General features: G+C 72.6%; 47 protein-coding genes (1 of these 47 cut by a window edge). 28 read left to right on the top strand and 19 right to left on the bottom strand.

Going from position 1 to position 49,282, the window contains the following annotated elements; all coding sequences use genetic code 11:
• Nucleotides 1-94: 94 nt before the first annotated feature.
• Entirely contained in the window at nucleotides 95-568 is a 474-nt protein-coding gene (locus ACFYV5_RS33290; RefSeq protein ID WP_389174871.1) for a hypothetical protein, read from the bottom strand.
• A 153-nt stretch (nucleotides 569-721) separates the two neighbouring features.
• On the opposite strand from ACFYV5_RS33290, the gene ACFYV5_RS33285 reads away from it, so the two are divergent.
• The gene (locus tag ACFYV5_RS33285; protein ID WP_389174868.1) at nucleotides 722-1,696 is read left to right on the top strand and encodes a GlxA family transcriptional regulator; all 975 of its coding nucleotides are present in this window, start codon (nucleotides 722-724) and stop codon (nucleotides 1,694-1,696) included.
• A 5-nt stretch (nucleotides 1,697-1,701) separates the two neighbouring features.
• Here ACFYV5_RS33285 and ACFYV5_RS33280 read toward each other — a convergent pair whose 3' ends face one another.
• A complete protein-coding gene (locus tag ACFYV5_RS33280) occupies nucleotides 1,702-2,628 on the bottom strand; it encodes an SDR family oxidoreductase (protein ID WP_389174865.1) in 927 nt (308 codons plus the stop codon).
• 99 nt (nucleotides 2,629-2,727) lie between these two features.
• Here ACFYV5_RS33280 and ACFYV5_RS33275 point away from each other — a divergent pair, with 99 nt between their 5' ends.
• Nucleotides 2,728-3,246, top strand: a complete 519-nt coding sequence (locus ACFYV5_RS33275) for a DUF4240 domain-containing protein (protein WP_355109272.1) — start codon at nucleotides 2,728-2,730, stop codon at nucleotides 3,244-3,246.
• Between the two features lie 35 nt (nucleotides 3,247-3,281).
• Here the strand turns inward: ACFYV5_RS33275 and ACFYV5_RS33270 are convergent, their stop codons facing one another.
• Nucleotides 3,282-4,067: an SDR family NAD(P)-dependent oxidoreductase gene (locus ACFYV5_RS33270; protein WP_389174862.1), complete on the bottom strand. Its 786-nt coding sequence runs from the start codon at nucleotides 4,065-4,067 to the stop codon at nucleotides 3,282-3,284.
• 136 nt (nucleotides 4,068-4,203) lie between these two features.
• Here ACFYV5_RS33270 and ACFYV5_RS33265 point away from each other — a divergent pair, with 136 nt between their 5' ends.
• On the top strand, nucleotides 4,204-4,839 hold the full coding sequence (locus tag ACFYV5_RS33265) for a TetR family transcriptional regulator (protein WP_389174859.1): 636 nt from the start codon (nucleotides 4,204-4,206) through the stop codon (nucleotides 4,837-4,839).
• Between the two features lie 813 nt (nucleotides 4,840-5,652).
• Here ACFYV5_RS33265 and ACFYV5_RS33260 read toward each other — a convergent pair.
• Entirely contained in the window at nucleotides 5,653-6,153 is a 501-nt protein-coding gene (locus ACFYV5_RS33260; protein WP_389174856.1) for a GNAT family N-acetyltransferase, read from the bottom strand.
• 46 nt (nucleotides 6,154-6,199) lie between these two features.
• Here ACFYV5_RS33260 and ACFYV5_RS33255 point away from each other — a divergent pair, with 46 nt between their 5' ends.
• Complete coding sequence (locus tag ACFYV5_RS33255) at nucleotides 6,200-7,096, top strand: TIGR01777 family oxidoreductase (protein WP_355109066.1); 897 nt, start codon at nucleotides 6,200-6,202, stop codon at nucleotides 7,094-7,096.
• 223 nt (nucleotides 7,097-7,319) lie between these two features.
• The gene (locus tag ACFYV5_RS33250; protein WP_389174852.1) at nucleotides 7,320-8,819 is read left to right on the top strand and encodes an NAD(P)/FAD-dependent oxidoreductase; all 1,500 of its coding nucleotides are present in this window, start codon (nucleotides 7,320-7,322) and stop codon (nucleotides 8,817-8,819) included.
• A gap of 31 nt (nucleotides 8,820-8,850) precedes the next feature.
• On the opposite strand, the gene ACFYV5_RS33245 is transcribed toward ACFYV5_RS33250, so the two are convergent.
• Nucleotides 8,851-10,419, bottom strand: coding sequence for a regulator (locus ACFYV5_RS33245; protein ID WP_355109062.1), 1,569 nt, complete (start codon nucleotides 10,417-10,419; stop codon nucleotides 8,851-8,853).
• Between the two features lie 302 nt (nucleotides 10,420-10,721).
• Between ACFYV5_RS33245 and lipB the strand changes: the two genes are divergently transcribed.
• The 4 genes from lipB to ACFYV5_RS33225 all read left to right on the top strand — a co-directional run bounded on the left by lipB (nucleotide 10,722) and on the right by ACFYV5_RS33225 (nucleotide 13,785).
• Nucleotides 10,722-11,531, top strand: coding sequence for a lipoyl(octanoyl) transferase LipB (gene lipB, locus ACFYV5_RS33240; RefSeq protein WP_355109060.1), 810 nt, complete (start codon nucleotides 10,722-10,724; stop codon nucleotides 11,529-11,531).
• A gap of 102 nt (nucleotides 11,532-11,633) precedes the next feature.
• Nucleotides 11,634-12,602, top strand: coding sequence for a lipoyl synthase (lipA, locus tag ACFYV5_RS33235; protein ID WP_355109058.1), 969 nt, complete (start codon nucleotides 11,634-11,636; stop codon nucleotides 12,600-12,602).
• 255 nt (nucleotides 12,603-12,857) lie between these two features.
• Complete coding sequence (locus ACFYV5_RS33230) at nucleotides 12,858-13,070, top strand: hypothetical protein (RefSeq protein ID WP_355109056.1); 213 nt, start codon at nucleotides 12,858-12,860, stop codon at nucleotides 13,068-13,070.
• A gap of 10 nt (nucleotides 13,071-13,080) precedes the next feature.
• Complete coding sequence (locus tag ACFYV5_RS33225; protein WP_355109054.1) at nucleotides 13,081-13,785, top strand: DUF4191 domain-containing protein; 705 nt, start codon at nucleotides 13,081-13,083, stop codon at nucleotides 13,783-13,785.
• Nucleotides 13,786-13,859: 74 nt separating this feature from the next.
• Here ACFYV5_RS33225 and ACFYV5_RS33220 read toward each other — a convergent pair whose 3' ends face one another.
• Nucleotides 13,860-14,327, bottom strand: coding sequence for an RDD family protein (locus ACFYV5_RS33220; protein WP_355109052.1), 468 nt, complete (start codon nucleotides 14,325-14,327; stop codon nucleotides 13,860-13,862).
• 232 nt (nucleotides 14,328-14,559) lie between these two features.
• On the opposite strand from ACFYV5_RS33220, the gene glnA reads away from it, so the two are divergent.
• Both glnA and ACFYV5_RS33210 read left to right on the top strand, forming a co-directional pair.
• Nucleotides 14,560-15,969, top strand: coding sequence for a type I glutamate--ammonia ligase (gene glnA / locus ACFYV5_RS33215; protein WP_355109050.1), 1,410 nt, complete (start codon nucleotides 14,560-14,562; stop codon nucleotides 15,967-15,969).
• A gap of 204 nt (nucleotides 15,970-16,173) precedes the next feature.
• Entirely contained in the window at nucleotides 16,174-17,016 is an 843-nt protein-coding gene (locus tag ACFYV5_RS33210; protein WP_389174844.1) for an excalibur calcium-binding domain-containing protein, read from the top strand.
• Between the two features lie 73 nt (nucleotides 17,017-17,089).
• Here ACFYV5_RS33210 and ACFYV5_RS33205 read toward each other — a convergent pair whose 3' ends face one another.
• Complete coding sequence (locus tag ACFYV5_RS33205; RefSeq protein ID WP_389174841.1) at nucleotides 17,090-17,365, bottom strand: hypothetical protein; 276 nt, start codon at nucleotides 17,363-17,365, stop codon at nucleotides 17,090-17,092.
• 148 nt (nucleotides 17,366-17,513) lie between these two features.
• On the opposite strand from ACFYV5_RS33205, the gene ACFYV5_RS33200 reads away from it, so the two are divergent.
• Nucleotides 17,514-17,873 carry an arsenate reductase family protein gene (locus tag ACFYV5_RS33200; protein ID WP_389174838.1) on the top strand — a complete coding sequence of 120 codons (360 nt, stop codon included), beginning with the start codon at nucleotides 17,514-17,516 and terminating at the stop codon, nucleotides 17,871-17,873.
• Here ACFYV5_RS33200 and ACFYV5_RS33195 read toward each other — a convergent pair.
• Nucleotides 17,865-18,725, bottom strand: coding sequence for an alpha/beta fold hydrolase (locus tag ACFYV5_RS33195; protein ID WP_389174835.1), 861 nt, complete (start codon nucleotides 18,723-18,725; stop codon nucleotides 17,865-17,867). The two genes, ACFYV5_RS33200 and ACFYV5_RS33195, sit on opposite strands and share 9 nt — an antisense overlap.
• A 64-nt stretch (nucleotides 18,726-18,789) precedes the next feature.
• On the opposite strand from ACFYV5_RS33195, the gene ACFYV5_RS33190 reads away from it, so the two are divergent.
• From ACFYV5_RS33190 to ACFYV5_RS33175, 4 genes are all read left to right on the top strand, one after another.
• Nucleotides 18,790-19,245, top strand: coding sequence for a MarR family transcriptional regulator (locus tag ACFYV5_RS33190; protein WP_389174833.1), 456 nt, complete (start codon nucleotides 18,790-18,792; stop codon nucleotides 19,243-19,245).
• 3 nt (nucleotides 19,246-19,248) lie between these two features.
• Nucleotides 19,249-19,584: a hypothetical protein gene (locus tag ACFYV5_RS33185; RefSeq protein WP_389174830.1), complete on the top strand. Its 336-nt coding sequence runs from the start codon at nucleotides 19,249-19,251 to the stop codon at nucleotides 19,582-19,584.
• Nucleotides 19,581-20,993 (top strand): PLP-dependent aminotransferase family protein, encoded by a 1,413-nt coding sequence (locus ACFYV5_RS33180; RefSeq protein WP_389174827.1) that lies wholly within the window; start codon nucleotides 19,581-19,583, stop codon nucleotides 20,991-20,993. The genes ACFYV5_RS33185 and ACFYV5_RS33180 overlap by 4 nt, the downstream gene beginning before the upstream one ends.
• A 77-nt stretch (nucleotides 20,994-21,070) precedes the next feature.
• Entirely contained in the window at nucleotides 21,071-21,661 is a 591-nt protein-coding gene (locus ACFYV5_RS33175) for a hypothetical protein (protein ID WP_389174824.1), read from the top strand.
• Here ACFYV5_RS33175 and ACFYV5_RS33170 read toward each other — a convergent pair.
• The gene (locus tag ACFYV5_RS33170; RefSeq protein WP_355109032.1) at nucleotides 21,658-21,906 is read right to left on the bottom strand and encodes a DUF2283 domain-containing protein; all 249 of its coding nucleotides are present in this window, start codon (nucleotides 21,904-21,906) and stop codon (nucleotides 21,658-21,660) included. The genes ACFYV5_RS33175 and ACFYV5_RS33170 overlap by 4 nt on opposite strands.
• Before the next feature lie 10 nt (nucleotides 21,907-21,916).
• Entirely contained in the window at nucleotides 21,917-22,834 is a 918-nt protein-coding gene (locus ACFYV5_RS33165) for a Gfo/Idh/MocA family protein (protein WP_389174820.1), read from the bottom strand.
• Nucleotides 22,835-23,415: 581 nt separating this feature from the next.
• On the opposite strand from ACFYV5_RS33165, the gene ACFYV5_RS33160 reads away from it, so the two are divergent.
• The 4 genes from ACFYV5_RS33160 to ACFYV5_RS33145 all read left to right on the top strand — a co-directional run bounded on the left by ACFYV5_RS33160 (nucleotide 23,416) and on the right by ACFYV5_RS33145 (nucleotide 27,976).
• Nucleotides 23,416-24,813: a hypothetical protein gene (locus ACFYV5_RS33160; protein WP_389174817.1), complete on the top strand. Its 1,398-nt coding sequence runs from the start codon at nucleotides 23,416-23,418 to the stop codon at nucleotides 24,811-24,813.
• Nucleotides 24,810-25,952, top strand: coding sequence for a hypothetical protein (locus tag ACFYV5_RS33155; protein WP_389174814.1), 1,143 nt, complete (start codon nucleotides 24,810-24,812; stop codon nucleotides 25,950-25,952). The genes ACFYV5_RS33160 and ACFYV5_RS33155 overlap by 4 nt, the downstream gene beginning before the upstream one ends.
• 138 nt (nucleotides 25,953-26,090) lie before the next feature.
• Nucleotides 26,091-27,122 carry a glutamine synthetase gene (glnII, locus tag ACFYV5_RS33150; protein ID WP_355109024.1) on the top strand — a complete coding sequence of 344 codons (1,032 nt, stop codon included), beginning with the start codon at nucleotides 26,091-26,093 and terminating at the stop codon, nucleotides 27,120-27,122.
• Nucleotides 27,123-27,451: 329 nt separating this feature from the next.
• Nucleotides 27,452-27,976: a winged helix-turn-helix domain-containing protein gene (locus ACFYV5_RS33145; protein ID WP_355109022.1), complete on the top strand. Its 525-nt coding sequence runs from the start codon at nucleotides 27,452-27,454 to the stop codon at nucleotides 27,974-27,976.
• On the opposite strand, the gene ACFYV5_RS33140 is transcribed toward ACFYV5_RS33145, so the two are convergent.
• Both ACFYV5_RS33140 and ACFYV5_RS33135 read right to left on the bottom strand, forming a co-directional pair.
• Nucleotides 27,977-29,395 carry a PepSY-associated TM helix domain-containing protein gene (locus tag ACFYV5_RS33140; RefSeq protein WP_389174809.1) on the bottom strand — a complete coding sequence of 473 codons (1,419 nt, stop codon included), beginning with the start codon at nucleotides 29,393-29,395 and terminating at the stop codon, nucleotides 27,977-27,979.
• Between the two features lie 45 nt (nucleotides 29,396-29,440).
• Complete coding sequence (locus ACFYV5_RS33135; protein ID WP_389174807.1) at nucleotides 29,441-30,010, bottom strand: hypothetical protein; 570 nt, start codon at nucleotides 30,008-30,010, stop codon at nucleotides 29,441-29,443.
• A 198-nt stretch (nucleotides 30,011-30,208) separates the two neighbouring features.
• On the opposite strand from ACFYV5_RS33135, the gene ACFYV5_RS33130 reads away from it, so the two are divergent.
• Both ACFYV5_RS33130 and ACFYV5_RS33125 read left to right on the top strand, forming a co-directional pair.
• Nucleotides 30,209-31,204, top strand: a complete 996-nt coding sequence (locus ACFYV5_RS33130) for an NAD-dependent epimerase/dehydratase family protein (RefSeq protein ID WP_389174804.1) — start codon at nucleotides 30,209-30,211, stop codon at nucleotides 31,202-31,204.
• 53 nt (nucleotides 31,205-31,257) lie between these two features.
• Complete coding sequence (locus ACFYV5_RS33125; RefSeq protein WP_389174801.1) at nucleotides 31,258-32,694, top strand: DUF1996 domain-containing protein; 1,437 nt, start codon at nucleotides 31,258-31,260, stop codon at nucleotides 32,692-32,694.
• Here ACFYV5_RS33125 and ACFYV5_RS33120 read toward each other — a convergent pair.
• A complete protein-coding gene (locus ACFYV5_RS33120; RefSeq protein ID WP_389174798.1) occupies nucleotides 32,691-33,092 on the bottom strand; it encodes a hypothetical protein in 402 nt (133 codons plus the stop codon). The genes ACFYV5_RS33125 and ACFYV5_RS33120 overlap by 4 nt on opposite strands.
• Before the next feature lie 99 nt (nucleotides 33,093-33,191).
• Here ACFYV5_RS33120 and ACFYV5_RS33115 point away from each other — a divergent pair, with 99 nt between their 5' ends.
• From ACFYV5_RS33115 to ACFYV5_RS33100, 4 genes are all read left to right on the top strand, one after another.
• Nucleotides 33,192-33,992 carry a tyrosine-protein phosphatase gene (locus ACFYV5_RS33115; RefSeq protein ID WP_355109010.1) on the top strand — a complete coding sequence of 267 codons (801 nt, stop codon included), beginning with the start codon at nucleotides 33,192-33,194 and terminating at the stop codon, nucleotides 33,990-33,992.
• A 147-nt stretch (nucleotides 33,993-34,139) separates the two neighbouring features.
• Nucleotides 34,140-36,080, top strand: coding sequence for a hypothetical protein (locus ACFYV5_RS33110; protein ID WP_389174794.1), 1,941 nt, complete (start codon nucleotides 34,140-34,142; stop codon nucleotides 36,078-36,080).
• A gap of 112 nt (nucleotides 36,081-36,192) precedes the next feature.
• Nucleotides 36,193-37,077 (top strand): metal-dependent hydrolase, encoded by an 885-nt coding sequence (locus ACFYV5_RS33105; RefSeq protein WP_355109006.1) that lies wholly within the window; start codon nucleotides 36,193-36,195, stop codon nucleotides 37,075-37,077.
• The gene (locus ACFYV5_RS33100) at nucleotides 37,074-38,141 is read left to right on the top strand and encodes a PDR/VanB family oxidoreductase (RefSeq protein ID WP_389174889.1); all 1,068 of its coding nucleotides are present in this window, start codon (nucleotides 37,074-37,076) and stop codon (nucleotides 38,139-38,141) included. Before ACFYV5_RS33105 ends, ACFYV5_RS33100 begins: the two co-directional genes overlap by 4 nt.
• Nucleotides 38,142-38,157: 16 nt before the next feature.
• Here ACFYV5_RS33100 and ACFYV5_RS33095 read toward each other — a convergent pair whose 3' ends face one another.
• The gene (locus ACFYV5_RS33095; protein WP_137989687.1) at nucleotides 38,158-38,424 is read right to left on the bottom strand and encodes a hypothetical protein; all 267 of its coding nucleotides are present in this window, start codon (nucleotides 38,422-38,424) and stop codon (nucleotides 38,158-38,160) included.
• Between the two features lie 38 nt (nucleotides 38,425-38,462).
• Here ACFYV5_RS33095 and ACFYV5_RS33090 point away from each other — a divergent pair, with 38 nt between their 5' ends.
• Nucleotides 38,463-39,176, top strand: coding sequence for a TetR/AcrR family transcriptional regulator (locus tag ACFYV5_RS33090; RefSeq protein WP_355109004.1), 714 nt, complete (start codon nucleotides 38,463-38,465; stop codon nucleotides 39,174-39,176).
• Between the two features lie 9 nt (nucleotides 39,177-39,185).
• On the opposite strand, the gene ACFYV5_RS33085 is transcribed toward ACFYV5_RS33090, so the two are convergent.
• Nucleotides 39,186-39,518, bottom strand: a complete 333-nt coding sequence (locus ACFYV5_RS33085; protein ID WP_355109002.1) for an isomerase — start codon at nucleotides 39,516-39,518, stop codon at nucleotides 39,186-39,188.
• Nucleotides 39,519-39,570: 52 nt separating this feature from the next.
• On the opposite strand from ACFYV5_RS33085, the gene ACFYV5_RS33080 reads away from it, so the two are divergent.
• On the top strand, nucleotides 39,571-40,095 hold the full coding sequence (locus ACFYV5_RS33080) for a GNAT family N-acetyltransferase (protein WP_355109000.1): 525 nt from the start codon (nucleotides 39,571-39,573) through the stop codon (nucleotides 40,093-40,095).
• On the opposite strand, the gene pulA is transcribed toward ACFYV5_RS33080, so the two are convergent.
• The 4 genes from pulA to ACFYV5_RS33060 all read right to left on the bottom strand — a co-directional run.
• The gene (gene pulA / locus ACFYV5_RS33075) at nucleotides 40,082-45,433 is read right to left on the bottom strand and encodes a pullulanase-type alpha-1,6-glucosidase (protein ID WP_389174787.1); all 5,352 of its coding nucleotides are present in this window, start codon (nucleotides 45,431-45,433) and stop codon (nucleotides 40,082-40,084) included. The two genes, ACFYV5_RS33080 and pulA, sit on opposite strands and share 14 nt — an antisense overlap.
• Nucleotides 45,434-45,501: 68 nt before the next feature.
• Nucleotides 45,502-47,199, bottom strand: coding sequence for a carbohydrate-binding module family 20 domain-containing protein (locus ACFYV5_RS33070; RefSeq protein WP_389174784.1), 1,698 nt, complete (start codon nucleotides 47,197-47,199; stop codon nucleotides 45,502-45,504).
• 122 nt (nucleotides 47,200-47,321) lie between these two features.
• Nucleotides 47,322-48,341, bottom strand: coding sequence for a LacI family DNA-binding transcriptional regulator (locus ACFYV5_RS33065; protein WP_389174886.1), 1,020 nt, complete (start codon nucleotides 48,339-48,341; stop codon nucleotides 47,322-47,324).
• A gap of 132 nt (nucleotides 48,342-48,473) precedes the next feature.
• Nucleotides 48,474-49,282 carry the end of a glycoside hydrolase family 13 protein gene (locus ACFYV5_RS33060; RefSeq protein WP_389174781.1) on the bottom strand. 844 nt of this gene lie beyond the right edge of the window, so only the last 809 of its 1,653 coding nucleotides appear in the window; the start codon falls outside the window, past its right edge — the gene reads right to left on this strand; it ends in the stop codon at nucleotides 48,474-48,476.

Raw genomic sequence — 49,282 nt, 5'->3', positions numbered from 1 at the left:
GCCCGAAGGGCTACGGGGGAGTTGGCGACCGACGACAACGCGGCGAGACGCGGTGCCAGGGCACGCGAGCCCGGCCTGATCGACAAGACACCCCCTAGGCCAGGACGGCCATCGCCACCGCGCCGCAGGCGTCGACGACGCAGCACCACTCCGACCAGGGCCGGGGGACGACCTTCCCGGTCCGGTGGTGGACGGCGTCCCAGACCGCGTGCGCCAGCCAGCCGGCGGCCAGGACCCGGAGTCCGAGGGTCTCGTCGACGGCGAGTGCGGCCAGGGCCACGGTCGCGAAGCCGAGGAGGCCGGCGAGCTGGAGGGCGAGGACGCGCGGGGGGCGCAGTTCGCCGCGCAGCGCTCCGAAGAGGAGGTAGCAGAGCGGCATGACGACGAGGAGCCCGGCGAGGAACGCGCGGTCGGGTAGGCCGTCGGCGAAGGTGACGACCGCCAGGGCGAGCGCCAGCAGGGTGGGCCACCGGTGGGCGAGTGCGCGCATCAGACGGGCCGCGCCGGTCCGCGAAGACGTCGTACGCGTCCCGTCGTCCCGGCCGTCGCGCGTGGAGCCGATCGTCATGGCGTCTCCCGAGGAGTGTCGTGAAGGGTGTCGTGAGCAGCGGGCGGGCGGTTCACTCGTCACTCTGCGGCCCTGCCACCGCCGCTGGCGTGCGGAAGCCGGGCCCCTGTCCGGGGCCTTGGGGTACCCGTCCTTCCGGCATAGGGTCACCGCATGGCGGAGCGGCTCATGGTGGTGGTCGGCTACGAATCGGCCGAGTTGCTGGACATCGCGGGGGTCACCACGAGTCTGGCGATGGCCAACGGCCTCGGGGAGCCCGCGGTGCCGTACCGGGTGAGCGTGGTCGGCCCGGGCGGCGGTCCGATCGTCTGCGGCTCGGGGCTCTCCCTGCAGAGCCAGCACTCTCTCGAACGGCTCGTCGGCCCGATCGACACGCTGATCGTGTCGGGCGGTGTCGGGGTCCAGCGGGCCGCCGACGACCGACGGCTCGTGGGGCACGTCCGGCGGCTGGCCAAGGAGAGCCGGCGGGTGGCCTCGGTGTGCACCGGGGCGGGCGTGCTGGCCGCCGCCGGGCTCCTCGACGGCCGTCGCGCCACGACGCACTGGCAGTTCGCGCCGCGGCTCGCCGCCCGCCATCCGGAGATCGAGGTGGACGCCGCCCCGATCTACATCCGCGACGGGAACGTGTACACGTCGGCGGGCGTCACCAGCGCGATGGACCTCACCCTCGCCTTCATCGAGGAGGACCACGGCCAGGAGCTGGCCCGCGAGGTCGCCCGCCATCTGGTCGTCTATCTTCAACGGCCCGGGACACAGGCGCAGATGAGCCTGTTCACGGCCGCCCCGCCGCCCCGCGACGACCTGGTCCGCGCGCTCGTCGAGCACATCGCCGCCCACCCGGACCAGGATCTGGGCCCGGCGGCCCTGGCCGCCCGCGCGGGCGTGACCCCGCGTCACCTCTCACGGCTGTTCACGGAGCACCTCGGGGAGCCGCCGGGCCGGTACGTCCGGCGCGCCCGCACGGAGGCGGCAGCGCAGCTCCTCGCGTCGACCGAGCTGCCCGTGGCGAGCGTCGCCGCCCGCTGCGGGTTCGGCACCGCCGAGACGCTGCGTCAGGCGTTCGTCGGCCGGTACGGGATCTCCCCCGCCCGCTTCCGGGCGACGCAGACCCGACGCGCGCCCCGGTGACACGCCTACCGGTAGTCGTCGACCGACACGTTCTCGTCCGTCTCCTTGGCGATGATGAAGCCCCAGGCGTCCGGCTGTGAGCCGTCCGCGTCCGTGAAGCCGTACTCCTTGGCGAGCTGTCCGCTGGAGAGCGACCGGCCGTTCCAGCGGGCCCGCTCCGGGTCGGCCGCCAGGGCGGCGACGGCGCGGCCGACGTAGACCGGGGACTCGGCGACCGCGAAGTCGGGGAGCTTCTCGGTGGCGTCGCGCCAGTTCGCCTCGCTCACGCCGAAGTGGTCCAGCATCTGTTCGGAGCGCAGCCAGCCCGGGGTGACGGCCACCGCGGTGCCGTCCACGTCCTTCAGGTCGTGCGCGAGGGCGAACGCCATCCGGATCGGCGCGTTCTTGGTGAGGTCGTAGAAGAAGTTCTCGCGGAAGCGGGTGTTGTACTCGGCCGTGCCGTCCGTCACCTCGACGACCAGCCCGCCCGGGTGGCGGACCAGCAGCGGGAGCGCCACCGCGCTGGTGATGGCGTGGGTCTTCACGCCCAGCTCCAGCATCCGCAGCCCGCTGTCGAGGTCGGTCTCCCAGATCTTCTTCCCGAACGCGGGGACGAGGAGGTGTTCCCCGCCCCAGATGTCGTTGACCAGGATGTCGAGGCGGCCCTGCTCGGCGTCGATCCGGGCGACCACCGCCCGTACCTGCTCGACCCGCAGATGGTCCGCCACCACCGCGATGCCCTCGCCGCCGGCCGCCGTCACGAGCTCGGCCGTCTCCTCGATGGTCTCGCTCGCGCGGCCGACCTCGCTGGTCCTCTCCCGGGTGGTGCGCCCCGTCACGTACACGGTGGCTCCCGCCGCGCCCAGTTGCACGGCGATGGCCCGTCCGGCGCCTCGCGTGGCGCCCGCGACCAGTGCGATCCTGCCGCTCAGCGGCTTCGTCTCCGTCGTCATGGAACGACAGTGACAGGAAAATACGACATCTCCTGTCCGGATTCATTTTGGCGGTTTCCGGGTGCGTCGCCCGCCCCCAAGCACGATGCTTGACCCGTGATGGACGAGACGGAGTTCTGGGAGATCATCGACTCCACCCGCGAGGCCGCCGAGGGCGACCCCGAGGAACACGCCGACCTGCTCGTCGAGCGGCTGCTGCAGCTCGACCCCGAGTCCGTTCTCGACTTCGCCCGCCATTTCGAGGCCCGCTACAACCGCGCCTACCGCTGGGATGTGTGGGGCGCCGCGGCCGTCCTGCTCGACGGGGCGAGCGACGACGTCTTCGACTACTTCCGCTGCTGGCTGATCGGGCAGGGCCGGGAGGTCTTCGAGGGCGCGGTCCACGACCCCGACGCGCTGGCCGAGCTTCTCGACGACTTCGACGAGGAGATCGACGGGGACGGCGAGGAGCTCGGGTTCGCGGCGGACGAGGCGTACGAACAGCTCACCGGCGCCGAGGCACCGGATCTGGGGATCCCTCCGCAGCCGGCGGAGCCGGAGGGATCCCCGTTCGACCTGGAGGACGAGAAGGTGCTCGCGGCGCGGTTCCCGCAGCTCTGGGAACGCTTCGGGACGTAGGGGTTGCGGCCGTCGCCGGAAGACCGCGGCGGTCGTCAGAAGTGCGTGCCGCCGTCGATGCGGACCTCGGTGCCGGTGATGAACGTCCCGTCCTCGCTCGCCAGCATGGCCACGACACCGGCGACGGTCTCCGGTCCGGCGAAGCCCTGTCCGAGGGCGGGGGCGAGCTTCGCGAAGAGGCCGAAGTCGGCGTCCTCGGGCAGACCGGGGCCGACGGACTGCCGGCTCGCGCCGGTGCCGTCGGTCATGCCGGAGGAGATGGAGCCGGGCTGGACGGCCGTGAAGCGGATGCCCTGCTTGGCGTACTCGGCGGCGAGCGCGTGGGTCATGGACTGGATGCCGCCCTTGCTCGCGGCGTAGGCCGCCATGTACGGGTGGGCGAACATCGCCGAGGTCGACGAGAAGTTGACGACGGCGGAGCCGTTGCCCTCCAGGAGGGCGGGGATCGCCTCGCGGATCACCAGGAAGGTGCCGGTCAGGTTGACCCGGAGGACCTGCTCGAAGGAGTCGAGGCTCGTCTCGTGGGTGTGCGAGGAGCGCAGGATGCCGGCGGCGTTGACCAGGACGTCCAGGCCGCCCAGCGCCTCGACGGCGGCGGCGACGCCCGCGCGTACGGATGCCTCGTCGGCGACGTTCACGACGACGGTCGTCAGGCGGTCCGCGTCTCTGCCCGCCTTGGCGACGGTGTCCTTCAGGCCGTCCTCGCTGATGTCCGCGGCGACGACGTCGCCGCCCTCGGCGAGTATGCGGAGCACGGTGGCCTGGCCGATGCCGGAGCCGCCACCGGTGATCAGGGCGCGGCGTCCTTCGTAGCGGTTCATGTCCTGTCCGACCTCTCGATGACGGGGCTCTTCGGGGGGAGCCTCTCGATGCACGGCCACCGTACGCCTGAGTGGCACGTTTTGCCATGAGTGCACGAAATGCAGGGTAGGCAGGGCCGGGCGTACTCTTCGTACGGTGAGCACCAAGCCCCCCTCCCTGACGGAGCGCCGCAAGGCCGCCACCCAGCTCGACATCGCCCGGGCGGCCGCCGAGCTCTTCACCGAGCGCGGCCCGGACGACACGACGGCCGAGGACATCGCCCTGCGCGCCGGGGTGGCCCTGCGGACCTTCTACCGCTACTTCCGCTCCAAGCAGGACGCCGTCGCCCCGCTCCTCGCGGGCGGCGCCGACCGCTGGCGGGAGTCGCTCGCGGCGGCCGAGCCGGGTTCGACCGTGCCGGCCGCGCTGGAGCGTTCGATCGCGGAGGCGCTCGCGGCGGCCGACGAGGAGGCGGCCGAGGGGCTGCGGTGGACGCGCGGGCTGTTGCGGGCGGCCGCCGAGGACCCGGCGCTGCGCGCGGTCTGGTACCGGGTCAACCAGGAGTCGGAGGAGAAGCTCCTCGCCGTGGTGGCCCAGCTGGCGGGCCCGGACGCCGACCCGCTGGAGGTACGACTCGCGGCGGCGGCGGCCACCGACGCGATCAGGGTGGCCCTGGAGGCATGGTCGGAGACGGACGCACCGGTCCGCGGCAAGGGCGCCCCGGCCGAACTCGCGGTGCGCTGCCTCCGCGAACTGATGGGCGGAATGGCCCCGCTGACACCGGGGCAATGAACGCCGGTGGCGTGGCCGCCGGGCCGCGGCTTGCTGAGCCGCGGCTGCGGGGCCGTGGCCGCCGGGAGGTGACTGCTGGCCGTGGCCGCCGAGAGGTGACTGCTGGCCGTGGCCGCCGGTACACGGCCGCTGGCCCGACCGGCAGGACGCGGCTGCCGGGAGGCGCCCGCCAGGGAGGCGACTGCCGGGCAGGTGCCGCCGGGAGGCGACCGCCGGGCCAGGGCCGCTGGGACGAGGCCGCCAGGAGGCGACCGCCGGGCGAGGGTCGCTGGGAAGGGGCCTCCGGGAGGCGACTGCCGGGACCTGGCCATCGGAACCTGGCTGCGGGGCCGTGGCCGCCGGGACACGGCCGCTGGCCCGTGACCGGCAGGACGCGGCTGCCGGGAGGCGCCCGCCAGGGAGGCGACTGCCGGGCAGGTGCCGTCGGGAGGTGACCGCCGGGACGGGGCCACCGGAACCTGGCTGCTGGGAGGCGACCGCGGGCCACGTGGCTGGTAGGTAGGGGTGACCGCCGGGAGGCACCACCGGACGTGACCGCCGGGAGGCGACCGCCGAGACGCCACCGCCAGGCCGGGGCCGCTGGGACGAGGCCGCCGGGACGGGGCCACCGGAACCTGGCTGCTGGGAGGCGACCGCGGGCACGTGGCTGGCCGCCGGGAGGCACCGCCGGGACGTGACTGCTCGGGCGTGGCTGCCGGGACGCGGCTGCCGAGGGACGATCCCCGGCACCGGACCGCTAGGCCGGGACCGGACCCCGCCAGGGGGACCTGGCCGCTAGGCCAGGAACCGGACCCCGCCAGGGGGACCTGGCCGCTAGGCCGGGATCGGGCGGCCCATCAGGATGTCGTCGACGTACGTCCCGCCCAGGAAGAACTCGCCGGGCAGGACGCCCTCGACCACGAAGCCCTCGGACTCGTAGAGGGCTCGCGCCGGCTTGTTGTGGCCGAGGACGCGCAGGGTGATCCGGTTGCCGCCCTGCCGTCGGGTCTCCGCCATGGCGGCCCGCAGCAGCGCACGGGCCACGCCCCGGCCCCGGGCGCTCTCCGCGACGGCGAGGCCCTGGATCTGGCGGACGTGCGCGTTGCACGCGAGCGGCGTGGGCGTCACGAGCCGCAGATAGCCGACGACGGCCTCCCCCACCTCGGCGACCAGATAGTCCTCAGGACGGTGCCGCTCGTCGAAGAACGGGGCGTACGGAGGCTCCGGGGCGGGCTGCACGGCGTGCAGCGGCGACCAGGTGGCGCGATCCAGCTCCCCGAGGGCCTCCTCGTCGGCGGCGAGGGCCCGTCGTATGTGCGTCTCCGGCGCGATCATGTCAGACACTCTGCCACGCCCGCCCCGAGGAGGGCAGGATGACCCCATGCAACCCTCCCGAATCGCGGTCACCGGCGCCTCCGGACTCATCGGCTCCGCCCTGGTGCGTTCCCTGCGCGCCGACGGCCATCAGGTGTCGCGTCTGGTGCGGCGGCCCGCCCGGGCCGCGGACGAGGTCGAGTGGGACCCGGCCCGGCTGTACGTGGACGCGGCCGGGCTCGTCGGCGTGGAGGCGGTCGTCCATCTCGCGGGCGCCGGGGTCGGTGAGCGCCGCTGGAACGAGGCGTACAAGAAGGAGATCCGCGACAGCCGCGTGCTCGGTACGACGGCGATCTCCCAGGCCCTCGCCTCGCTCGCGGACCCGCCGAAGGTACTCGTGTGCGGCACGGCGCTGGGCTACTACGGCGACACCGGCAGCCGGGCGGTGGACGAGAGCGCGCCCGCGGGCGAGGGGTTCCTGCCCTCGGTGTGCGTGGAGTGGGAGGCCGCGGCGGCCCCCGCCGAGGAGGCCGGCATCCGGGTCGCGTACGCCCGCACGGGCCTGGTGGTGGCCCGCGAGGGCGGCGCGTGGGGCCGGCTCTTCCCGGTCTTCCGCGCCGGGGTGGGCGGCCGGATGGGCGACGGCCGCCAGTTCTGGAGCTTCATCTCGCTGCACGACGAGGTGGCCGCCCTGCGGCATCTGATCGACACCGACTCCCTCTCGGGCCCGGTGAACCTGACCGCCCCGGACCCGGTCACCAACCGCGAGGTGACGGCGTCGATGGGCCGCGTCCTGCGCCGCCCCACGGTCTGCGCCGTCCCCGCGCCGGCGCTCCGGCTCGTGCTCGGCGACTTCGCGCAGGATGTGCTGGGCAGTCAGCGGGTGCTGCCGGGCCGCTTGTTGGAGTCCGGGTTCCGGTTCGCGTTCCCCACGATCGACGAGTCGATCCGCGCGGCCGCCTGAGGCAGGGCGGGGCACGGGCGAGAACACGAGCACGGGCACGGGCGAGGGCACAGCCGGGGGGCACGGGGCGTGCGACCCCGTGCTTCGTGCACCCCACCGCGCGCGGCTGGCGCCCGTCGAAGCGCTGCCTAGGCTTGCAGGCTCTTGATGCGAACCGGGGCATTCCTGGGGCCGGTTGGGGGCATAGGCCTCCCACCAGCCGCGCCGACCTGGGGAGGGGCACGTGCTCAGTACCGCACGTCATTCGGACGCCGTCACGGACGTCGTCGTCGTGGGAGCCGGGATCGCGGGGCTCGCGGTCGCCCACCGGCTGACCAGCGCCGGAATCGCTGTCACCGTCCTGGAGGCCGGGCCGCGGGTCGGCGGCCGGATGGCCACCGACGAGATCGACGGCTTCCGGCTCGACCGGGTCGGGCCACTGCTGACCACCTCGTACGCGGAACTGGCCCGGACTCCCGGTCTGGGTGGGGTGGTCCTGCGGCCGTTCGCACCGGGAGCGCTGGTGCACAACGACGGACGGTACGTCAGGATCGGCGAACCGTTCCCGCCGGCGCCGTGGCGCGCGGGATCCGCCCGGGGCGTGGGACGGGGGGCCTCCGGGAGGACGTCGTCGGTGAGGACGTCGTCGGTCAGAGCGTCCTCGGGGAGGATGCCCGCTCACTCCCCCTGGGGCGTAGGGAGGGTGCCCGCTCACTCCCCCTGGGGCGTAGGGAGGGGGTCCCCCCACGCCCCCTGGGGCGTAGGGGGCGCTTTCACGGTGGCGCGCGCCCTTGCGAGCGCCCCTCGAAATCCGGCCGCCTCGCTCGATCAGGCCCGTCTCGGCGCCTCGCTGGCGCGACTCGCGGCCACGCCCGCCCAGCGGTTGCTGACGCGTCCGGAGCGGGTCGCCCGGGAGGCGCTGACGGCCCGGCTGCCGGCCCGTACCGTCCAGGGTGTCCTGCGGCCCCTGGTCGCCGCGCTGCTCGCCGACCCCGACCTCACCATCTCCAGCCGCTGGACCGATCTGGCGCTGCGCGCGTTCGCCCGGGGACGGCTGTGCGTCCCGGAGGGCGGGTCGGCCGCGCTGCCCGACCTGATGGCCGCGACGCTGCCGCCCGGCACGGTCCGTACGGGCGTCCGGGTCACGGAGGTCTCGATCGACAGGGTGACGACGGCGGAGCACGGGGTGGTCCGCTGCCGTTCGGTAGTCCTGGCGACGGGCGCCCGCACGGCCGCCGCTTTGCTGCCCGGGCTGCGTACCCCGGCCTTCCACCCGGTCACGGTGCTGCACCACACCGCTCCGGCCGCGCCCGCCGCCGCCCCGGTCCTGCTCCTGGAGTCCGACCCGGGCGGCCCGGTCGCGCACACGGCGGTCATGAGCGCCGTGGACCCGACGCGCGCCCCCGACGGGCGGGTGCTGGTCACCTCGACGGTCCTGGGCGCTCTTCCGGACGACCCCGAGCGCCGGGTCCGCAAGCACCTCGCGACCCTGTACGGCACGTCGACGGACGAGTGGGAGCTGCTGGCGCTCCACCACACTCCGGACGCCGTTCCCGCGATGCCGCCGCCCCACGACCCACGCCGTTCCGTACGCCTCCTCGCAGGTCTGTACGTCTGCGGCGACCACCGGGACACCTCCACCGTCCAGGGGGCCCTCGTCTCGGGCCGACGCGCGGCCCACGCCCTCCTGACGGATCTGGGCGTCCGCGCCCCGCTGGGCACGGCGGCGGAGGTGGCGGCGTAGGCCGGGTCAGCCCCGGTCGGGCCCGGTCAGGTCAGCCGATCGCCGCCACGCGGTCGCGGTAGGTGCGGACGGCGGCCGCGTCGCGGTACGGCTCCAGGCGGCGCTCGAAGTCCCGTACGTACTCCACGGCGCGGGCCGAGCGCATCTCGGAGGCCTGCTGGGCCGCCTCCGCGCCCAGGGCGCACGCCTGGTCGAGCTCGCCGAGGCCGAGGCGGGCGGTGGCGAGGACCACGCGGCAGAAGAGGCGGCTGCGGGCGAAGCCGGGCGCGCGGAGCTGCAGGGAGCGTTCGGCGTGCTGCGCGGCCGGGCGGTACTGCTGGAGGTCCCGGTGGCAGTGGCCGAACTCGTCGGCGAGCTGCGCCTCGTCGAAGGGCCGCGCCCAGTACGGCACGTCGTCGCCCGGCCGGGCGGCCTCGAGCGCCCGCTCGGCCCGGGCGAGCGAGGCGCCGCAGGCCCGCGCCTCCCCGAGCACGCCGTGCCCGCGCGCCTCCACCGCGTGCAGCAGCGCCTGGACGACGGGCGGCGCGGACGAGCCGACGCCCTGCTGGGCGACCCGCGCCAGCTGGACGGCCTCACGCCCGTGGCCGAGGTACACCGCCTGCCGGCTCATGGTGATCAGGACGTACGAGCCGTAGGCGCGGTCCCCCGCGGCCTGCGCCAGCCGCAGCGCCTGGACGAAGTACCGCTGGGCCAGGCCATGGGCGGCGATGTCGTACGAGGTCCAGCCGGCCAGTCTCGTCAGGTCGGCGGCGGCGGCGAAGAGGCGACGGCCGACGGACTCTCCGTACGTGCCGCGCAGCATCGGCTCCGCCTCGTGCTCCAGGTAGCGGACGAGGGCCTGGCGGGCGTGGCCACCGCCGTAGGCGTGGTCGAGGGTGCGGAAGAGTTCGCCGACCGAGCGGAGGGCGGCGATGTCGCCGCTGGAGACCCGCTGTCCGGGGCTGCGGTCGGTGCCACGCTGACGGGGGACGGTGGGCCGGCCCTGCGGCGGGACCCGGGGGTCCTGGGCCGGGCGGCGCGTGTCGGTGGCGAGCCGTCCGGCGTCCGGAGCCGTACGGCCCTCGGTGCCGGGGCGCGGGTCGAGGCGGGGGTCGCTCGCGAGCCGGCCGTCCGGGCCGAGGCGGCCGTTCGGCGCCGCCGTGTCCCCGCGGGCCACCCGCTCGTCCGCCCGGCCGATCAGCCAGTCCCGGCTCGGCACCACGAGACCGGCGGGGGTGAAGGCGATCTTGCGGAGCTCGACATGGCTGCCGGAGTCCTTGCGCCACAGCCCGCTGACGATGTCGACCGCCTCCTCGGGCGTCGCCGCGAACTCCAGGCCCGCGTAGACGGGGGCGCAGGCGTCCAGGCCGAGGTCCTGCGCGGAGAGGCGGCGGCCCAGGCGCCGGGTGAAGACCTCGGCGATCAGCGCGGGCGTGGTGCCCCGCGGCTGCTGACCGCGCAGCCAGCGGGTCACGGAGGTCTTGTCGTACCGCAGGTCGAGTCCGTGCTCAAGGCCGAGCTGGTCCACCCTTCTGGCCAGGCCCGCGTTGGAGAACCCGGCTTCGGCGATGAGCGCGGCGAGCTGGCGGTTCGGGATGCGCTGCGGGGGTCGTTCCGTCATCAGCTGTGCGGTCTCCTGCCTTCCGGGCCCGGGGGCAAGCCCGTATGGACCCTCATGGAACGGCGCGAATTTAGCGGCCCTCAGCGCCCATACCGCCTCCTTCGCCCCACATTCATCCGATCGTGTGAGGATTGACGCCGCTGCTGACGTGGCCGCCCTCACCCCGGCCCCCTGCCGAACCTGCCGGACCGGTGTCCTCGGCGCCGCCGTACAGTGGCATGGGCGCGAATGACGCATGGTGCCGACCCGGCCCCGGGACGATCCCCGGAACCCGGCACGGGCACCCAGGAGGAGGCACTGCCGTGAGTGAGCTGCGATTCGTCCGTCTGGGCTTCGGTGAGGACGCCGTCGAGTACCAGGTGGCCTGGGACAAGCAGCGCGAGGTGCACGCCGCCCGGTTCGCCGACGAGATCACCGACACGTGTCTGCTCCTGGAGCACCCGCCCGTGTACACGGCGGGCAGGCGCACCGAGGAGAGCGAGCGCCCCCTGGACGGGACGCCCGTCGTGGACGTGGACCGCGGCGGAAAGATCACGTGGCACGGTCCGGGTCAGCTCGTCGGCTACCCGATCCTCAAGCTCCCGCGCCCGGTCGACGTCGTCGCGCACGTCCGCCGCCTGGAAGAGGCGCTGATCCGTACGGCCGCCGAGTTCGGCGTGGAGACCACCCGCATCGAGGGCCGCAGCGGTGTCTGGGTGCTCGGCGACCCGGTGGAGGAGCGCCCGGCGCTCGGCGGCCTGTCGCTGGACTTCGACCCCCGGCTGACCGACCCCGAGTTCGACCCGCGGCTCAACGGCCCGGAGTACGCCCCGTCCAACGCCGGCCAGCGCCGCGAGGACCGCAAGCTGGCCGCGATCGGCATCCGCGTCGCCAAGGGCGTCACGATGCACGGCTTCGCCCTGAACGTGAACCCGGACAACGTCTGGTTCGACCGGATCATCCCGTGCGGGATCCGGGACGCGGGGGTGGCCTCCCTGGCGAGCGAGCTCGGCCGGGACGTCACGATCGAGGAGGTCCTGCCGGTGGTCGAGAAGCACCTGCGGGAGGTCCTGGAGAACGCGGACCTGAAGCCGCGCGAGGTGGAGCGTCCGGCCGAGATCGCCTCGGCCTGAGGAATGCAGGGTCCTGGCCAGAGGTTGGCCAGACGTAAAACCGTACGAACGACGGGCGTACCCTGGTGTGCGCCGAAGAATCGAAGCTACAGGGAGCCGGTCGTGTCCGCAGTCGCACCCGACGGACGCAAGATGCTGCGCCTGGAGGTCCGTAACGCCCAGACCCCCATCGAGCGCAAGCCCGAGTGGATCAAGACCCGGGCGAAGATGGGCCCCGAGTACACGAAGATGCAGAGTCTCGTGAAGAGCGAGGGCCTGCACACGGTCTGCCAGGAGGCGGGCTGCCCCAACATCTTCGAGTGCTGGGAGGACCGCGAGGCCACCTTCCTCATCGGGGGTGACCAGTGCACGCGGCGCTGCGACTTCTGCCAGATCGACACGGGCAAGCCGGAGGCGCTGGACCGTGACGAGCCGCGCCGCGTGGGCGAGTCGGTCGTCACGATGGACCTGAACTACGCCACGATCACCGGCGTCGCGCGCGACGACCTGGAGGACGGCGGCGCCTGGCTGTACGCGGAGACCGTGCGCCAGATCCACGAGCAGACCGCGAACCGCGCGGACGGCCGTACGAAGGTGGAGCTGCTCGCTCCCGACTTCAACGCGGTGCCGGAGCTCCTCGACGAGGTCTTCGCCTCCCGCCCCGAGGTCTTCGCGCACAACGTCGAGACGGTGCCGCGGATCTTCAAGCGCATCCGCCCCGGGTTCCGCTACGAGCGTTCGCTGGACGTCATCACGAAGGCCCGTGACTACGGTCTGGTCACGAAGTCGAACCTGATCCTCGGCATGGGCGAGACCCGTGAGGAGGTCAGCGAGGCGCTGCGGCAGCTGCACGAGGCCGGCTGCGAGCTGATCACCATCACGCAGTACCTGCGCCCGTCGGTGCGCCACCACCCCGTGGAGCGCTGGGTGAAGCCGCAGGAGTTCGTGGAGCTGAAGGAGGAGGCCGACGAGATCGGCTTCTCCGGCGTGATGTCGGGCCCGCTGGTGCGGTCCTCCTATCGCGCGGGGCGTCTGTTCCAGCAGGCGATCGAGAAGCGCGGTGCGGTCGACAACGCCACCCAGGCTGTGTGAATTCACGCACAAGCAGTTACCCGCCGGTAATGGCCGGATTCGCCGCGGTCCGTACGCACCCCCAGGTCAAGGTGTCGTACGGGCCGCGGCGGCGTTTCCGGATCCGTACAGATGGCCGTATCAACGCTTCATCAGTGTTTGACCGCCGGGTCACGCCCTGGTAACACCAATCTGTGAGCCTCGTGTCACTCACCGCCACACACGATGCCGTAACCCCCCACCTCATCTCATCCATGCTTGAGGGAGGACCCCGTCATGCAGGCCGCGACCCACGTCCGCGCCACCGCGATCCCGTCCGTCACCGACGCCCTGCGCGTCGTCGAGTCCCTGCTGCTCGGCAGCGGCCAGCGGACCGCCCGCCGCAACGCCTGGACCTCCGTCCTGGAGGACCGTCGCCGGGCCAAGGACCGGGTCGAGGCTCAGCACGTGCTGGAGGCGGTGGCAGGCCGCGCTTCCCGGGCCACGTAAACTTCAGGACATGGCGAGGAAGGCAAACACGGGCAGCGGTGACGCTGCGACCCAAGGGCGACTGAAGCAGATCGCCCTCACGTACAAGATGACCCGAAAGGCCGATCCGAAGGTCGGGCTTGTCGTCGCGGGCGTGGGCATCGTCGTACTCGGTGTCCTCCTCGCGATCGGCTTCCTGATCGGGCACCCGGTCTATCTGGGCATCCTGGGCTTCATCCTGGCGCTGCTCGCGATGGCGATCGTCTTCGGACGGCGTGCCGAGCGCGCGGCCTTCGGCCAGATGGAGGGGCAGCCCGGCGCGGCGGCCGCGGTCCTGCAGAACATCGGACGCGGCTGGACGACGACTCCGGCGATCGCGATGAACAAGAGCCAGGACGTCGTGCACCGCGCGGTCGGCAGGGCCGGCATCGTGCTGGTGGCCGAGGGCAACCCGAACCGGCTGAAGCCGCTGCTCGCGGCCGAGAAGAAGAAGATGGCCCGGATCGTCGTGGACGTCCCGGTGACCGACATCATCGTCGGCAACGGCGAGGGTCAGGTGCCGCTGAAGCAGGTCCGGACGAAGATGCTGAAGCTTCCGCGGGTGCTCTCCGGCCCGCAGGTGACGGCGACCAACGACCGGCTTCGCGCCATGGGCGACCTGATGAGCAACATGCCGGTGCCGAAGGGCCCGATGCCGAAGGGCATGCGGATGCCGCGCGGCGGAAAGATGCGCTGACGAGAGCGACGAAGAAGGGGCGCCCCGGAACCGATCGGTTCCGGGGCGCCCCTTCTCGTGTCTTCGTACGCGTCTCAGATCCGGACCTGTACGGCGCCGGAGAAGCGGTCGTGGAGGCCGCGGCCGTCACGGTCCCAGATGAGGGCCGGGACGGCGAGGCAGACAAGGATGCTGCGGAGGGCCACACGGGGGAAGCCGAGCCGGCCGCCGTTCACCGAGACGACCCGGAGCCCGAAGAGCCTCTTGCCGGGGGTGGACCCGACGGTGCCGACCGTCAGCACGCTCAGGACGAGCAGGATGACCAGGGCCCAGTTGCCGGTCGCCTGGCTGTAGCCGTCCGTGACCAGGCCGTATGCGATCAGCATGCACAGCGCCCAGTCGAGGGCGAGAGCGCCGATCCTGCGCCCGGGGCGGGCGATCGAGCCGGGTCCCTCCTCGGGAAGTCCGAGCTGCTGCCCGCGGTAACCGAAGTCCACACCTGCGTCCTCGGCCGCCGCGCGCGGTCCCGAGAGCCACGATCCCATTGCTTGCCTGTTGTCCACGCGTCCACGGTACTGTGCCCGTTTTTGATCACTTCGGCCCGGGTCGCGGTCGGGCGGGAGGCGGGGCCTCGCGATGCCGACCGCACCCGCCCCGGTTAACTTGGGCGAAACAAATGGGTCATGCTTGAGAAATCCCGTCTGCCTATGGTCGGGTCCAGCGTGTGCCACCGCACTGGCCGCACGACCGAGCTGCAACCCCGCCCCTCCCCGGGCCGGGAGTAGGAGGAGTTGGATGTTCCAGAACGCCGACGAGGCCAAGAAGTTCATCAAGGACAATGACGTCAAGATGGTCGACGTCCGTTTCTGTGACCTTCCGGGAGTGATGCAGCACTTCACGATCCCGGCGACGGCGTTCGACCCGTCCGAGGAGCTCGCGTTCGACGGCTCGTCGATCCGCGGCTTCCAGGCCATCCACGAGTCCGACATGGCGCTGCGCGCCGACCTGTCGACGGCCCGCCTGGACCCGTTCCGCCGCGACAAGACGCTGAACATCAACTTCTTCATCCACGACCCGATCACGGGCGAGCAGTACAGCCGTGACCCGCGCAACATCGCGAAGAAGGCCGAGGCGTACCTCGCCTCCACCGGCATCGCCGACACCGCGTACTTCGGCCCCGAGGCCGAGTTCTACGTCTTCGACTCGGTGCGCTTCGAGACCTCGGCGAACCAGGGCTTCTACCACATCGACTCCGAGGCCGGCGCCTGGAACACCGGCAAGGTCGAGGACAACCGTGGTTACAAGGTCCGCTACAAGGGCGGCTACTTCCCGGCCCCGCCGGTCGACCACTTCGCCGACCTGCGCGCGGAGATCTCCCTGGAGCTGGAGAACGTCGGCCTCCAGGTCGAGCGCCAGCACCACGAGGTCGGCACCGCCGGCCAGGCCGAGATCAACTACAAGTTCAACACGCTGCTCGCCGCGGCCGACGACCTGATGCTCTTCAAGTACATCGTGAAGAACGTCGCCTGGCGCAACGGCAAGACCGCGACCTTCATGCCGAAGCCGATCTTCGGCGACAACGGCTCGGGCATGCACGTCCACCAGTCGCTGTGGCAGAACGGCGACCCGCTGTTCTACGACGAGCAGGGCTACGCGGGCCTGTCGGACACCGCCCGCTACTACATCGGCGGCATCCTGAAGCACGCCCCGTCGCTGCTGGCCTTCACCAACCCGACGGTGAACTCGTACCACCGCCTGGTCCCCGGCTTCGAGGCCCCGGTCAACATGGTCTACTCGCAGCGCAACCGCTCCGCGGCCATGCGCATCCCGATCACGGGCTCGAACCCGAAGGCCAAGCGCGTCGAGTTCCGCGCCCCGGACCCGTCCTCGAACCCGTACCTCGCCTTCTCGGCGCTGCTCCTCGCGGGCCTCGACGGCATCAAGAACAAGATCGAGCCGGCCGAGCCGATCGACAAGGACCTCTACGAGCTGGCTCCCGAGGAGCACGCGAACGTCCAGCAGGTCCCGACCTCCCTCCCGGCGGTCCTCGACGCCCTCGAGGCGGACAACGAGTACCTGCAGGCCGGCGGTGTCTTCACCTCCGACCTGATCGAGACCTGGATCGACTACAAGCGCACGCACGAGATCGCCCCGATCCAGCTGCGCCCGCACCCGCACGAGTTCGAGCTCTACTTCGACCTCTAGATCGCGCGGTCGACCGGATCGACCTGCCGAACCGAACCGAGGCCCCGTCGCTCCTTCCGGAGCGGCGGGGCCTCGGCGTGTCCCGGGGCTCTCCGTCGCCGGGTCACGATCTGTGCAACACCTGTACGGCGATCTTCACCTGGAGTCTACGATTCCCCCGCATCTCATCGCCGCTCGTCGAGCGGCCCTGCTGCCAGGAGCGCCGTGTACCCGAACCAGCCCGCTCAGCCGTACCCGAACCCTTACGGGCCCCAGGCTCCCCCGCCGGTACGGCGGCGATGGTGGCAGCATCCGGCGCTGATCATCGTGGCCCTGGTCGTGCTGCCGCCCGCCGGTATCGCGCTGGCATGGCTGGGTCCGTGGAGTCGGACGCAGAAGATCGTGGCCACCGTGGTCTCGGGGATATGGTTCCTGCTTCCGTTCTTCGGCGACTCGCCGGCCGAGAAGAAGGACGACGCCAAGCCGAAGGCGGCGGCCTCGGCGACGGCTTCGGCGTCTGCCTCCGCTTCCGCGAGCCCCTCGCCGAGCGTGGATCTCGTGATGCCGAACGTCGTCGGCAAGGCGTTCTCGGAGGCGGAGGCCACCGTGGAGGCCCTGGTCGACGGGGAGTTGAGGGCGGACAGCGCCTTCGACGACGTCAGCCTGCCCGCGAACCACACGGCCTGGATCGTCTGCTTCCAGGGCCCGGCGGCCGGCACCCGGCTCGTGGCGGAGTACGCGGACGCGAACGTCCACCTTGTGGCGCCGGGCACGAACTGCCCCGCCCGGACGGGTACGGACCTGCGTCCGGAGCCCTCGAAGACGCCTACCCAGGCGCCGACGCAGAGCCAGGCGCCTCAGCCCAAGCCGACGCCGAAGCCCCAGCGCACCACCCCGGCTCCGAGGCCCACGCAGGACGACTCGGATGATTCCGGCGGCAGCGGTTCCGTCGTCTCCTACGCGAACTGCGCCGCCGTGCGGGCCGCCGGTGCCGATCCGATCCGCCGGGGCGACCCGGGCTACGGGCGTCACCTCGACAGGGACGGGGACGGCGTCGGCTGCGAGTGAGGGCGGTGTCCGACGTGGTGAGGCCCGGAGAGCAGGTGCTCTCCGGGCCTCCGGCCGTTCTTCGGCTTCGGGGTCAGCGGCCGTAGCGGATCAGGGCGCGGACCATCCGGCAGGTGGTCTCCGAGGGCGGGTGGATGCCGAGGAGTTCGGCCGTGATGCGTATCTTCGCGTTGCCGGCCTTCGCCGGGTCGTGAACGCCCGCGTCGAGCAGGGCGATCGCGAGGCGCATGGCCTTCAGGCGGCGGTTGTGGGTGATGTACCACTCGCGGGGGCGGCCCGCGGGGAGCGGCTGCTTCCGGAGGGGCTTCCAGGGTTCGATGGACGGGGTCCGGATCATGGCGACGGCCATGGGCGTCCTCCTGACGAACGGTGGGTGCGGGCCCTCCCCGGGACCCTCACCTTCACCCCCTATTTTAGGCGCCCCCACTGACAATCGCCCCTGGCCAGAGGGTGTTTGGGGGGTGGTGGAGCAGGCCGGAGGGGGTAGCGTGGGGCGCATGGAGATCTGGATCAATCCCGCCTGTTCCAAGTGCCGCAGCGCCCTCGGTGTGCTCGATGCCGAGGGGGCCGAGTACACCGTCCGACGCTATCTGGAGGACGTACCGAGCGCGGACGAGATCAGGGACGTCCTGGAGCGGCTCGGTCTGGAGCCCTGGGACATCACGCGGACTCAGGAGGCCGTCGCCAAGGAGCTGGGGCTGAAGGAGTGGCCTCGGGACGAGGCGAGCCGGGAGCGGTGGGTGGAGGCGCTCGCCGCGCATCCGAAGCTGATCCAGCGGCCGATCATCACCGCGGAGGACGGTACGGCCGTGGTGGCGCGGACGGACGAGGCCGTACGGGACGCGTTGTCACGCTGACCCCAGGAAGCCCGCGATCCGGTCGTACGTCTCCGGAGGGGACCCCACCGGCAGGGTGTGGTGCGTGGCCCCGGACAGCGTGGCCGTCTCCACCCCGGGGACGGCCGCCCGTGCCCGGGCCGCCGCCCTGGCGATGTCGTGGGCGCGGCTGCGCTCGGCGAGGAGAACGAGCGTCGGCGGTCGCAGGGTGTTCAGCTCCGCCGCCGTCGGACGCGGGCCGGTGACCGGGCGGACGGTGGGGAAGTCGGCGGCCAGCGCGGCCAGGTGCCGCCACTCCGGGTCGAGCCGCGCGCCGCCCGTCTCCCACCGCAGGAACGCGGCGTTCCGGGCCGGGGTGGGGCGCAGCAGCATCGGCAGGGCCCGGAGCAGATAGCGCGGGCTGAAGCCGGTGAAGCAGTTCGTGGGGTCGAGGAGGACGAGCCGGTCGACCCGGGCCGGTGCGGTCAGGGCGTACCGGAGGGCGATCCAGGCGCCGTAGGAGTGGCCCACCAGACGCGCGGAGCGGAGGTCCAGGGCGTCGAGGAGACTGGTGAGCCAGGAGGCGAGGTCGTCGGCCGTACGGAGGGGGTTGCCGTCCTCCGGGACGCTGCGGCCCGGCTCCCCGATCAGGTCGACGGCATGGACGCGGTGGGTCCGGCCCAGCGTGGCGGCCGTGGCGTACCAGCCGGTGGCGGTGGCGCCGCCGCCCGGCAGGAGAAGGACGGGCGGGGCGTCCTCGGGGCCGTAGCTGATCAGATGGGTCGTGCCGTGCGCTGTGACCCGCTCGGAGGTGGTGGTGCCGGCGGGCCAGCGGGCGAGGACCGCGTCGTAGGCGGCCAGGAAGGTTCCGGAGACGGCGGCGGACACGGGCATGGCGGACGGCCTCTCGCTCGGCAATAATCTCGCTGAGCGAGATAATAGGAGGGAGGGCGACGGAATGACAGAGTCGTCGGAGGTGCGGATTTTTCATCTGCTACGTGCGGTCACCGTCGAATTCGGGCTGCGGCAGGGCGAGTTCGCCACCCGCAACGGCATGCACACCACGGACGTCCGGGCCCTGCTCTGCCTGCTCGACGCCGAGCGCGCCGGAACGGACGCGACCCCCGGATGGCTCGGCGCCCAGCTCGGCCTCAACTCCGCCGGGACGACCGCCGTCATCGACCGCCTCGAACGGCTCGGCCACCTCGCCCGGGTACGGGACGACCGCGACCGGCGCCGCGTGCTGCTCCGGATCGAGGAGAGCGCCAAGGACCTGGGCCGGGCGTCCTTCGGGCCGCTGATCGAGGGGACGGTGGCGCTGCTGCGGCAGTTCGACGCGGGGGAGGTGGACACCGTGCGGCGGTTCCTGGCCGGCGTACGGGAGATCATGGCCGCCGACCACATGGAGGACTGACACATGGTCGCGCATTACTCATCGGCGCTGGAGGGGGTCGCCGACAACCCGGCGCTCCCGGCACCGCTGCTGCTGCGTCTGCTCGCCCAGGACGAGGACCCCGTGGTGGACCAGTGCCTGGCCGTGCACCACCCGGACACCCCGGAGGAGGTCCTGATGCGCGTGTACGTACGGCTCGGCGGGACGCGGCGCGACGCGACCGGCGACCCGCGCCTCCCCCTCCGCCGGCTCCGGGAAGCTCTCGGCCAGGAGGACCTGGCCTACGCGGCGGGCGGTAACCCCGCCCTGCCCGAGGGCGACATGGCCGCCGTCATGGACCGGGCCCGGGTGCCCGCGTGAGTGAGGGGAGCGGGGTCGCCGAGGTCCTCGGCGTCGATCTGCACCTGGAGCTGACGGGCGCGGGCAGTCGGCGGGCCGTGCTGATCAGGGCCCTGCGCGAGGCGGTACGGAGCGGGCGGCTGGCTGCCGGGACACGGCTGCCGCCCTACCGGTCGCTCGCCGCCGACCTGGGCGTGGCCCGCAACACCGTCGCCGACGCGTACGCGGAGCTGGTCGCCGAGGGCTGGCTGACCTCCCGTCAGGGATCGGGGACCCGGGTCGCCGAACGGGTCGCGGCGCCGGAGGTCGAGGGCGCGCCACGGGACACGGTGCGAGCGCTCCCGTACGACCTCGTCCAGGGCAAGCCGGACCCGGCTGCCTTTCCCCGTACGGCCTGGCTGGCCTCGGCGCGGCGGGCGCTGACGGCCGCGCCGCACGACGCCTTCGGCATCGGCGATCCCCGGGGGCGCGTGGAGCTGCGGCGGGAGCTCGCCGCGTATCTGGCGCGGGTGCGCGGGGTGCGGACGGGGCCGGACCGGATCGTGGTCTGTTCGGGCGCGGCCCACGCGCTGCGGCTCCTCACCCGGGTCGTGCCCGGGCCGTGGGCGGTGGAGGCGTACGGGCTCCCCTTCCACCGGGGGCTGCTCGCGGAGGCCGGGGTCCGTACCGTGCCGGTGGCCGTCGACGAGGAGGGGGCGCGCGTCGGCGACATCCGCCGGGGGCCGTGCGCGGTGCTGCTCACGCCCGCGCACCAGTTCCCGACGGGCGGACCGTTGCACCACGAGCGGCGCGCGGCCGCCGTCGACTGGGCGCGGACGACCGGCGGGTTCGTCCTGGAGGACGACTACGACGGGGAGTTCCGCTACGACCGCCGGCCCGTCGGCGCGCTCCAGGGCCTCGGCCCGGAGCGCGTGGTCCTCGTCGGATCCGTCAGCAAGAGCCTCTCCCCCGCTCTCCGGATCGGCTGGATGGTGCTGCCGGGCGGGCTGGTGGACGGTGTGGTGGCGGCGAAGGGCGCGCGCGAGCCGTACTCCTCCGCCACCGAGCAGCTCACCCTCGCCGCCTTCCTCGCCTCGGGCGCGTACGACCGGCATGTGCGGCGGATGCGCCGGCGCCATCGCGAGCGCCGTGACCGGCTGGTGCGGGTGCTCACCGAGCGGGTGCCGGAGGTGCGGGTGACGGGGATCGCCGCCGGGCTGCACGCCGTGGTGGAGCTCCCGCCGGGGACGGAGGGCGCGGCCCTCACGGCGGCGGAGCGGCATGGGGTCGCGGTGGAGGGGCTGAGCGGATACCGGCATCCGGACGCGGTCGGAGGCGTAGGAGAGCACGGGGTGGACGGGCTGGTGGTGGGGTACGCGACGCCACCTGAGCGGCTGTACGGCGGGGCCCTCGACGCGCTGTGCAAGGCCCTGGGTTCCGTACTGCGCTGACGCGCGCGTTGAGCACAACCGGTGCGCTCCTCGTATCTGACGCCACAGGAACCGACAGGAGACGAACGGAGCCTCACGTGTCACGCAGGAAAACGCTCAGCCGGAAGAGGAAGATCGCGCTGCTGGCGGGAGCCCTCGTGCTCGCCGGGGGAACGGCGGTGGTGCTGACCGGTACGAGTCAGGCGTCCGTGGCCTGCGACGGCCTGGCCACGGCGCTCGCGAACAACGAGCGGTTCATCGCGGACCAGCGCGCGAAACCGGACGCGCTGTCGCAGGCGCGGATCGACAACCGGGAGGCGGTGATCGCCGAGATCCGGCGCAAGCAGGCGGCGTCGGGGTGTGGGGGCGAGGATGCGGGGGCGGACGCGGGCGACGGCGGTGCGGAGGCGGCCACCTCCGCAGGCGGGGGTGGCGGTTCCGGGGACGTCGTCTGCGCCGGTTCCACCGTCACGCTCTCCGGCGAGGGCGGGGCCCCGGCCGCGTCGAGCAACCAGTTCCCGCTCGGTACGCGCCTCAAGGTGACCAACCTCGACAACGCCAGGTCGACCACCGTCGAGGTCACGTCCACCTCCGGCAGCTGCGTGCTGCTCAACGACGCGGCCTTCGAACAGGTCCGCGAGCCGGGCAAGTTCCTGATCCGCGACGCCAGGATCGAGCGGGTGGGTTAGGGGGTGTCTCGGGGAGCGTCCTGCCCGGTTCGTCCGATGTGTTCGGCGATCTCCATGAGACGGGGGTGCAGACGGCGCCCGGCACCGAACAGTTCGATGCCCAGGAGCCGACCCTCGGAGTCGAGGTCGAGCACCGCCGTCATGTCGTCCCCGGCGATCACCTGCTGGACGGCTTCGCCCGGGGCGATCGTGTCGACGAGGTAGATGTACGCGTTGTCCGCCTCCGCGTCGTACTCGACTCGCACGGCCGGCCCCTCAGGCGGTGGGCCCGCTCGGGCCCGCCGCCTCCTCCGCGCGGGTCAGGATCTCCGTGAGCCGCGCCCCGAACCGGGCGTCGCACGCGTGCGGCACCCCCGTCCGCGCCGACTCGACGAGGGCGTCCACCGCCCCGCCGAACGCCCCCGACGCCCCGTCCCACGCCGGCATCACGGCCCGGCCGCGCTCGCCGTACAGCGTGAGCGCGGCCTCCGCCGCCTCCGGCGGGGCGGAGAGGGTCAGCGTCGCCGTGCTGCTCGCGCCCGAGGCGTGCCGCAGGACCAGGTGCCGGGTGTCGGCCGGGCCCCGTGCGGCCGTCACCTCGGTGACGTCGCCGAGCACCGGCAGGTACACGGAGAGCACGTGCGGGCCCACGTCCCAGAGGCCGCCCTTCTCGCGGCGCCACGGCGAGTCGGCGTACGCGCTCGTCGAACCGGCGGCGTACAGCGAGCCGAGCCAGTGCGCCTCGCCCAGGAACCAGCCGCCCGCCGCCGCCTGTTCGTCGATCCACCGCGCGGTCGGCTCCGCGAAGCGGAGCGTGCAGAAGACCACGGACGCGACGCCGGCCTTCTCGGCCGCCTCCGCCACCTCGCGGGCCGCCCCGGGCGTCGTCGCCACGGGCTTGTCCAGCAGCAGATGGCAGCCGGCGGCCGCGGCGCGGACGGCGAGGGGGGCCTGGACGTCCGGGGGCAGGGCGAAGGCGACGGCGTCGCAGGCCGCGAACAGCGCGTCCACGTCGTCGTACGCCGTCGTGCCGTGGGCGCCGGCGAGTTCGGCCGCCGCCTCGGCCCGCCGGCCCCACACCCCGACGAACTCGACGCCGTCGTGCGCGGCGAGCGCGGGGGCGTGGGTGCGGGCGGCCCAGGGGCCGGTGCCGAGGAGTCCGATACGGGGCGGGCGGCGGAGGAGCGTGGTCATGCCCCTAGTCTGCCGGTCCACGCGCGCTGCGGGTCCGCCGCCCCCAGGGGCCCCCGTCCCGCAGGGCGGTGCCCGCCCTCCCCTCAGGGTTGCGGCCCCCGTCCCGCAGGGCGGCGCCCACCCCACCCTCAGGGTTGCGGCCCCCGTCCCGCGGGGCGGCGCCCACCCTCACCCCGGGGGTTGTGGGCATTCGTTCCGCAGGGCGGAACGGGTGGGCACAACCCCACGACGGCGCCGCACCCGTGGGCACCCCAGGCACGGGGAGCCTGGGCCCGGCAAGGGCGCCGTCCCGTGTGCCCACCCGTCCCGCCCTGCGGGACGATTGCCCACACGGGCGTGGGGGTGGGTACCGGCCCAGCGAGGCGCCTGCCCACAGCGGGGTGAGGGTGGGCACCGGCGCACCGGCCCTGCCGGGGACGCCGATCGGAAAACGGTGGGCCTCCTCCCCTCCCCCGGTGCTACGTTTTCGGTCGCCGGTCGCGGGACTCCGGTGCGACTTCCGGGACCTGCCTCTGAAGCAACGTTTTCGCTGTTCGCGCCCCCATTCCCCGACCGGCACCCATGCCACTGGGAGGGGGCCCATGCAGGAGACGTTCTCCGACCTGATCGCCGCCGAGGACGTCCTGCTCTTCGTCAACGCGGCCGTCACCGCCACCGGGCAGCGGGAGTTCCGCTCCTCGGCCGGTGAGCAGAGGCTGTCCCTCGCCTTCCTCCACGAGTACGTCCGGGTCAACTACCGCCCGGTGTACGCCGCCGCGCTCGCCCTCGACATCAACGACCACAACGCGGCCCTGATCGTCGAGCACCTTCTGCGCACCCCCAAGGAGGCCGGGAAACAGGAAGGGCGGCTGATCGCCGCGCGGCTCACGCGGCTGCCTCCGCAGCGGGTGTACCGGCTGTTCCGCGCCCTGCGCGCCGCCAAGGTCAACAACCGCCGCACGCGCGCGATCGTCCGCGAGTGGCTCGCCGGTCGCGCCGACCTCGGGCACGACGCCGTCAAGTACCGCGCCGGCCTGAAGACCGCCGCTCGTCACGCCCATCTCCCCCTCCCCCACGCCGAATCGGGCGACTTCCTCTTCGCGCCCGGCCGCCGGGTCCGTTACGAGCACGCGCTCCTCGACGCCCACCGCCGCGCGCACTACGAGCAGGGCGCGCTGTACGAGCTGCCGTTCACCGTCGCCGAGGGGTTCGCGGCGAAGCACGGCGTACCGCGGGAGGTCTTCCTGGAGCGGATCGCGCCCCGGATGACGCGCCTGGAGCGGTTGCGTACGGCACGGGCGACCGATCTGACCGTCATGCCGCTGACCCGGCTCGCGCTCTACGTCCTCTCCCTCCCCTTCGGGGAGCGGGTGACCCGCCGCGCCGAGCTGACGGCCGCGCTGCGGGCGGCCGCGGGCCGGGTGGCGGGGCCGTACGCCGGCAGCTGGGGCAGGGTCGCGGCGGTCCTCGACGACAGTTACTCGGCCTCCGGTTCGGCCGTGAAGCGACGCCGTCCGCTCGCGGTCGCCCTGGGCTGCCACTTCCTCCTCGAAGCGCTCGCGGCACCGGGGGCGTACTCCGCGCACTGGACCTCGGGCGCCGACGATCCGCTGCTCGTGCGGCCGTGGGGGCCGACCCCGCTGGGGACGAGGATCCTCGACGCCCTGGAGGGTCCGGCACCCGACCGGCTGGTGATCGTCTCGGACGGCTGGGACAACGCGCCGCCGGGGCTCGCCGGCGAGGTGCTGCGCGTCTGGCGGACCCGGCTCGACCCGGAGCGGCGGACGAGCGCGATCCATGTGAACCCCGTATACGACGCCGACGGCTTCGACGTGCGCCGGCTCGCGCCGAGCGTGCCGACCGCGGGGATCAGGGACGCGGAGGACCTGGCCGCGCTGGTGGAGATCGCCCAGTTCGTCGAGGGGCGGACCGGGCTCGCGGAGCTCCGGGCGTATCTGGACCGGCGTGTGGAGCTGTTCCTGAAGGAGGCGTCCCGGTGACCCGGATCGATCTGACCGGTCTGGAGGTCCGGCCCGCCCAGGTCTGGGGCGGCGTCCGGCTGGTTCCCCTGGTCAGGCCCGAGCCGGTGGAGGGGCTGCGGCTCCACCGGGAGGTGTACGGGGGTGGTGGCGCGGTCGACCTCGGTGACCGTACGACGTACACCTCGTACATCCCGCACGGCCTCGTCGCGGACTGGTCCGGCGACGAGCGCGAGTCGGCGGCGTACGGCACCCGGCTCGGCGACGACGCGCCGCATGCCGTTCCCGTACGCCGCCATCACCGTCTCGCCAAGCGGCGGCACGGCGGGAAGAGGCTCCGCTTCCTCCCTCTCCATCTGGCCCTGGAGGGTTATCTGGCGCTCCACTTCGGCGGGCCGTCCATCGTCTGGGACGAATGGTCCCGGCAGGCGGTACGCCGGGGCCTGTCGCCGCGCGCCGAGGCGGCGTACGCGGGGTGGCGTGTGCCGGGGCTCGGGGAGGCGCTGCGGATCTTCGAGATCCACCCGGGGCAGTGCGGGCTCATGCTGTACGTCGCCGACTCCCTGGCGGCGGCGTTCGTCGTCCCGCACCCGGAGGACTACCGCGTCCTGCACCCCACGCTGGTCGAGGACCTGTACGGGGAGCTGGTGCACCAGTACGCCTTCTACGGTGCTCCGGTGCCGGAGTTCACGGCGCGCATCCGGGACGAGGGCGGCTCGGTCCGCACCCTCGCGGACCTGCGGGCGGCGGCCCGGGCGCAGGAGCGGTCCTGGGCGGAGGCGCACGACGGCCTGATGGCGCGGGACCTGCTGGGCACCTCGTACGCCTTCGAGCGGGTGTACCGGATGGATTCCTCCTATCTGTACCGCTTCCTCCCCCCGTTCCGGCGGACGGGTGAGGAGCAGCACATCGGTGAGCTGATCGCCGACCGCAAGGGGCGCACGCTGTATCTGAAGAGCTTCCGGCTCTCCGAGAACCAGATCCGGCGGGGTCATCTGCTGCGCCGTCTCGCGGACTGCGACTGGCACCTGGGGCGGACGGCGGAAGCGCTCGGGACGACGTACGCCGAGGTCGCGCGGCGTGTCACCGCTGCCGGCCTCGGTTCGCTGCTGAACGCCCAGGTGATCGCACAGCGGCTGCGGGAAACACCGGATTGCTGAGTAACACGGGGTTCACAAACGGGCAACGGACGGGAAATCCGGTGTTGCCAAGCTGCGCGCAGACACAGACACCGCAGCTCTCGCAGCGTCGCGAGCCGCAGCACGCTTCCCGCAGCAGCACGCAAAAGGATGAGGCCCGTGACCTTCAAGGCTGAGTACATCTGGATCGACGGCACCGAGCCGACCGCGAAGCTTCGCTCGAAGACGAAGATTCTGCCGGGTGCGGGCGCCACCCTCGCCGAGCTGCCGATCTGGGGCTTCGACGGATCCAGCACGAACCAGGCCAAGGGCCACGCCTCGGACCGTGTCCTCAAGCCGGTCTTCGTCTGCCCGGACCCGATCCGCGGCGGCGACGACATCCTGGTGATGTGCGAGGTCCTGAACACGGACATGACGCCGCACGAGTCGAACACGCGCGCTGCGCTGGCCGAGGTCTACGCGAAGTACGCCGCGCAGGAGCCGATCTTCGGCATCGAGCAGGAGTACACCTTCTTCGACGGCGAGCGCCCGCTCGGCTTCCCGGTCGGCGGCTTCCCGGCTCCGCAGGGCGGCTACTACTGCGGTGTCGGCGCCGACGAGATCTTCGGCCGTGACGTCGTCGAGGCGCACCTGGAGAACTGCCTGAAGGCGGGCCTGGGCATCTCCGGCATCAACGCCGAGGTCATGCCCGGTCAGTGGGAGTTCCAGGTCGGCCCGCTGGCGCCGCTGGAGGTCGCGGACCAGCTGTGGGTGGCCCGCTGGCTGCTCTACCGCACGGCCGAGGACTTCAAGGTCTCGGCGACGCTGGACCCGAAGCCGGTGAAGGGCGACTGGAACGGCGCGGGCGCGCACACCAACTTCTCCACGAAGGCGATGCGCGAGGGTTACGACGCGATCATCACCGCGTGCGAGTCCCTGGGCGAGGGCTCGAAGCCGCTCGACCACGTCAAGAACTACGGCGCGGGCATCGACGACCGCCTGACGGGCCTGCACGAGACCGCCCCGTGGGACGAGTACTCCTACGGCGTCTCGGACCGCGGCGCCTCGGTCCGTATCCCGTGGCAGGTCGAGCAGGACCAGAAGGGCTACATCGAGGACCGTCGCCCGAACGCGAACGTGGACCCCTACGTGGTGACGCGTCTGCTGGTCGACACCTGCTGCGAGGCCCTGGAGAAGGCCGGCCAGGTCTGATCCGCACCCCCGCACGACGCCTGAGGGGCGCCCACCGTGATCGGTGGGCGCCCCTTTCGCCGTACCGGGAAGGGCTTTTGGCCGGGGAGGGGGTCGTCGGTGGGATTCCCTTCTGGTTCAATAGGGATATGGCCATCACACAGAACGACACCTCGACGGGTCGCCTCGACCTCGAGCCGTTCTGGCCTTCCCGTCAGCACCACGACTTCGACCGGTGCTGTCGGCGCGTGAGGAACGCGTCGGCCCTCTAAAGCCCCTGGCCTTCGGCCGACGCGCACGACGTACGAGACCTCTCCGTCCGTTTCTCCGCGCGAAAGAGCTGACCTCTCATGGCCCACACCCAGAGTGCTTCCCTCACAGCCGTCCGTCCCGGCCGTCACCGGCTCCGTGCCGTCGACCCGGACGAGGTCGTCGACCTCTCCCGGGTGGCGGACCTCCTGCCGCCCGGTGCCACGCTGCTGCCCGCGCCTCCGCACGTGCTGCCCACGGTGCCGGGGCGGCCGCCGATGGTCGGGTACCTGGTGCTGCTGCCCGCCGGCCAGCAGGCGCCGGAGCCGGCCGCGGCCGAGCAGGCGGGGCCGGTGTCCATCGACACCGTGCGGCGGATCGCCGTGGTGGACGGGCGGCCGATGGATCTCACGTACCTCGAGTTCGAGCTGCTCGCCCACCTCGTCGCCCACCCCCACCGGGTCCACACCCGTGACCAGTTGGTCACGACGGTGTGGGGGTACGGGCATGTCGGCGACGGGCGCACCGTCGACGTCCATGTGGCGCGGCTGCGCCGCAAACTGGGCGCCGAGCACCGCCGCACGATCCAGACCGTGCGGCGGGTCGGCTACAAGTACACGCCCTGATCAGGCCGCCCCGGACCTCGCCCGGGCCGCCAGGCCGAGGGCGAGGTCGACCACCAGGAACGCCACCAGACTGAGGCCGAGCATGGGGACGAACCAGCCGACGAGGGCCGTCGCCGCGAGGAGCGGCAGCAGCATCGTGGGCGGGATCCTTCGCCAGGCCCCGCGCGCGACCGGCCGGCCGGGGCGGCGCAGCCACCACATCCGGTAGCCCCAGAGGATCAGCAGGATGAGGGCGAGCGCGAGGGCCGCGAGGGCGAGTTGGTTGAACAGGCCCAGGAAGACACCCGTGTGGGCGTCGATGCCGAAACGGGTCAGCTGGGCGAGCACCGGGTAGTCGGCGAAGCGGAGTTCGTCCATGACGGTGCCGTCGGCCGGGTTCACCGCCACCGAGTCCAGGTGGACGGGGAACTGGGTGTCGGTCTCCTTGACGACATAGCCTTTGCCCTCGGTGGGCAGGACGACGGAGGTCCGGCCTTCGATTCCCTTCGCGCGGGCCGCCTCGACGACCCGGTCGATGCCGACGTCCGGGCTTCCGGTGGCCGGGGCCTGGTGGCCGGTGCCGTGGCCCTCGTGCCCGGTGGAGCCGCCGGGCGCGGCGCCGTCGAGCGTGGCGGAGACGGTCGGGGTGGCGCCCCCGAGCTGGTCCTGGACCGCGCCGATGTTCTCCCCCGCGTACCGCGACCAGGTCAGACCGGTGGCGGAGAGCAGGACGAGTCCGGTCACCGCCCACAGGCCGACGGCGCCGTGCCAGGAGAGGGTGCGGCGGCGGGACTTCGGGCCGCGCTCCGGTACGAGGAGCTCGCGACGGCTCTTCCTGCGGCGGCCGATCCAGAGCATCAGGCCGCCGAGGGCGATCACCCACAGCCAGCTGGCGGCCAGCTCGCTGTAATTGCGGCCGAGGTCGCCGAGGTGGAGATCACGGTGGAGTTCGTCGATCCAGGTGCGCAGCGGCAGCGCGCCCGAACTGCCGTAGCTGGGCAGCTGTCCCCGTATCTCGGCGGTGTACGGGTCGACGAAGACGGCGAGCGACGTGCCCTCCGCGACGTCCGGGTCGGCCATCAGGACGCGGGTGGTGGCGCCCGGCTCGGAGGAGGGCCAGACGGCGGTGACGGTGCCGTTCGGGTTCACCTTCGTGGCCGCGTGGACCTGTTGCGAGAGCGGCAGGGCCCGGTCCCCGACGGGGACCTCCAGCTCGTGCGCGTACAGGACCTTCTCCGCCTGGAAGGAGAGCGCGTACAGCAGGCCGCTGGTCGCGGCGATCAGGAGGAAGGGGGCGATGAGCACGCCCGCGTAGAAGTGGAGTCGCAGGACGAGGGGGCGCAGCGCGCTCCAGGTCCCGGTGGTCGTGGGCGGGGGTGCCGGGGCGTCGGCGGGGGGCGCTTCGGCGGTGTCCGGGCGCGCGGGATCGTCGATGGTCATGACTGTCCTCGGAGTCGGTGTCGACAGGGGGAATCGGCCCCCGGGTCAGACGTGTGCTCCGAGGGCTGTGGCGCGGGGTACGGACAGCCGGGGCGGGCCGCGCCGGGAGAGGGTGTGCGCGAGGACGACGCCGTGCAGTCGGCGGGTGGGCGCGAGCGGGCGTACCGCGTGCGGGAGTTCGGGTACGGGGACGACACCGAGCAGCAGGCGGAGGGGGGTGAAGGCGAGGGCCGCGACGGTCCGGGCGAGCGCGAAGAGCGCGGCCTCGCCCCTGGCCAGCCAGAGGCCGCAGATCAGCGCGGCGAGGAGGTGGGCGGCGGCCATGCCGAGGGAGGTGTGGCCGCCGGCCGTCCCGATGGTGGTGTGTGCCATGGCCGCGTGGTCCGTCGTGGCTGTGTGTGCCGTCGCCGCGTGGTCCACCGGGGCCGTGAGAACCGCACCCCCGGCGTGCGCTCCGCCCGCGGAGAAGATCAGGTGCAGCGCCGTCTGCACGGCGGCCAGACCTCCGGAGATCGCGTACACGCCGCGTCGGCGGCCACCCGCCAGCCACGCCATCGCGCCGGTGACGGCGAAGGCCACGTACAGCGATCCCGCGGGGACATCATGCGCGGACATGGACGAATGCCCTATGGCCGACAAGGCCACGCACACCGCCGCGAAGAGTGCGGCTCGCAGGGCGCGTATCGGCGAGCGGGCGTCCGTCATGATGCGGACATGGTGGCATCCCGCTCTCCGGTGCGGGAGACCGCCTCCGTGTTTCTCCCGTAGAGGAACTCCTGTGTGCCGGCGGGTCCGACCGTGCACAGTCGTGGCATGAGACTTCTGATCTTGGGCGGAACCGAATTCGTGGGGCGTGCCGTGGCCGAGGCCGCGCTCGCCCGAGGCTGGGACGTGACGGTCTTCCACCGTGGCCGGCACGAGCCGCCGGCCGGGACCCGGACGCTGCTCGGCGACCGTACGACCCCGGACGGACTGGCCTCCCTCACCTCCGACGAAAAGCCCGCGTGGGACATGGTCGTGGACACCTGGTCCGCGGCGCCCTCGGCGGTCCGCGACGCCGCCCGGCTGCTCGCGGACCGCGTGGACCGCTATGTCTACATATCGAGCCGTTCGGTGTACGCCTGGCCGCCCGCGGCGGGTCTGGCGGAGGACGGTCCGCTGGTGGAGGGCTCGCCGGACGCCGGCGAGGTGCCGTACGCGGAGGCCAAGCGGGGCGGCGAGCTGGCGGCCGTCGACGCGTTCGGCGCCGACCGGACACTCCTCGTGCGCGCGGGGCTGATCATCGGCCCGTACGAGAACGTGGGCCGGCTGCCCTGGTGGCTGGGGCGGATCGCGCGGGGCGGGCCGGTCCTGGCGCCGGGGCCCCGCTCGCTGCCGTTGCAGTACATCGACGCGCGCGATCTGGCCGAGTGGACGCTCGACGCGGCCGAGGCCGGGCTCTCGGGGCCGTACAACCTGGTCTCGCCGCCCGGGCACACCACCACGGGCGAGCTGCTCGACGCCTGTGTGCGGGTGACCGGCTCGGACGCCGAGCTGCGCTGGACCGACGCGGAGACGATTCTCGCGGCCGGTGTCGAGCCCTGGTCGGATCTGCCGGTCTGGATCCCGCCGGGCGAGCTGTACGACGCGATGCACACCGCCGATGTCTCCAAGGCGCTCGCGGCGGGGCTGCGCTGCCGCCCGGTGGAGGAGACGGTGCGCGGCACCTGGGAGTGGCTGGAGTCGATCGGCGGGGCGGCGCCACAGCGCCCGGACCGGCCGTCGGTGGGCCTCTCCCCGGAACGTGAGGCCCCGCTCCTCTCGGACTGATGTCCGGGCCGGCTCGGCTGAACGCGTGGGGCGTGTCGTCCGTATGAAGTCCCATGCGACGCACACGAAAACGTTCGACACGCGCGAAACGAGTGGTGGCCGCCTCCGTCGCCCTGATCCTGGGCGGGGGCGGCCTGATCGCCGCCAATGTCTATGCCTCGGCCGGTGAGGGCCGGGGCGATCCGCCGCCGCCCGATCGGCAGAACGCGGTCTCGACGATCGACTGTCCCGATGCCGCGGAGGCGCTGACCGAGGTGCCGGAGGCCGTGCGGGGTGCGGTGGACCGGGAACTCGCCACGCTGGACAGCCAGATCACCGTCGCGTACCAGCGCTTCGCCGACAGCAAGGAGCGGGTGGAGAGCGATCCCGCCTTCGCCGAGCAGCAGATCCTCGCTCCGCTGCGGAACGAGCGGCTGGTCATCCTGCAGCGGATCGTGGCCCTCATCGACCGCGAGGGGGACGCTCCCCAGAACCTGGTGGAACTCGCGCCCTGCACGCTGCGCGCCGACGACGACGGCGGGGCCGGCGACGGGAACGAGGACGGGGACGGCAACGAGGACGGCAACGGCGACGAGGAGCCGGCGGAAGAGGGGCAGTCCGGAAACGGGCCCGTGGCCTCCGACTTCGTCGACATCCGGTCCGTCCAGCCCAACGTGCGGAAGCCACGGCAGCGCTCCGGCGCCTCGCGCGGCACGTTCGCCACGGACTGCGGACGCAACCAGAACGGCAAGTTCAACCCGGACAACGTCATCGTCGCTCCGGGCGTGAGCAACGGCGCGCACCACATGCACGACTACGTCGGCAACCAGGCCAACGACGCCTTCGCCGGCGACGACGACCTGGCCCGGGGCCGCACGACCTGCCGCAACCAGGGTGACCGGTCCACCTACTACTGGCCCGTCCTGCGGCTGCAGAACGGGCAGGCGGAGGACGACGCCGAGGCCGACGGCGGCGGCAAGGACCAGAACGTGGGCGAGATCCAGACGCCCGCGCAGGTCACGCTGAACTTCGTCGGCAGTCCGGTCTCCAAGGTCACCGCGATGCCGCGCTTCCTGCGGATCATCACGGGGGACGCCAAGGCGTTCACCAACGGCGACGCCAACGCCAACGCGTCATGGTCGTGCACCGGTTTCGAGGACCGGCAGCTGAAGGACAAGTACCCGATCTGCCCCGAGGGCAGCAAGGTGGTGCGGACGTTCCGGTTCCAGAGCTGCTGGGACGGGCGGAACACCGACAGCGCCAACCACCGGACCCATGTGGCCTTCGCCGACCCGGCGAGCGGGCGCTGCGGCAACGGCTTCCGGGCCATCCCGCAGCTCGTGCAGCGGATCGTCTACGACGTTCCCCCCGGCCCCGGTTTCGCCGTCGACTCGTTCCCCGAGCAGCTGCACAAACCGGTGACCGACCACGGCGACTTCATCAACGTCTTCGACGAACGGCTGATGCGGAGGGTGGTGAGCTGCATCAACGAGGGGCGCCGCTGCTCCTAGTGGTGTCCGGGGGAATGCGACGCGTGCGGTGCGTGCGGCTCGGTGGTCTCGACCTGACCGCCGAGCCGTTCGCGTACCTTCTCCACGGTCCCCGCGTCGCCCGAGACGGTCCACTTGCGGCCGACGAGATACGAACCGCCGTAATCCTTGGCCTGGTTGAGCCACTCGCGCTGCCCACGGTCGGTGGTGAAGGTGGTCAGGACGTACGTCCCGTCGTCCGTCGCGCACTTCGCCTGGCGCAGCTCCGCCGCGTCCGTCTGGAGGTCCGGGGCGCAGCCGGCGCGCTCCGCGATCTGCTCCAGGGTGCCGATCGCCTCCTCGGGCGGCGCCGACGCGCACCCCGTCAGCAGCACGAGCGAAACCACCGCCCCCACCGTCACCGTTCGTCGCGTACGCATCAGCATCCGTCCATCCTGCCCGCCCGGTCGCGCCAGGGTGAGCGGAATCCGATCGGTTACGGTTTGGGCGATAGGTACCGATATGGAGGAGTCGACGCCATGCCCGCCATCCCCGCGACCACCGTCGCCAACCTCCGTGACCTGGGCGGCCTCCCCCTCGGCGAGGGGCGCGGCGTCCGCCCGGGCCGGGTCTTCCGGTCCGCCCAGCTCGACCGGTTCGACCCCACCGAGCCCGTGGTGGCGGCGCTCGGCATCCGTACGGTCGTCGACTTCCGCACCGAGAACGAGCGCGCCGACCGGCCCGACCGCCTTCCGCCGGGCGGGCGGCTGCTGATCGCGGACGTGCTCGCCGACCACCTGGCCGCCAGCGGCCTGCCGCCCGCCGCCATGCTGAAGAAGCTGCTGGCCAACCCGGCACTGGCCGAGAGGCACCTCGGCGGGGGCCGGGCGCAGGAGGCCTTCCTGCGGACCTACCGGGCCTTCGTGAGCACCGACTCCGCGCGCGCCTCCTACCGGGCCTTCCTCGGCGAACTGGGTGATCCGCACGCCGGCCCACTGCTCTTCCACTGCACCGCCGGGAAGGACCGCACCGGCTGGGCGACGACGATCGTGCTGTCGCTGCTCGGTGCGGACGAGGAGACGGTCATGGCGGAGTACCTGTCGGTCAACCCGGCCGTCCGGCTGGCCTTCGCGCCGATGATCGAGGGCTTCACGGCGCAGGGCGGCGATCCCGAGCTGGCGCTGGCGCTGATCGGGGTCGTACCGGAGTACCTGGAGGCGGCGCTCGACGAGGTGGCGGTGCGGCACGGCTCGATGGAGAAGTACGTACGGGAGGGTCTGGGCGTCCCGGACGAGGTGACGGACGTGATCCGCGAGCGGCTGACCGTGTACGAGGCCTGAGGCGCGCCGCTCCTCGGGCCCGGCCCCCCGACCCCGGCTCCGACTCCGGCTCCGACTCCGGCTCCGGCTCCGGCTCCGGCTCCGGCTCCGACTCGGCCCCCGGTCCGGCCGGGGTGACCATCGGAAGATTCGCTCGTTCTGCTGAACGTGAGCACCCAGGAACTCGCCTCCTTCCCCGGCCCGGTCGATGTCGAACAGGCCGAGGCCGCGCTCGTCGAGCACTATCCGCGGCTGGTCCGGATCGCCTATCTCGTCCTGCCGCCCTCGCTGGGGCGCAACCGTCGGGTGCTGACGGCGCACGCGCTGGTCCAGCGGTCGCTGCCGCGCCGCCGGACGTCCGGCGGAGGAGTCCCGGGAGCGCGCCGCGCCGAGGACGCCGTCGACCCTGGGTACGCGTACGTACGGGGCGAGGTGCTGCGCCAGGCGCTCGTCGCGGGGCTGCCGCTGAAGCGCCGGGCGCTGCCGCGGCGGGCGCAGTTCCCGCCGGTGCTGCCGCAGGTGTGGGGGCTGCGGCTGTTCCCGCGTGCCGGCGGCGCCGACGAACTGGCCCTGGACCAGCGGCTCTCCGCCCTGTCCGGGCCGGCGCGCGCGGTGTACGTGCTGCGGGGTCTGGAGCGGCAGGGCGACCCGGAGGTGCTGCGGGTGCTCGCGGCGGCCGGGGTGCCGGAGGCGGAGGCGGAGGCCGCGCTGGCGGACGCGGACGGGGTGGAGGCGGCGGGAATCGGCACGGCCGCCCTGCTCGACTCGGCCGAGTTCGATCCGTGCTCCCTGCAGGCCCGGCCGACGGATCTGATGCGCCGCCGTCAGCACGGCAAGGCCGCGCTCGCCGCGGCGGCGGCTGTGGTGGTGTGCGGGACGCTGCTCGGCCTGCCGGGGGACGGCTGGGGGCGAAACGGTGCTGCGGCGCCTTCGTACGCGCGCAATCCGGCGGCCGAGGCGGCGCTCGACCCGGGGACGCTGAAGCGCGTCCCCGCGGGGTTCTGGCAGCGCTCGGCGCGTACGGACTTCTCGGTGTGGCCGGCGCGGGGCGGCCTGACGGAGGACCGGGCACTGCTGCGGCGGGCGCTCGCCGTGTGGGCGCGGCCCGGCGCCTCGGTGCGGTCCTCGGCGACGCCGGGGACGCCGGTGGGGCCCCCGATGGGACCGTCGCAGCTGCTGTTCGCCGGGGAGCTCGACGGCTCGCGGGTGGTGCTGTTCCATGACGGGCTGCGGGCGGTGCGGTACGCGGAGCCGGTCGGTGGCAGGGGCGGGACGGGGGAAGGGGCGGCGCTGGACTTCGCGCGGACGGACGGGGCGGACGTGGTCGGCGCCGCGGCCCTCGTGGTCTCGCGCACCCCGGCCGAGGTCCGCTATCTGACAGCCCCTTGGGTACGGGAGACGGCGGTACGGGACCTGCTGGCGCCCGCGAAGGAGCCCTGGCGGCTGGAGCGGGACGCGCACGGGGTGACACGTGCGATGCCCAGCCCGGCGCAGGCGCGGGGGTGCGAGGCGTGGAACACGCTCCAGGTGCGGGACGCGACGGACGTGCGCCTGCTGACGGATCTGGGCGAACTGGCCCCGGCGCGGCTGACCTTCGGGTCGCCGGCCGCCGCGCCGGAGGACGCGACGGGGGCGGCGGCCAGGGCGGTGTGGGCGCGGACGGCCTGCCAGTTGGCGACGGTCCGCTCGCACGGGGTGCGGTCGGTCAACGCCTGGCAGTTCGCCACGCAGCGCCTGCCGGAGGACGGGGGCCGGGCGACCTGGCTGTGCACCCGGGCCGAGACCTGGCGCGGCACGGGCAGCAGGGTGCTCGCCCAGTTCCAGGTCCCGGCACCGGGCGCGGCCACGGCGGTGGTGGCGAAGGTCGAGGAGTCCCCGGCGTGCGGGGGGCGTGAGCCGCGGGTCCTGGCGGGGGCGCTCTGGCAGGCGAAGAGCGGGCAGTGGTACGTCCTGGCCGCCGGCAGCGAGGACGTCACGTCACTGCGGGCCACGGGCGGGGTGAAGGGCGAGGCGGAGGGCCGGCTGCTCGCGGTGAAGGCGAAGGCCGGTGCGCGGGCGGACCTCCTCGGCACGCTGGAGAGCGGCGCGAGCATGGGGGCGCTGCGCTAGCGGACGCGGCCCGAGGGCGCCGTGGCGAGGCGGTGACGTAGCTCCGTGGCTCCGTGAGAATCCGTGTGCACAAGTCTGTTGCCAACTGCTTACCCCTCAGTACATTGACGTCATGTCTAATACGCAGCCTGCACCGGTGGCGTCGGAGCACATCGAGCTCAAGGCACGGAAGGTCTCCTTCGACTGGGAGGAGACCCCGCTCCACTGGGTTCCCGGCGACCCGTTCACCACCCACACCATCAACGTGCTGCACCTGCTGCTCCCGGCCGGCGAACGCTGGTTCGTGCACGTCTACAAGCAGGTGCTCCCCTTCATCACCGACGACCGGCTGCGCGCGGACGTCATCGGCTTCATCGGCCAGGAGGCCGTCCACTCCCAGGCCCACGACGACGTACTCCCGCATCTCAAGAAGCTCGGCCTGGACCCCACGCCGTACACCGCCCAGGTCGACTGGTTCTTCGAGAAGCTGCTCGGTGACCGGACCCTGCCGCCCGGCCGGCCGCGCCGCTGGTGGCTGATGGAGCGGGTCGCGCTCATCGCCGCCATCGAGCACTACACCGCCTTCCTCGGGAACTGGGTCCTCAACGCCGAGGAACTCGACCGCAGGGGCGCCGACCCGACGATGCTGGACCTGCTGCGCTGGCACGGCGCGGAGGAGGTCGAGCACCGCTCCGTCGCCTTCGAGCTGTTCATGCACCTCGACGGCGGCTACCGGCGGCGCGCCCGCACCTGGGCCACCGCGTTCGCCGCGATGGTCTTCCTCTGGCAGCGCGGCACCCGCTTCTTCATGGAGAACGACCCGACCCTCATCGAGGGCAAGGCGTCGGTCGGCCAGCTCGTCCGCAAGGGCCGAGAGGGCGTGCTGCCGTCCACACCCGACCTGCTGCGCGCGATACCCCGTTACCTGAGCCGCTCCTACCACCCCTCCCAGGAGGGGAACACCGCCCAGGCCGTGGCCTACCTGGCCAACTCCCCCGGCGCGAACGGAGGTCGCTGACCATGCCCCGTCTGCGTACCGTCCTCCTGGTCGCCGGGGCCGCGGTCCTCGCCAAGCGCGCCGTGCGCCGCCGGATCAACGCCGCCCCGCTGTGGCCCATGCCCGCGCTCGACGAGCCGGTCTCGGGCCGTGGCCGGCTCTCGACCGTCACCCGCAAGGTCCTCGTCACCGAGCGCACCGAGCCCGCCGAGGGCGTGGTCCGGCTCCGGCTCGAAGGCACCGGCCTGCCCGCGTGGCAGCCCGGCGCCCATGTCGACCTGGTGCTGCCGTCCGGTCTGGTGCGCCAGTACTCGCTGTGCGGGGACCCGGCCGACAGCGACGCGTACACGGTGGCGACCCGGCTGATCGAACCGGCGCGGGGCGGCCGGGGCGGTTCGCGCGAGGTGCACGAACAGCTCCATGTCGGCACGGAGATCGAGATCCGCGGGCCGCGCAACCGCTTCCCGCTCGTCGACTCCCCCGCGTACGTCTTCGTGGCGGGGGGCATCGGCATCACCCCCGTGCTGCCGATGCTGCGCGCGGCGGAGGCGGCGGGCGCCGACTGGCGGCTGCTGTACTGCGGGCGCAGCCGGGCGACCATGCCGTACCTCGACGAGTTCGAGAAGCTGGGCGGGGACCGTGTGACGGTGGTCGCGGAGGACGAGTCCGGGCTTCCGGAGCTCGGCTTCCTCCGGGAGCTGCCGGCCGAGACCGCCGTCTACTGCTGCGGCCCGGACGGGCTGATGGACGCGGTGACCGCCGCGCTGCCGGCGGGCCGGGTCCCGTACCTGGAGCGCTTCTCCCCGGCGGCGACTTCCGGAGGCGACGCGTTCGAGGCGGAACTGCGCCGCTCCGGCCGTACGGTGACGGTGGCCGCCGACCAGTCACTGCTCGCCGCCGTCAGGGCCGAGGTCCCGGGCCTCCTGTACTCCTGCGAGCAGGGCTTCTGCGGCACCTGCCGACAGCGGGTCCTGGAGGGCGAGATCGACCACCGCGACGAGCTCCTCACGGACGCGGAACGCCGCGACTCGATGCTGATCTGCGTCTCGCGCTGCGCGGGGAAGCGGCTGGTTCTCGACCTCTGATCAGGGAAGGACCTGATCAGGGAAGGATCAGCCAGTCGAAGGCGAGGGCGGCGGCGAGGCCGCCCACCAGGAGCCAGGTGCCCAGGCGGGTGCGGCCGTTGCGGGAGAGCTCGATCACGACGCCGCAGAGGATCATGGCCAGTCCGTACACCCCGACGACCAGCACGGACGTACGGCTCGCCAGTCGGATCACCAGGACCGCCGCCATGGCGACCAACAGGACGGACGCCGCCGCTATCCGCAGTTGGCGGGCCTGCTTCGGGCTCAAACCGGAGGTGCTCATGTCGTGGGAGCGTAACGGACGACGGTTAGGCTGTTCGCATGACGACCGGGGTGCGCCGCAGGATGGGCGTCGAGGAGCGCAAGCAGCAGCTGATCGGGGTGGCTCTCGAGCTGTTCAGCCACCGCTCTCCCGACGAGGTCTCCATCGACGAGATCGCCGCGGCCGCGGGCATCTCGCGGCCGCTGGTCTACCACTACTTCCCCGGCAAGCAGAGCCTGTACGAGGCGGCGCTGCGGCGCGCGGCGGACGAGCTGGCCGCCCGGTTCCTGGAGCCGCCGCAGGGCCCGCTGGGCGCGCGGCTGCTGCGGGTGATGGGCCGGTTCTTCGACTTCGTGGACGATCACGGTCCGGGTTTCGCGGCGCTGATGCGCGGCGGGCCCGCGGTGGGTTCCTCCACCACCAACGCGATGATCGACGAGGTGCGGCAGGCCGCCTACGAGCAGATCCTGGCCCATCTGGAGGTCGAGCGCCCCTCCGCCCGGCTCGAACTGGTCGTCCGCTCCTGGGTGTCGCTGGCCGAGTCGACGGCGCTGATCTGGCTGGACGGGCGCCGTGTGCCGCGCGCCGATCTGGAGTTGCAGCTGGTGCACGACTTCGCGGCGCTGGCGGCGGTGAGCGCGGCGTACGACGAGGAGATGGCGGACGTGCTGATCCGGATCCTCGCCGACGAGCCGGCCGACGGGCCGTTCGGCGACCTGGTGGGCCGGCTGATGGCCCTGGCGCCGCACGTGCCCGCCCAGCGACTGCCGTAGCTGCCGTCGTCAGGCCTTGCGGTAGGAGGCGTCGAGGTCGCGCACCTCGGCGGAGATCCGGACGCCCTCCGTCTCCTTGAGGTGGTGCGGGAGCAGAGCGAGCACCGCCTCGGTGAGCCGGGCCTTGACCTCGTCCGTGCGGCCGGGCAGGAGGGCGATCTCCACGTGGACGACGGTGTCGTCCGTGGAGCCGTCCGCCACGACCAGCTCCTCGACCTCGCGGAAGCGGGTCTTGCAGGCGTCGAGCCGCGTGTCGACCGTCTCCACGACGAGCGGGTGCAGCGCGAGCGCGAAACCGCGCCGGTCGAGGGGCGCGGAGTAGTCCACGGTGATCTGCGGCATGGGGTCACTCCCGGTGCTGAGGATGTCTGGCCACACCTTTACGGTGATCGCCATGAGCGCACAAGTGACCTTCCGGCAGGCGGACGACCACGACCGGGATCTCGAACGTCTGGTAAGCCTGTACGACGGGGCGGCGCGCTGGATGGTGCGCCAGGGGATAGTCCAGTGGAAGCCGGGCGACAAGGGCGCGGAGCATTTCCGGGCCCGGATCTCGTCGGGTGAGGTGTGGCTGGCGGCCGTCGGGGGCCGGACCGTCGGGGCGTACGAGCTGTGGTGGGAGGACGAGCAGGCGTGGGGCCCGCAGCCCCCGGTCGCCGGTTATGTCCACCGGTTGATGACCGACCGGGAGTCCGCCCCCGCCGGCACCGGCCGCGAGCTCCTCGCGCACGCCGAGGGGCGGATCGCGGCCGGGGGCCGGGCGGTGGCGCGGCTGGACTGTGTGTCGAGCAACCCGCGCCTGCGGACGTACTACGAGGCGGCGGGCTATACGGCCGTCGGCGACGAGCCGGGAAAGCTCGCCGCCGACGGCACGCGTTACGGAGTGATCCTCCTGGAGAAGGCGCTCAGCGTGCGGTGAACACCGCCACCGTGCGGGCCGGGACCGTGAAGGTGCCCGAACCGGTCTCGTAGGAGGCGGACTTGACCGTGGTGTCGGAGCCCGACGCCTGGACCGGGTGCAGCCCGTAGCCCTTGCCGGCCAGGGCGGCGACCCGCTGGGTCTGCCGGTCCGGGGTGGCGTTGAAGACCACGACCAGATCACCGAGGCGCATGGTGATCACTCCCGGGGTCTCGCCGGTGCCGGAGAGCGGGAAGGACAGGGCGTCCTGGACCTGCTCGGCTCCGGCGAGGGAGAAGACCGGTTCGGTGGTACGGATCTTCTGCAGGTCCCGGTAGGCGGCCGAGGCGCCGTCGATCTGTTCGCAGCCGACGGTCAGGGACGGGGCGGTGAGCAGCGGCTTTCCGAAGCCCCACTTGGCCTTGTTGTCGGCCGCGGGGGGCAGGCCGCGGCCGAAGCCGTTGCCGTCCCGGCAGTCCCAGTGGATGGCGTTGAACCAGTCGCCGCTGTCGTACGAGTTGCGGTCCAGGGACTTGGAGCGCAGCAGGTCCGAGCCGGCCTGGGAGAGCGCGGGGCCCTGGGAGAGCGTCGCCGTCGCCATGGCCAGGACCTGCATGCGCGCCCGGTCGGTGGCCGAGGTCGTGGCGGGCAGTTTGAAGGCGAGCGCGTCGTACAGGGTCTCGTTGTCGTGGGCGTCGGCGTAGGCGAGGGCGTCACCGGGGACGGCCGCGTAGCCGGCCGGGGCGCCGTTGTAGTCGACCTGGGAGCCCTTGACCGTACGGCCGGAGGTGTCGGTGAAGGTGTACGAGGCGAGGTTGCCGCTGAGCCCCACCTTGATCAGGTCCTGGTAGTGGAGCAGGCGGGCCTTCTGCTGCTCCGGGGTGCCGTTGGCGGGCGAGGAGTTGGGGTCGGTGAACAGGCCGGAGGCGAAGCCCTGGACGCCGGGGTCCTCGTCGAAGGGGCCGCCGCCGCGGACGGCGTCGCGGGCCCGGTCGGAGAAGGTCGCGATGCCGGTGCCGGCCATGTTCTTCTGGGTGGCCTGGACGAAGCGGGAGTCGTCGGCGATCTCGCCGAAGTTCCAGCCCTCGCCGTAGAGGACGATCGCCTTTCCGTCGACGCCGTCCTTGGCGACGGTGAGCGCGTCGAGGGCCTTGCGGACGGCGAGGATGTTCTCCTTCGGGTGGTGGCCCATGAGGTCGAAGCGGAAGCCGTCGACCTTGTACTGCTTGGCCCAGGTGACGACCGAGTCCACGACGAGCTTGCCCATCATGGCGTTCTCGGGCGCGGTGTTGGCGCAGCAGGTGGAGGTGGCGACGGAGCCGTCGGCCTGGAGCCGCTGGTAGTAGCCGGGCACGATCCGGTCGAGGACCGACTTCTCCGACTGTCCGGAGGCCACGGTGTGGTTGTAGACCACGTCCATGACGGTGCGCAGTCCGGCGCCGTTGAGCGACTGGACCATCTGCCGGAACTCGACCGTGCGGCGGGTGCCTTCGGGGTCGGTGGCGTAGGAACCCTCGGGGACGGTGTAGTGCAGCGGGTCGTAACCCCAGTTGTAGGCGTCCTTGGCCGCGGCGGCGGCCACGCAGGCCTGCTGCTCCTCGGAGTCGGGGGCGTAGACCTTGAGGTCGCAGGCGGGGGTGGTCTGCTCGGACTTCTTCTCGGGGATGGTGCCGATGTCGAAGGCGGGCAGGAGGTGGACGTAGGAGGTGCCGGAGTCGGCCAGCGCCTTCAGGTGGCGCGAGCCCTTGCTGCCGGCGTCCGTGAAGGCGAGGTACGTGCCCTTGTGGTCGGCCTTGGCCGTCGGGTCGGCGATCGAGAAGTCGCGGATGTGCAGCTCCTGGATCTGGGCGTCCCGCAGCGGCACGGCGGCCGGCTTCTTCAGCCCGGTCCAGCCCTGGGGGGCGAGCTTCGGGTCGGCGAGGTCGACGATCAGGCTGTGGGTGGAGTCGGTGGTCAGGGCGGTGGCGTACGGGTCGGTGACCTTGTTGGTGACGATCTGCCGGACGCTGGGCGCCCAGACCTTCACCACGTACCGGTACGGCTTTCCGGTCCACGCGCGCGTGCCGGTGACCGACCAGACGCCGGAGGCGGCGTCGCTGCGCATGGGGACGGTCTTGCCGTCGAGTTCGAGGGTGACGGACTGGGCGGTGGGCGCCCACAGGGAGAGGGTGGGCCGGCCGTCGCGGAAGACGGGGCCGAGGGCGGCCCGGGTCGCCTTCGGCGCGTACAGGTCGTCGAGGACGCCGGCGAGCTGGACGCCCGTGGCGGTGAGGACGGCGCCGTTCGCCGCGTACTGGGCGGCGACGAGCTGGCCCTTGAGGGCTTCGCGGACGCGGTCGCGGTCGCGCGGGTCGACCGTGAAGGCGCCGTACGCCTTCAGGTGCGGGAACGCGGCCTTCTGCGCGTCGGTGAGCTCCGTCCTGGCCAGGCGCAGCACCTGGCGGTCGCCGGTGAGCGCGCCGTCCTTGACCGTGATCGAGCCGTCGCGGGAGGTCAGGAGCGCGTGGGAGGCGGCGGTGTCGTTGCCGTTCCAGGCGAGGGTGGTCTCGTCGATCCAGACGGCCTGGGCCTTGGTGAGGTCGAGCGCCGCGCCGCTGCCCTTGGGCTGCGGCAGGAGGTACTTCTCCTGGCCGCCGAGCATCCAGACCTCGTGGCCGTTCGCCTTGAGGTCGAGGGACTGGTCGGTGGGCAGGTCCTTCTCGTCGCCCTTGTGGAGGATGTAGCTGAGGGAGGTCGCGCCCGGTGCGAGCGGGACCTCGAAGACCGCTCCGTAGGCGTCGGTGCGGACCGGCTCCAGCGGCTTGGACCAGTCGGTCGGGTTCGCGGCGCCGGTCCAGGTGTGCAGGCCCCAGCCCTCGTAGTTTCCGTCGGCGCGCTGGTAGTGGAGGACGGCCTTGGTCGTGTCCTGGGGCGGGTAGGCGCCTTCGGGCGCGGCGTTCAGGACCTCGGGCTTGCCCTGCTCGATCCAGACCTCGCCGGTCTTGGAGAGGTCGATGGCGCGGTCGGCGTCGGTGTCCTTGACGCCGTCCTTGTTCACGGCGATGAAGCCGACCGAGGAGGCGCCGGGCTTGAGCTTGACGTAGGCGAACGCGCCGTACGCGTCACGGCCGGTGAAGGGCTTCCCGGCGGGCCAGGTGGTGCCTTCGCCGTCGGCGATGTCGCCCCAGGTGTAGAGGCCCCAGTCGGCGTAGTTCCCGTCCGCGCGCTTGTAGTGGACGATCGCGTGGTCGCGCTGGGTGGCGGTCGGCGGCTGCTCGACGGCCGGGGCGCCACTGGTGGTCGCGGCGGTCGCGCTCGCGGTGCGGCCGGCGCTGTCGACGACGACGGCCTTGTAGCGCAGGGCGGTGCCGGCGGGCACGGTGATCTTCTGGGTGACCTTGTACGGGGCGTGGTCGGCGGAGCCGAGGACCTGCCACCTGCCGTTGCCGGTCTGCGCGGCGAAGACGACGCGGTTCAGCTGTCCGCCCTCGACGTCGGCGGAGATCTCCACGGTGCCGGTGGCTCCGGCGGCCGGAGCCTTGAGGGTGATCGTCGGCGTGGCGCCGGGTGCGCCGAGCGGCTTCGCCGCCTTGAGGACGAGGGAGCCGAGGGCCGGCACGGTGACGGTGACCTTGCCGTTCTCCGCGGGGACGGCGCCCTGACCCCCGTACAGCGCGTGGAAGCCGGCGGAGTCGACGGGCACGGTGACCGTCTTCGGGGTGGTGGCGCTGTTGGTGGCGACGAGGTAGTCGGCCTTCGTCCGCGCGTCGGTGCGGGAGAAGGCGTAGACGGAGCCCTCGGCGTACCGCTGCCGCTGAATGCCGTCGCGCAGCGCAGGGTGCTCGCGGGTGAGCTTGGCGAGCGCGGCGATCTGCCGGTAGAGCGGGTGCGTGGGGTCGTACGCGTCGGCGGCGTGGGTGCGGTCGGTGCCGAGCTGGTCGTCGTCCAGGTAGTCGGCGGTCTTCGACGCGAAGAGGGTCTGGCGGGCGTCCTTGTCGCCGCCGGCGCCGGTGTAGCCCTGCTCGTCCCCGTAGTAGACGACGGGGTTGCCCCGGCTGAAGAACATCAGCTCGTTGGCGAGGCGGTAGCGCTGGAGGAGTTCGGCGTCGCCGGCGTTCGGGTTGTCCTGCCTGAGGAAGGTGCCGAAGCGGCCCATGTCGTGGTTGCCGAGGAAGGGCACCGACTCGTAGGCGTTGGCCTTGTCCGTGGTGTAGCGGTAGTCCTGCGCGAAGAGGTTCGCCAGCTTGTCCGCCGGGCCGCCCTGGGAGGCGAAGGTGCGGGCCGCGTCCTGGAAGGGGAAGTCGAGGGTGGCGTCGAGGCGGCCCTCGGTGACGTACGGGGCGGTGATCGCCGGGTCGGCGGAGTAGACCTCGCCGAACATGAAGAAGTCGTCGCGGCCGCGCTTCGCGGCGTACTCGTCGAGGGCGGTGGCCCACTGGGTCCAGAACGCGGTGTCGACGTGCTTGACGGTGTCGATGCGGAAGCCGTCGATGTCGAAGTCGCGCACCCAGCGCTGGTAGATCTTCTCCATGCCCTCGACGACCTCGGGACGCTCGGTCCACAGGTCGTCCAGACCGACGAAGTCACCGTACTGGGAGGACTCTCCGGCGAAGGTCGAGTCGCCCCGGTTGTGGTACATCGTGGGGTCGTTGAGCCAGGAGGGGACCTTGAGGTTCTTCTTGTCCTCGGCGACGACGGGGGTGCGGGGGAAGGAGTCCTTGTCCACCGCCGGGAAGGGATCGGCGGTGCGGTCGTCGAAGGGGACGCCGTCCTTGGTCAGGTACGGGAAGGCGCCCTTGGAGAGGTAGCCGTAGGACTGTTCCTTGTAGTCGACGACGTCGGCGGTGTGGTTGGTGATGACGTCGAAGAAGACCTTCATGCCCTTGGCGTGGGCCTGGTCGATGAGCTTCTCCAGGTCGGCGTTGGTGCCGAAGTGGGGGTCGACCTGGGTGAAGTCGGTGATCCAGTAGCCGTGGTAGCCGGCGGAGGCGTCCTTGCCGGTGCCCTGCACGGGCTGGTTCTTGAAGATCGGGGCGAGCCAGATGGCGGTGGTGCCGAGGCCCTTGATGTAGTCGAGCTTCTTCGTGAGCCCCTTGAGGTCGCCGCCCTGGTAGAAGCCCTTGTCCGCGGGGTCGAACCCGGTCTGGAGCCGGCCGCCGGTGAGCCCGCCGCGGTCGTTGGCGGTGTCGCCGTTGGCGAACCGGTCGGGCAGGACGAAGTAGAACTGCTCGCGGGTGAGGTCGTGCCGCGCGGGCTGGGCGGCGAGCGCCTTGTCGGAGGGGGGCGGCGGGGGCGGGGGTGCGGCGGAGGCCGGCAGCGCCGGCACCAGGGCGGCACACAGCGCGACGGCCACGGCGGCCGCCGTTCTCTTGGGTATCACGGGTTCTCTCCCTGGAGGTACGGGAAGGGGGGCCGCCCCGGCGGGGGCGGCCCTGGTGGGAGGTGAGGTCAGCTGCGGAAGGTGTCGGTCAGGACGAGCTGGCCCGAGGAGGGGACCGTCGCGACGCGGTTGGCGCCCGATTCCCAGGTGACGTTGCCGGCCGCGTCCTTGCGGAGGTACTTGTACTCGAAGGTCGTGCCCGCGGGCAGGGAGACCGTCAGCTTCCAGACCGGGTAGGCGGCCGGGTCGAGCTTCGGGGCCGCCGACGTGGACCAGTTGCCCAGTTCGGCGCGGTTGCCCGTCACGTGGATGTTCTGGCCGACGGAGGTGGTGGCGTCGACGTTGAAGGACGCGCCGCTGCTCGCGGGCGGCGGGGTGGTGCCGCTTCCGCAGTTCTTGGCGCCGACGTGCAGGGCGACGGCCGTGTGCGCGCCGAGCGTCCTCGTGAACTGGCCGGCGGAGTTCACCGTCACGGCCGTGTCGCTCTGGACGTCGCAGTACGTGCCGGCGGGCAGTCCCGTCTGGAAGGTGCGGGTCAGCGACGAGCCCTCGTGGTTGATCGCCACGTACGCCTTGTCGCCCCGGCCGAACGCGATCGCGTTGTTGCCGTTGTCCCACCAGTTGCCGACCGCCGCGCCGCGGGCGGCGTTGCGGAGGCCGACCATCGAGGCGATCTCGCGCCAGGCGTGCTGGCACTTCCAGCCGTCGCTGTAACAGGCGTTCACCTGACCGCCGTTGGGGGCGCCCGCGTCCTTGTCGGACCACTCGTAGCCGGAGTGGACGTCCGGGGAGCCGTAGGGCCAGGCCAGCATGAAGACGCCGGCCAGGGTGTAGGCGGAGCCGTTCTTGTAGTTGAGGGTGTCGCCGCCGCGCTCGGTGTCGTGGTTGTCGACGAAGACACCGGACTTGCCGGAGGACATGTACCCCCAGGACTCGCCGAAGGTGCTCAGGTAGGAGAGTTTCTCCGAGCCGAAGATCCGCTTGAGGTCCCGTGCGTAGCGGAACTCCTGGACGTCCCCGTTGCCGAGGTACTCGCTGGGCGAGACGGCCTCGCCCGCGCCGTATATCGCCTCCTGCTTCCAGTACACACCGGGGTCGCCGAGCCGGGACTTGATGTTCGCGAGGTCCGCGGCCGGCATGTGCTTGGCGGCGTCGATCCGGAAGCCGTCCACCCCGAGCGAGAGCAGGTCGTTCATGTACGCGGCGATCCGGCCGCGCACCCAGTCCTCGCCGGTGTCGAGGTCCGGCAGGCCGACGAGCTCGCAGTTCTGGACGTTGCCCCGGTCCTGGTAGTTCGAGATCGTGGCGCGGCAGTCGTCCATGTCGGCGCCCGAGTAGAGGCCCGGGTAGTCGTACTTGGAGAACGAGGTCCCGCCCGTTCCCGTGCCCGACGCGTTCGCCATGTGGTTGATGACCGTGTCGGCGACGACCTTCACGCCCGCCGCGTGACAGGTGTCGACCATGGTCTTGAAGGCGGTGCGGTCCCCGAGCGGTCCCGCGATCTTGTAGCTGACCGGCTGGTACGCGGTCCACCAGGTGGAGCCCTGGATGCGTTCCTGGGGCGGCGAGACCTGGACGTATCCGTAGCCCGCGGGACCGAGTTGCTCGGTGCAGGCCTTCGCCACGGAGGCGAACTTCCACTCGAACATCACCGCGGTGACGTCCTTCTCACCGGGCGGGGCGGCCTGCGCGGGGGCGGGTGCCGTGACGGCCACAGCGGCTCCCGCCACGAAGGCGAGTGCAGCGGCCACGGTCTTTCTGGCCATGATTCCTCCTGCTGACTTCACTGTCGCAAGATGTTGCCGAAACTAGCAGCAACTGTTTTCAGCCGTGACCGTACGAGTGCCCCGACCCCGGGTCAACCCTTCGGACCCCTCGATGCAGGGAGTTACGCAAGGAGTTGCGGCGAGGGACCGGCCGGCGGCTGCGCCGTGGATCCCCGGACCACCAGCTCCGGCTGGAAGACGAACTCCGTGCGCTGCACGGGGTTCCCCTCGATCTCCTCCAGGAGCGCCCCGACCGCCGCCGTCGCCATGGCCTGAACCGGCTGGCGCACGGTGGAGAGCGGGGGATTGGTGAAGGCGATCAGGGGCGAGTCGTCGAAGCCGACGACCGACACGTCACGGGGCACGTCGAGGCCCCGGGCGCGGACCGCGCGGATCGCGCCGAGCGCCATCAGGTCGGAGCCGCAGACGATCCCGGTGCAGCCCTGGTCGAGCAGGATGTCGGCCGCCGCGTGCCCGCCCTCGACGCCGAACAGCGTGGGGCGGACGTACCGTTCGGCCTCCGCCCGGTCGATCCCGAGCTGGTGGTGCAGCTCGGCCGCGAAGCCCTCCGCCTTGCGGCGCGAGGGTACGTAACGGGTCGGACCGATCGCCAGGCCGATCCGCTCGTGGCCCAGCTCGACCAGGTGCCGTACGGCCATCCGCGCCGCCGCCCGGTCGTCGGGCGAGACGAAGTTGGCGTCGATGCGCTCGTTGAAGCCGTTGATCAGGACGAACGGGACGCCCCGCGCGGCGAGCCGGACGTACCGTTCGGGGTCGGCGGCGGCGTCCGCGTGCAGTCCGGAGAGGAAGATGATGCCGGTGACGCCGCGCTCCTCCAGCTGCTCGACCAGCTCGTCCTCGGTGGCGCCGCCGGGCATCTGGGTGCAGAGCACCGGGGTGTAGCCGTGCCCCGCCAGGACCTGTTCGATGACCTGGGCGAAGGCCGGGAAGATCGGGTTGGTCAGCTCGGGCACGACGAGGCCGACCAGGCCCGCGCTGCGCCGTCTGAGCCGTACGGGACGCTCGTAGCCGAGCACGTCGAGCGCGGCCAGGACCCGGTGCCGGGTCGCGCCGGCCACGCCCGCCTTGCCGTTGAGGACGCGGCTGACGGTGGCCTCGCTGACGCCCGACTGGGCCGCGATGTCCGCGAGCCGCGGGGGGCCGGTGCCCGCGCCCCCCCGCCGGGGGGGGGGGCCCCCCCCCCCCCCCGGGGGGGGCGGGGGGGCCGGGGCGGGGGGGGGCGCGGGCCCCGCCCCCCCGCGGCAGGGGGATCGTCACACCGACCACCAGACGGTGGTGTCGGCGGGCAGCTCCACGATGCCTTCCCCGTGGGAGACCGGCTCGTTGGAGAGGAGGAACCGGCCGGGCAGCGGGACGGAGATGGCCCGGCCGGTGGTGTTGGCGGTGCAGACGAAGCCGTCGCGGCGGAAGGAGAGCACACCCTCGGGTGCCTCCAGCCACTGGACGTCCTCGCCCGCACCGAGTTCGGGACGCTCGCGCCGTACGGCGAGCGCGCTGCGGTACAGCTCCAGGGTGGAGCCCGGGTCTCCCGCCTGGGCCTCGACGCTGAGCGCGCCCCAGGTGGCGGGCTGCGGCAGCCAGCTGCCGCCGCTGCCGAAGCCGTACGAGCTGCCCTCGACCGTCCACGGTATGGGCACCCGGCAGCCGTCGCGGAAGCCGTCCTGGCCGGTGGCCCGGAAGAACGACGGATCCTGACGGACCTCGTCGGGCAGGTCGGTGACGTCCGGCAGGCCGAGCTCCTCGCCCTGGTAGACGTACGCGGAGCCGGGCAGCGCCAGCATCAGCAGCGTCGCGGCCCGGGCCCGGCGCAGACCCAGCTCACGGTCGCCGGGGGTGCGCAGCTGGGTGCCGAGGCCCGCCGGGTTGGCGAAGCGGGTGGCGTGCCGGGTGACGTCGTGGTTGGAGAGGACCCAGGTCGTCGGGGCGCCGACCGGGCGCATCGCGGCGAGCGAGGCGTCGATGACCCGGCGCAGCTCCGCCGCGTCCCAATGGGTGCCGAGGTACTGGAAGTTGAAGGCCTGGTGCATCTCGTCGGGGCGCACGTAGTTCGCGGTGCGCTCCA

Origin of the sequence: Streptomyces sp. NPDC003035, from assembly GCF_042888285.1 — a bacterium.
Taxonomy (GTDB): Bacteria; Actinomycetota; Actinomycetes; order Streptomycetales; family Streptomycetaceae; genus Streptomyces.
The sequence above is the reverse complement of the archived record's forward strand: the minus strand, read 5'-3'. Positions and strand labels throughout refer to the sequence as shown.

What these genes read in the sequence shown, in the direction of transcription:
- ACFYV5_RS33290 (WP_389174871.1), bottom strand. Translation starts at nt 568, where the DNA reads ATGACGATCGGCTCCACGCGCGACGGCCGGGACGACGGGACGCGTACG.
- ACFYV5_RS33285 (WP_389174868.1), top strand. Translation starts at nt 722, where the DNA reads ATGGCGGAGCGGCTCATGGTGGTGGTCGGCTACGAATCGGCCGAGTTG.
- ACFYV5_RS33280 (WP_389174865.1), bottom strand. Translation starts at nt 2,628, where the DNA reads ATGACGACGGAGACGAAGCCGCTGAGCGGCAGGATCGCACTGGTCGCG.
- ACFYV5_RS33275 (WP_355109272.1), top strand. Translation starts at nt 2,728, where the DNA reads ATGGACGAGACGGAGTTCTGGGAGATCATCGACTCCACCCGCGAGGCC.
- ACFYV5_RS33270 (WP_389174862.1), bottom strand. Translation starts at nt 4,067, where the DNA reads ATGAACCGCTACGAAGGACGCCGCGCCCTGATCACCGGTGGCGGCTCC.
- ACFYV5_RS33260 (WP_389174856.1), bottom strand. Translation starts at nt 6,153, where the DNA reads ATGATCGCGCCGGAGACGCACATACGACGGGCCCTCGCCGCCGACGAG.
- ACFYV5_RS33255 (WP_355109066.1), top strand. Translation starts at nt 6,200, where the DNA reads ATGCAACCCTCCCGAATCGCGGTCACCGGCGCCTCCGGACTCATCGGC.
- ACFYV5_RS33245 (WP_355109062.1), bottom strand. Translation starts at nt 10,419, where the DNA reads ATGACGGAACGACCCCCGCAGCGCATCCCGAACCGCCAGCTCGCCGCG.
- ACFYV5_RS33230 (WP_355109056.1), top strand. Translation starts at nt 12,858, where the DNA reads ATGCAGGCCGCGACCCACGTCCGCGCCACCGCGATCCCGTCCGTCACC.
- ACFYV5_RS33225 (WP_355109054.1), top strand. Translation starts at nt 13,081, where the DNA reads ATGGCGAGGAAGGCAAACACGGGCAGCGGTGACGCTGCGACCCAAGGG.
- glnA (WP_355109050.1), top strand. Translation starts at nt 14,560, where the DNA reads ATGTTCCAGAACGCCGACGAGGCCAAGAAGTTCATCAAGGACAATGAC.
- ACFYV5_RS33205 (WP_389174841.1), bottom strand. Translation starts at nt 17,365, where the DNA reads ATGGCCGTCGCCATGATCCGGACCCCGTCCATCGAACCCTGGAAGCCC.
- ACFYV5_RS33200 (WP_389174838.1), top strand. Translation starts at nt 17,514, where the DNA reads ATGGAGATCTGGATCAATCCCGCCTGTTCCAAGTGCCGCAGCGCCCTC.
- ACFYV5_RS33195 (WP_389174835.1), bottom strand. Translation starts at nt 18,725, where the DNA reads ATGCCCGTGTCCGCCGCCGTCTCCGGAACCTTCCTGGCCGCCTACGAC.
- ACFYV5_RS33190 (WP_389174833.1), top strand. Translation starts at nt 18,790, where the DNA reads ATGACAGAGTCGTCGGAGGTGCGGATTTTTCATCTGCTACGTGCGGTC.
- ACFYV5_RS33185 (WP_389174830.1), top strand. Translation starts at nt 19,249, where the DNA reads ATGGTCGCGCATTACTCATCGGCGCTGGAGGGGGTCGCCGACAACCCG.
- ACFYV5_RS33165 (WP_389174820.1), bottom strand. Translation starts at nt 22,834, where the DNA reads ATGACCACGCTCCTCCGCCGCCCGCCCCGTATCGGACTCCTCGGCACC.
- ACFYV5_RS33160 (WP_389174817.1), top strand. Translation starts at nt 23,416, where the DNA reads ATGCAGGAGACGTTCTCCGACCTGATCGCCGCCGAGGACGTCCTGCTC.
- ACFYV5_RS33145 (WP_355109022.1), top strand. Translation starts at nt 27,452, where the DNA reads ATGGCCCACACCCAGAGTGCTTCCCTCACAGCCGTCCGTCCCGGCCGT.
- ACFYV5_RS33140 (WP_389174809.1), bottom strand. Translation starts at nt 29,395, where the DNA reads ATGACCATCGACGATCCCGCGCGCCCGGACACCGCCGAAGCGCCCCCC.
- ACFYV5_RS33135 (WP_389174807.1), bottom strand. Translation starts at nt 30,010, where the DNA reads ATGTCCGCGCATGATGTCCCCGCGGGATCGCTGTACGTGGCCTTCGCC.
- ACFYV5_RS33130 (WP_389174804.1), top strand. Translation starts at nt 30,209, where the DNA reads ATGAGACTTCTGATCTTGGGCGGAACCGAATTCGTGGGGCGTGCCGTG.
- ACFYV5_RS33125 (WP_389174801.1), top strand. Translation starts at nt 31,258, where the DNA reads ATGCGACGCACACGAAAACGTTCGACACGCGCGAAACGAGTGGTGGCC.
- ACFYV5_RS33120 (WP_389174798.1), bottom strand. Translation starts at nt 33,092, where the DNA reads ATGCGTACGCGACGAACGGTGACGGTGGGGGCGGTGGTTTCGCTCGTG.
- ACFYV5_RS33115 (WP_355109010.1), top strand. Translation starts at nt 33,192, where the DNA reads ATGCCCGCCATCCCCGCGACCACCGTCGCCAACCTCCGTGACCTGGGC.
- ACFYV5_RS33105 (WP_355109006.1), top strand. Translation starts at nt 36,193, where the DNA reads ATGTCTAATACGCAGCCTGCACCGGTGGCGTCGGAGCACATCGAGCTC.
- ACFYV5_RS33095 (WP_137989687.1), bottom strand. Translation starts at nt 38,424, where the DNA reads ATGAGCACCTCCGGTTTGAGCCCGAAGCAGGCCCGCCAACTGCGGATA.
- ACFYV5_RS33090 (WP_355109004.1), top strand. Translation starts at nt 38,463, where the DNA reads ATGACGACCGGGGTGCGCCGCAGGATGGGCGTCGAGGAGCGCAAGCAG.
- ACFYV5_RS33085 (WP_355109002.1), bottom strand. Translation starts at nt 39,518, where the DNA reads ATGCCGCAGATCACCGTGGACTACTCCGCGCCCCTCGACCGGCGCGGT.
- ACFYV5_RS33080 (WP_355109000.1), top strand. Translation starts at nt 39,571, where the DNA reads ATGAGCGCACAAGTGACCTTCCGGCAGGCGGACGACCACGACCGGGAT.
- ACFYV5_RS33070 (WP_389174784.1), bottom strand. Translation starts at nt 47,199, where the DNA reads ATGGCCAGAAAGACCGTGGCCGCTGCACTCGCCTTCGTGGCGGGAGCC.